The sequence below is a fragment of the Streptacidiphilus jeojiense genome, assembly GCF_000719095.1.
Taxonomy (GTDB): Bacteria; Actinomycetota; Actinomycetes; order Streptomycetales; family Streptomycetaceae; genus Streptacidiphilus; species Streptacidiphilus jeojiensis.
This window is the reverse complement of record NZ_JOEH01000015.1, coordinates 57393-115063: the sequence shown is the minus strand read 5'-3', so window position 1 is coordinate 115063 and position 57671 is coordinate 57393. Positions and strand designations below refer to the sequence as shown.

The following is a 57671-nucleotide window of genomic DNA, read 5'->3' as shown; positions in this document are numbered from 1 at the left end:
CGTACTTGAGCAGGCCGGTGGCGGACCGTACGGCGGCCGCGCGGGCGGTGTCGCCGCCGTCGGCCTCCGCGTGGTCGGCCAGGGACCAGGCCAGTCCGGCCAGCCCGCCGTAGAGGCCCGCCTCCCTGGTCCAGGTCGCCACGGAGGCGCCGGCCGTCACCAACGGCAGTGCCGCCGCGATGCGTTCGTCCTGGCCGGTGGCCGCGTACCGGGTCAGCGCGGTCCCCACGCCCGCCGCGCCGATGGCCAGATAGGGCATGGCGCGCCTGATCACGGCGTTGTCCGCGAAGGACAGGGTGCCGTCGTCCATGGCGATCGCCCGGTCCAACTCCTGGTGCAGCAACCGCAGTCCGGCCGCGCGGTAGCGGTCGTCGCCGGTCTCGCCGCCCAGGTGGTGCAGGAACAGGGCCAGTCCGGAGCGGCCGTGGAACAGCCCGCGGGCGTCGTCGGCGCCGAGGGTGGGCACCAGGTCGGCGGTGGCCAGGATGGCGTCGCCTGCGGCGGCGGCCCGCTCCAGATGGCGGCTGTCCCGGGTGTGCCGGTGCAGGGCGAGCCAGGTCAGGCCGACCCCGGCCCGTCCACCGGCCAGGGTGGTGCAGGACGCGGTGAGGGGGTGGCCGTCGGCGTGCCCGGCGAGGTCGACCGCCTCGTCCAGGCGGCCGAGCGCTGCCAGGACGCGGGCGATCCCGGCGGTACCGGTGTCCAGGCCGGGGGGCAGTTCGTCACGCCGGGTCAGGGCGTCGTGGCGGAGCCGCTTCTCGATCTCGTCCGGGATCGGCACCCCGGCCCGGTGCAGGGCGTGCACCACACCGGCGGTGCCGTAGGCCACGCACACGGTGTTGGCGCCGAACGCCTCGGGCGGCGGTGGGAAGACCCGGTCCTTGCGGCCGGTGTCGGCCGTCGCCAGCAGGCCCTCCGCCACCTGGTCGGCGAGCCGGCCCAGGCAGCCCAGCGGATCGGCGTCGACCTCGGCGGGGGAGGGCGGCGCGGAGGACGCGGTTCCGTCGGCCCTGGCGGCGCCCCGGTGGAAGGCGGTGGCCCGGGTCCACAGGTCCTCCGGTGGCGGCGCCGCGGCCGTTCCGAGCTCGTGACGCAGCAACGTCAGTGCGGCGGGGGCCTGTTCGGCGACGTCGTGGAAGGGCGCGAAGCAGGCGAGGGCCAGCGCGGCCATGCCGTAACGGTCCGTCAGAAACGGGTCGTCGCTGTCGCGCAGCAGCGCGGTGGGCGGTGAGAAGCCCCTGGTACCCATGGCCACCGGGGGCCCGTCCAGCGCGGTGGCGGCCTCGAAGTCGACGAGCCTGGCGTCGCCCGACGGGGTGATGAGGACGTTCCCGAGACTGATGTCGCCGAACCGGTACCCCAGCGCGTGCAGTTGGTCCAGGGTTCGGTCCAGGCCGTCCAGCACGCCCCGGCAGAGGCCGAAGAACGCCGGGTAGTCCGCGGCCGACCGCCCGCTCCGCATCAGCGGAGAGATGCGGCTCAGCCAGGTCCGCAGCGGATCCCCCTCGACGAACTCGGTGACCAGGAAGTCGTGCTCCCACTCGGTGAAGTGGTCCAGCGGCTCCGGACACACACCGGGAGCCGCCGCATGGAGGGCGGTCAGTACCTCGTATTCGTGCCGCAGCCGCTGCTGCGCGCTTTTGCCGTCCCAGGTAAGGCCGTTGTGGGCGCGCGCCTCCTTGATGAAGACGCGGCGGCCGGTGCGGGTGTCCCGGGCCTGGTACGTCCCACCGGCGTTGCTCGGCTGCAGCGCCGCGAGCACCTCGTAGTCGCGGATCAGGATCGCGCCCGAGTGCGCTGCGAGTTGCTCCGCGACGAAGGGATCGGTGATCCCGTCGGGCAGCACGAAGTACGGCCGGCGCTCGTCCGCGACATCGCGCCCCGCGCCGTCGCGGACCAGTCCCTGCCTGGTGCCGTCGGGCAGCAGCCTGCTCCGGGCGCCGAACGCCCCGTAGCGGTAGTGGACGGTGCGGGAGTCGCCGAAGCGGCGGTCCGAGAGGATGTAGGGACCGTCCTCGTCGCGCAGCGCCTCGGACAGCAGGCCGAGCAGCCGCCGCGCGGTCTCCGTGTCCGGCGGGTAGATCGCGCAGAACTTGCCCGCCTGGGCCCGGTGGGCGTGCTTGTGATGCAGGATCAGGAAGAAGGTCCGGGCGGCGATGTGCTTGAACGGCACCCGCTGCGCGAAGCAGACCTCCGCCACCCGGTCGAGCACCTGCTGGGCACGGTCGAGCCGCGCCGACACATGGATCTTCCAGCCCTGCTCGGGGCGCCGGGAGTCCGGCTCGCTCCACACCGTCCAGATGTCCTGCTCCACCCGGAGCCAGCGGGGTTCCGGCCGGCTGGGCGCGAAGCGCGGGCCCGGATCGGCCATCGTCGCGAGCGGAGCGTAGTACTCCTGGTCCGCGAGCGACTCAGCGAGGGCGTCGAGCACGTGATCTCTCCTCAGGGCCTGCGATGCGATCCACTGTCAGCTGCGGCTCGACCGGCGCAGGAGGTCACTGGGTGTGAACGGTGATGCTGCTGCCGACGATGCTGAAGCAGGGGGCGAACAGGCTCTCCTCCTGCTCCACGTCGAGTTCCTGAAGGGCGAGGATCTGGGCCATCCGGATCACCTGTTCCTGTGCCGAGGGGGACCCGGCCGGTCCCCATGTGTCACGGTCGACGTTAGGAACCCCCGGTTCGCTTTTCGGCTGCGCCCGGTATGCGACGGGTATGCCCGCAGCCCGGCCGGGCGGACGATGCGTCAGCTGTCAGCCGACGGCGGCGGCGGACACCTCCCACAGCCGCCGTGCGGCCCCCGGGTCGAGCGCGTACCCGGCGACGCCCACCGGTTCGAGGTCCGAGCCGATCGCCTCGGGTGCGATCACCGGGGCCTCCGCGCTGTTCTGGAAGTACCGTCCGGTGACCCCCTCGACCAGCGGCGATCCGGCCAGCAGCGCCGAGGTGGCGGCCCCCTGGGCGGCGGAGCGCCACGGGTAGCTGTCGTAGACGGCGCGCGCCTGGTCCGACATGTCGTCGCCGTAGGCGTAGCGCTGCAGCGGCGTACGGATGCCGCCTGGCATCAGCGAGTTGGCGGTGATGCCGTCGGCGGCCCAGCGCCGGCCCGCCTCCGCGGCGAACAGCACGATCGCGGTCTTGGACTGGCCGTAGGCCTCGATCGGGAGGTAGGGCCGTTGCGCGTAGTGGATGTCCTCGAAGACGACCGGCGAGTACAGGTGCGCGGTCGAGCTGACCGCGACGATCCGTCCGCCCTCTGCGGCCAGCGCCCGGTGCAGCCCGGTCGCCAGGGCGAAGTGGCCCAGGTGGTTGGTGGCGAACTGGGTCTCCCACCCCTGCGGGGTGAGCTGCAGCTCGGGCAGCGCCATGATCCCGGCGTTGTTCACCAGGATGTGCAGCGGGCCCTGCCAGTCGGCAGCGAAGGCGCGCACCGAGTCCAGGTCGGTGAGCTCCAGCGGAGCCACCGCGACCTGAGTGTTGCCGGTGTCCGCGGTGATCTCGGCGGCGACCCCGGCGCCCTTGGCGGTGTCGCGCACCGCCAGGGTCACCTCGGCGCCGGCCCGGGCCAGCGCCCGCGCGGTCTCCAGACCGACTCCGGAGGAGCCGCCGGTGACCACGGCACGCCGGCCGGAGAGGTCCACGCCGTGCAGTACCTCGTCGGCGGTGGTGTCGCGGTTGAAAGGAGTGGTCAGCAGTGTCATGGTTGTCCATTTCGATACGAGTCGTCCCGTATTGAAACGGTAACTCCGACATGGCACGGAAGCAACACAGGCCCGGCGCGTCGGCGGCCGACCTATGATTGGCCGGTGAGTGAGCCCAGCAAGACCCCTCCCACCAGCAAGGATGTGCGCCCCGGCCCGGGTCGCAAGCGCAGTGAGGCGTCGCGGCTCGCCATCCTCTCGGCGACCCGCGAGCTCATCGGCGAGCTGGGCTACGAGCGGCTTTCGATCGGCGGGATCGCGTCGCGGGCCGGGGTGGGCAAGGACACCATCTACCGCTGGTGGCCCTCGAAGGGGATGGTCGTGGCGGACGCGGTACTGGAGGAGGCGCAGCCCTTCTACCTCGCGCCGCCGGCCCGCAGCGGATCGGTGGACCAGGACGTCCGGGCATGGGTGCACGCCCTGGCCCGGGACTTCGTCGACCCGGTCCGGGCCGGCCGCATCCGGGCCGTCACCGCGGCGGCGAGCGAGGACCCGGCCACCGCCGAGCGGCTCTACGAACGCTTCACGCAGGTCCAGCGGACCGGACTGATCGACCGCCTGCGCCTGGCCGCCGAGGCCGGCGAGGTGCGTCCGGACGCGGACTTCGGCGCCGTCGTCGACGCCATCCTCGGCTCGCTGATGTACTGGGTGACCGCCCGCCGCGCAGACCTGAGCATCGCGTCGGTGGACTCACTCCTGGACGTGCTGCTGCGCGGCCTGCGGGTGGCGCCGGAGTCGGAGCCGGAGCCGGCGGACGGTCGGAAGGCGTAGTCAGACCGTGCACCCTCAGCTGCGCCGTGCCGCCCAGGCCATGCGCTCGGTGCGCACCGCGAGGTCGTCGCGGCGCAGGATGCTGTCCGGTCCTTCGGTGTCCAGCAGTCGGTCGAGGGCGGCGAGGTCCTCGGCCGCCAGGACCTGGGCGACGCTGCCGCGCATGCGGCGCAGGCTGCCGAGGGCGTAGCGGCCGACCGCGTCGGTGTGCGGCGGTCCGATGTCCACGCTGACGGTGCGTTCGGCCTCGACGGTGAAGCCGGCGGCGGTGAGCTCGGAACCCCAGTCGGCACCGCGGTGCGGCACGTGCTCGGCGTGGTGCCGGTCGGTGGCGGCATGGCAGCGCTCCTCCAGACCGGGACGGTCCTCGGGGGCGCCCTCGGGCAGGAACCTGGGGAAGCCGGCCAGCTCCACCACGGCGAACAGTCCGCCCGGAGCGAGCGTGTCGCGCACCCGGCGCAACGTACGCCCGGGGTCGGCCATGTGGTGCATCGAGGCCGATGCCCAGATCAGCTCCGGCCTGCCCAGATCGGGCCAGCCGGCGTCGAGGTCGGCCTGGACGGCGTGCACCCGGTCGGCCAGGCCCGCTGCCTCGGCCTTCCGGAGTAGCCGGGCCAGATGGCCGGCGGAGGTGTCGACGGCGGTCACTTGGGCCCGGGGGAAGCGCTCCAGCAGCGCGAAGGTTCCGGCTCCGGTCCCGCAACCCAGATCCACGATCTGCTGTGGGTCGGCGCCGACGGGCAGCCAGCCGGTGATGTCGGCGAGGTGCTCGGCGAGCACCTCGGCATCCAGGTCGAGGAGTTCCGCATGGTCGTCGGAGTCGTGCTCCGTTGCGTGCGGGGATGGTGTGTGCGGGGATGCGTGCGTCATACCGCTCACGCTAGGAGAAGCATGCGCGAACGGCACGAGTGCTCCCGGAAACAGCAAGACAATGACCCCCCAGCCTGCCAGCCGCGCAAGAACCGCCCGACCTGCGGCCCAATGGGAGCTCGCACCGATGTCGGACCTCGGCAGGCAGGGGTGGCGTTGTCAGCGCGGGAGGAGCGTGAGGGTGAGCTCGGCATCCATGGCGTTGGCCAGCCGGGCGAGCATGTCGACGGTGGGGTTGAGACGCCCGGATTCGATACGGGAGATGACGGGCTGACGGGTCTGCGCGGCTTGGGCGAGCCGGGCCTGGGACCAGCCGATCGCTTCGCGGCGCTCCCGTACGAGCCGGCCCGGGGTCATGCCGGCCTCTGGTCGTCGCTGTACCGGGGCAGGTCGGCGGTGTCGATGGTCCAGTCGCCGATGCGAATCTTGTCGCCGAAGCTGTAGGAGACCTGGTTGAGGTAGGCCGGGTGCCCGTTCTGCGTTGCGATCTGCCAGTGATGGCGCGCGGTACCGTCGCGCGGGTCGATGATCAGGTAGTGGGGGATTCCCATGGCCGGATAGTCGGCCACTTTGTCGACATAGTCCGTATTCGGGTTGGATCGCGAGACGATCTCCACGGCAAGGCTGATCTCGTGCGGGTCCAGCGGGTCGACGCTCTTCATCGCATCCTCGGGCACGACCAGAACATCGGGGATGCGCAGCTTTCCCAGGGCGGCGTCATCAGTGTCGGCATTCTCGAAAGCGCCCAGGGGCGGAGGCAGTTGGGCGTCCAGCTGTCGGGCGATGCTTCTGGCGATGTACGCATGCATCGGCACAGGACTCATCATCATGACGATCTCGCCATCGCTGATCTCGCCGTAACGGCCGGATACCACGCCGAGTTCATTGCGCAGGTCGCGCAGATGCCGGTAGATCTCCTCCTGAGTCTGCATGCAGCCATCCTTGCATAACCTATAGGGCATAGCCCGGTGGCCGCAGGGCACCGTGCCCGAGGGGCGCCGCACCGCATGCCGGATGATGGAGTCGGCAGGCTGACGGCGGATGTGAGGGGTAGCGGAGTGACGACAGGCAATGAGTCCCGGTTGTCGGACCCGGCCGTGGCGGTGGCCGGCGTCGGTGGCCCGGAACCCAGGGGAGATGACGGGGCGTCACCCGAAGCCGAAACCGGTGGCGGCGGCGGTCGGGGTCTGCGCCGGCTGCTGGGCGGGTCCGTGGTCGTTGCCGTGCTCGTCCTGCTGTTCCTGCTGCCCTGGTGGACGCTGTTCGCCGCCGGCGCCGACTGGCCGTTCCCGGTGGTCCTGGTCGGCTCCGTCGTTTTCGCGGCTGCCCTGTTCGCCTTCCCGGTGCTGATGGTCCGGGGGCACGGGCGCAGGCGGTCCGACCCGGCGGCACGCGCGGCGGACACCACGCTCGGGATCGTCTGGGTGCTGTTCGCCTGGTCGGCTCTGAGCGGCCTGCTGCGGCTGCTCCTGTTCGCGTTCGGCGTCGGCGACCCGACCCGGTCCAGGATCGTGGCTGTCGCCGTCGCGGTGGTCGCCGCAGTCCTGCTGGTCTGGGGCCACCACGAGGCCATGCGCCTGCCCCGGGTCAAGCGCCTGGACGTCACCGTCCCGCGGCTCGGCCGCGGCCTGGACGGGACACGGGTCGTGGTGCTGGCCGACACCCACTACGGCCCGATCGACCGGGCCGACTGGTCCGCGCGGGTGGCCGAGGCGGTCAACGAGCTGGACGCCGACATCGTCTGCCACGCGGGCGACATCGCCGACGGCACCCTGGACCAGCGCCGCGGGCAGGCCGCACCGCTCGGCACGATGCGCTCACGGCTGGCGAAGGTGTACGTCACCGGCAACCACGAGTACTTCGGCGAGGCGCAGGGTTGGCTCGACCACATGGCCGAACTGGGCTGGGAGCCGCTGCACAACCGCCACCTGGTGGTCCAGCGCGGCGGCGACAGCCTGGTGCTCGCGGGCGTGGACGACGTGACCGCGGCCTCCTCCGGGCTGGCCGGACACCGGGCGAACCTGGACGGCGCGCTGGCGGGAGCCGACCCGGAGCTGCCGGTGCTGCTCGTCGCCCACCAGCCCAAGTACGTCGGACAGGCCGCGAGCGCCGGGATCGACCTGCAGGTCTCCGGACACACCCACGGCGGGCAGATCTGGCCCTTCAACTTCCTGGTCCGTATCGACCAGCCGGTGGTCCACGGCCTGAGCCGGCACGGAGCACGTACCCAGCTCTACACCAGCCGCGGCACCGGCTTCTGGGGCCCGCCGTTCCGCGTCTTCGCACCGAGCGAGATCACCCTGCTCACCCTGCGGTCGAATGGCTGACGGCACCCAGGAACAGACGGAACGTCAGAGAGCGACCACAGACACGGCACCGGCGGAGTCCCGACTGCGCCGGCGCCTGGTGCTGGCCGCCGCCGTCTCGCAGACGGGGAACTGGCTGACGTTCCTGGCCGTGGTGGTCGCGGTCCAGGAGAAGTACGGTTCGGCGGCCAGCGCCGGGGTGTTCTTCGCACAGACCGTTCCGGCCCTGCTGGGGGCGCGTGCGGTCTCCGACCGGATCGGCGGCCGACACACCTACCGCGCCTGGGCGGCGACGCAGGTCGTGCTGGCTCTTCTCTCCCTCACGATGTGTGTCGGCTACCGCTCGCTGCCCTACGTCTACGCGTTCGTGGCGCTCGCCATGTTCCTGCGCGCCGTCGCCAACCCGCTGCTGTTCACCCTGGTCACCACGTCCGTGAGCAGTGCGGTGCGTGAGTCGACCTATACGGCGGTGGGCGCCGCGGGTTCGTTGACCCTGGTGCTGGCGCCCGCCGTCGGCGGTGCGCTCAGCCAGGCGCTCGGCGTCGGGCTTCTGTTCGCCCTCGACGCGTCGAGCTTCCTGATCGGCGTCGCGATTCTGCTGCCCCGCCACTTCCGGCACGTTCCCGACCAGGAACCTGCCCGGAGCGCCCCGGCCGGACCGCGGAGACTCTTCTCCTGGGCCGGACGCCCGCAGCACACCGGTCCGTTGCTGACCCGCGGCATGGTCGTCTGGTTCAGCTTCATGCTCACCGGAGCGCTGTTGAACGCGGTCGAGATGCCGAGGTTCCAACAGGGACTCGGCTTCTCGGCGGGGCAGGTCGGACTGGCCCTGGGCTGCTACGGCCTCGGTGGCCTCGCCGCCCTCGGGGTGTCAACACGCCGGCCCACCTGGACGGTTCCGATGAACCTGATGGCGGCGTTGTACGCGGTGGGCCTGGTGGCCTGGTCGTTCGGCTCCGGACCGCTGCCCTACCTGGCCTTCCTCGCGCTCGGCTGCTGCGCCGCCCTGGTCAGCGGCGCCATGCGCTCCGCACTGTCCCGACTGGCGGCCCGGGAGAACGTGTCCCAGCAGGGGCTGTGGGGCTGGGTGAACCAGATCATCCTCTTCGCCAATCTCATCATGTACAGCCTGGCAGGCATCCTCTTCCTGCTGCGGACACCCCTGTGGGCCCTCCTCACTGCCCTGATCGCGACCGCCACCCTGTGGGCCGCAGCCAGCCATCTGCTCATGCGCCCGAGCAGCGCGACCGGTCGGATCCTGGCCCGGGGCAGTGAGGCGTGATCCGGAGCGACCACGCAGGGGTTGAGATCGGAGCCGCTGCCGTTCAAGCGGTAACAACGTTGGAATACCGGACGGTGGCAGGGCGACCGCCCCGACGGCGCTGACGAGCGGAACCCCGCAGCTGGCGCCGGACTCATGGACACCGTCCGGAGGGTGTGATGTCATGCCACGTACAGAGATTCCAACGATGGAATGGGGTGCGGCCCTCCCATGACAAGAAGCCCAGCGCAGCGCGTGATGCGCTTACTCCGACGGCGGGCCACCATCGTCGCACTGGCCGTCAGCATGGCGGCCATGGCGACGGTCGGTGCCGGACCGGCGTCAGCGGGGGAGTCGGCAGGGGCCGCCGCAGTCCACCGGCTCGCCACGGTGACCTCCGGCGGGGCGCGCTTCGAGGTGCTGTCACCGACGCTGATCCGCACGGAGTACGCGCAGGACGGCAGGTTCACCGACAGCGCGACCTTCAACGCCATCGGCCGCACCGCGTTCACGCCGACCAGCTACACCACCAGCACCTCCAACGGCTGGCTGACCGTCAGCACCAGCGCGCTCACCCTGCGGTACCAGGTGGGGTCGGGCGCGTTCAACGCCCAGAACCTCTCCGTGCAGCTGTCGGCCGGCGGGGCGCCGGTCACCGCCACCCCGTGGCAGCAGCTGACCTGCAGCCTGGGCGCCCTGTGCGAGGCCGAGCGCCTGTCGTACAGCGGGCTCAGTACCGCCACGGACCACACCGGCTACACCGGCTCCGGCTTCCTGGCCGGCTTCCAGGGGACTGGCAACTCGCTGTCGGCCGACGTCGACGTGGCCGCGTCCGGCACTTACCAGTTCGACACCCGCTACGCCAACTCCGTCGGCGGGGACGGCCAGTCCACCACGCGAACACTGACCCTGTCGGTGGACGGCGGCGCGAGCCGCACGCTGAGCCTGCCGACCACCGCCAACTGGGACTCCTGGAGCCTGGCGACCACTTCGGTGCAGCTGGGTGCCGGACACCACACGGTCACGCTGGCCAGGACCGCCACCGACTCCGGCAATGTGAACATCGACAGCGTGGCCCTGGTGAACCCGGGCGCCGCCTACCCGCCGGTGTCCACGACCGCGATCACGGACTGCCGGCTCGCGGTGGGCTGCGAGGCGGAGGCCGCCCGCCTCGGCGGCTCGGCCGTCGTGGCCACCGACCACACCGGCTACTCCGGCAGCGGGTTCGTCGCGGAGCTGAACCAGGGGTCGAGCGTGTCGGCCCATCTGGTCGGCGTACCGGCCGACGGCAGCTACGCACTGCAGGTGCGCTACGCCAACGGCACCGGCGGCGACGGTCTCTACCAGACCCGCAGCGCCACCGTGTCCTCCGGCGGTACGTCACAGACCCTGTCGCTGCCGGTCACCGGAGGCTGGGACAGCTGGCAGACCGCCTCGGTACCGGTCACGCTCAAGGCCGGCGCCGACGACCTCACCATCGGCTGCCCAGCGGCCACGAGCTGCCATGTCAACCTCGACACGGTGGCCGTCACCGCGGCCGGTGCCCCCGCCCCGCAGCCGCACCTGGCGCTCGGCGGCTACCGCCGCAGCCTCGACGGCGTCAACGGCGACAACGGCGCACCGGCGACCACGCCCGGCCTGCTGTACCAGGACGGCTGGTACCTGCTCGACGACACCACCTCCGCCCTGTACGACACCGGCACCCGACAGGTCACCCAGCGTCCCTCGCACGGCGGCACCCCGTACCAGGACGGCTATGTCTTCGGCTACGGGCACGACTACCAGCAGGGCCTGTCCGACCTGGCGACACTGACCGGTCCGGCCGAGCTGCTCCCGGAGTGGGCCTACGGGGTGTGGTACTCGGAGTACATCGACCGCACTGCCGCCGACTACGAGAACACGATCCTGCCCGCCTTCCGCTCCGAAGGCGTGCCACTGGACGTCCTGGTGACCGACACCGACTTCAAGTCCCCCAACACCTGGAGCGGTTGGGAGATCGACACCGCCAAGTTCCCTGACCCCAAGGCGTTCTTCGACTGGTCCGCCTCCCAGGGCCTGCACAACACGCTCAACATCCACCCGAGCATCCTCAGTTCCGACCCGCAGTTCGCCCAGGCCCAGGCGACCGCCAAGGGCAAGCTGCAGAAGGGCGGTTGCGCACCTGCCGCCAGCAGCGGCGCCGGAGACTGCTACACCTTCGACTTCGGCGACCCCGACCAGCTGAAGGCGTACCTGAACCTGCATCAGACCATGGACCAGCAGGGCAACGACTTCTGGTGGCTCGACTGGTGCTGCGACTCCTCGCAGTCCTCGGTGCCCGGCGTCACCCCCGACGCCTGGATCAACCAGCAGTACGCAACCGACGCCGACAAGTCCATCGGCCGCGGCTTCGTGCTCTCCCGTGCCTACGGCTCCCTGCAGTCCGGCGGCAACGCAGCCCTGCCGACCGGGCCCTGGGCCGACAAGCGCACCACCGTCCACTTCACCGGCGACACCTCCTCCACCTGGGGCACCCTCAAGGCGGAGGTCGGCTACACCCCCGGTGAGGCGGCCGCCACCGGCATGTCGGCGATCAGCCACGACATCGGCGGCCACAACGACACCACCGGGCTGACCGGTTCGGAGACCTACACCTCCGGCGGACAGACCCTCACCACCCACAAACTCCCCGACGACCTGTACGCGCGCTGGGTCCAGCTGGGCACCTTCCAGCCGATCGACCGCCTGCACAGCAACCACAGCGACCGTCTGCCCTGGCAGTACGGGACCGCCGCCCGCGCCTCGGCCGACAAGTTCCTCAACCTGCGCGAGAACCTGGTGCCGTACACCTACTCGCTCGCCGAGCAGGCCAATGCCACCGGCGTCCCGGTGACCCGCCCGACCTACCTGGAGTACCCGGACGAGCCCCAGGCGTACGCCACCGCCGGCAGCGAGTACTTCTACGGCCCGGACATGCTGGTCGCCCCGGTCACCACGCCCGGCACCACCGCCACCACCTCGGTGTGGTTCCCACCCGGCCAGTGGACCGACTACTTCACCGGACAGACCTACACCGGCGGCACCACCCAGTCCGTCACCACCGGCCTGGACACCATGCCGGTGTTCGTCAAGGCCGGTGCGATCATCCCCACCCGCACCGACGACGTCACCAGCAACGACCAGTCCCCGCTGACGAAGGTCACCCTCACCGTCGCCGCGGGCGCCTCCGGCTCCTACACCCTCTACGAGGACAACGGGACCACCACCAGGCCCGGCCACGGCGCCACGACCGCGATCCGGTACCAGGAGAGCGGCACCAGGCGCACGGTGACGATCAGTCCGACCTCCGGATCGTTCCCCGGCCAGGTGCAGTCCCGGCAGTGGACCGTCCTGCTCGCCGGTGTCACGGCGCCGGCCGGCAGCGTCAGCGCCGACGGTTCCCGACTGTCCCCCGACGACTACCACTTCGACAGCGCGACCCGCACCCTGTCCGTCACCCTGCCCCGGCAGAGCGTGCACCGGCCGGTCACCGTCAGCTTCGGCTGACGGCCTCCGCGGTCACGTCGACTCCCTGACCACCAGTTCGGTGGGCAGGATCAGCGGAGTCGGCTCCTCACCGTCGATCAGGCGGACCAGCATGCGGGTCATCTCGCGGCCGAGCGCGATGATGGGCTGCCGAACGGTGGTGAGGGCCGGCCGGGTGTGCTGGGCCGCCCGGACGTCGTTGAAGCCGACGACCGCGACGTCGCCTGGTACCGTACGGCCGCGCTCGCGCAGCACCCCGAGGGCGCCGGCCGCCATCGCGTCGGAGGCCACGAACACCGCGTCCAGGTCCGGGTGTTCGTCGAGGAGCCGGCTGGTGGCCGCGGCACCGCCGGCCTCGGTGAAGTCGGCGTGGGCCACCCGGTGGTCGCTCAGCCCGGCCAGCGCCATCGCCTCGCGGTAGCCCAGGTAGCGGGAGACGCCGGCGTTCAGGTCCTGCGGACCGGTGACGGTGGCGATGCGGCTGCGTCCGGTGGCGACCAGGTGTTCCACGGCCTGCCGGGCTCCACCGCGGTTGTCGGCATCCACGTACCAGCGCGGTGTCCCGTCCAGCGGACGGCCGCCGTGGACCACCGGGACGCCTCCGGCCTCGGCCACCTTCGCTAGCGGGTCGTTCTCGCGCAGCGCCAGCAGCATGACCCCGTCCGCGCCCCGTGACTGCAGGATCCGGGCGAGTCTGCTCCGGCCGCGCTCCGAGGCGGCCAGGACCAGCAGGAGTTGGAGGTCGGTCTCCTCGATGACCGCGTTGACGCCGGCGATCACCTCGGCGAAGAAGAGGTTGGCGAACAGTGCGGGGTCGTCGCTGGAGATCGCCAGGACGACCGCACCGCGGCGCTGGGAGGCGAGCGACCGGGCCGCCATGCTGGGCACGTAGCCGAGCTCCGCGATGGCGCTCTGCACGGCCAGTCGGGCCTTGGCGCTGACGTGGTGGCGATCGTTGATGACCCGCGAGACGGTGCCCCGGGAGACACCGGCGCGCTCCGCCACCTCGTCGAGCGTGGGCTGCCGATTGCTCATGTACGAGCTGCTCCTGTTCCTGCATCGCGGACGGGGACCACCAGAACTGTATGCCTCGCCGGCCGCCGCGCCCCAGGGCCCGGCGGTTCTCGGCGACGCAGGTACCTCCGATCCAGTGCCAACCGGCTTTTCTGTGAGCGGTTACAGTCTGAACAACACCATTGAACTGGGTTGACGCCGCAGTTTCGGACCGGTGTTGACGTCTGCTCCCATAAAAACTGGGAGCGGTAACAGTCGCAGGCTAGAAGGACGCCCCGCCGTCTGGGAAGTGTTTCGACGGGGAAAATTATCCGAGTCGCAGCCGTTGACACGGCCGGTGGCCGACGCGACCATCGAGCACTGACGCCGCTCCGGGCCGGGACCCTGCCATCGAAGAGGTCCCGTCATGCCGATCCACCCGCACCTGCGCAACTTGCGCAACAGACCGCTCGCCCTGCTGACCGTCGTCCTCATGACCGGCCTCGGCCTGGCCGTGACGGGCTCGGCCACGGCCGCCGCGACCTCACCCGCGGACGCCACCGCCGCCTCCACCCCAACCTCCACCCCAACCTCCAGTTCCTCGACCCGCACCCTCGCCCCCGGCACCCGCTTCTACGTCAACCCGGACGGCCTTGCGGCGAAGCAGGCGAGGACGGACCTGTTCCGGCACGACCTCGCCGACGCCACCGCCATGGCGAAGCTGGCCAGTTGGCCCGGCGCGACCTGGTTCGGCGACGACACGCCCGCCCAGGTGAACCACAAGGTGAAGGACCTGGTCCGGAAGGCCGCGGCGCAGCGGTCGGTTCCGGTGCTGGTCGCCTACGACATCCCGTTGCGCGACTGCTCGCAGTACTCGGCGGGCGGAGCCCAGTCGGACGCCGACTACCAGGCGTGGATCGCGGCGTTCGCCAAGGGCCTGGGCCGGAGCAAGGCCGTCGTCATCCTGGAGCCGGACGCCCTGGCAAACCTGCCCTCGGACTGCGGCGCGGCCACCGACCCGACCGGCGCGCTCAGCGCGGCCCGACTCGCCGACCTCAGGTACGCGGTCGGCGTGCTGGAGGCACAGCCCGGTGCCTCGGTCTACCTCGATGCCGGGAACAGCCACTGGCTCGCCGTCGGCGACGCCGCCTCCCGGCTGATCCGGGCCGGAGTGGCCCAGGTCCAGGGCTTCTCGCTGAACGTCTCCAGCACCCAGCCGACCGCCCAGTCCGATCAGTACGGCACCTGGGTCGCCAAGTGCATCTGGTTCGCCACCGAGGGGCCGGCCTGGGCCGCGGGCCACACCAACTACTGCGCGAGCCAGTACTACTCGGCCTCCGCCCCCAACGACTCGCTGCCCGGCGACAAGGTGTCCGCCAACGACTACAGCACCTGGCACTGGACCGACGCCTGGTTCGACAAGAACGTCGGCACGCCGCCCGCGGACCAGCTCACCCATTTCGTCGTGGACACCAGCCGCAACGGCCAGGGCGTTTGGACGCCGCCCCCGGGCAAGTACGCCGGTGACCCGCAGACCTGGTGCAACGCACCGGGCCGCGGCATGGGTGCCCGTCCGACCGCCGACACCCAGGTCCCACTGGCGGACGCCTACCTGTACGTGAAGACGATCGGCACCTCCGACGGCCAGTGCAACCGCAGCATCCCTGGCGGGACCGTCGATCCGGAGTACGGGGCCGTGGACCCGGTCGCCGGGGCCTGGCGGCCCGAGATGGCGCTGACGCTGGTCGGCAACGCCGACCCGGTCCTGACCTTCAACCGGAACCGGTGAGGGGGCCCGCCATGCGCCGCAGCGCCCTGCTCGGCACCGTCCTGCTGGCCTTCGCGTGCTGCCTGTTCGCAGCGCCGAGCGCCTCCGCCGACCCGCTCTCGGGAACGAGCGGCTTCTACGTCAACCCCGCCTCGGCCCCGGCGGCGTGGGTGGCGGCCAACCCGTCCGACCCGAGGGCGGCGAGTATCCGGTCCGCCATCGCTGCCGAGCCGATCGCCCGCTGGTTCGGGGACGACGGCGGCGACATCGGTACGGAGGTGAGCAGCTATGTCGGTACGGCCTACAGCCACGGCAAGGTGCCGGTGCTGGTCGCCTACGACATCCCCGACCGGGACGCGTGCAGCGGCTACTCGGGCGGCGGCGCGAGCAGCGTCAGTGCGTACGAGTCCTGGATCTCCACCTTCGCCGCGGCCGTCGCCGCCCGGCCCGCCGTGGTGGTGATCGAGCCCGACGCCCTGTCGGACTACAGCTGCCTGACGGCGGCTCAGCAGTCCTCGCGGACCGCGATGCTGCTGTTCGCGACCCGGATGTTCCAGACGAAGGCGATCGACACCTGGGCCTACCTGGACGCCGGACACACCAACTGGGTGGCTCCGGCGACCATGGCGGCCGAGCTGAAGGCCGCCGGTGTGGCCAACATCCGCGGTTTCTCGGTGAACGTCTCGAACTTCTACACCACCGGCTCGTCGGAGACCTACGCGGGCTCCATCAACGCCTCGCTCGGCGGGAGTTCGCACTTCGTGGTGGACACCAGCCGCAACGGCAACGGCTCGGACGGCGAGTGGTGCAACCCGTCCGGGGCGAAGCTGGGGACCACCCCGCAGTCGGGCGGCGGAGCCGACCTGCTGCTGTGGGTGAAGACACCGGGGGTCTCCGACGGGGAGTGCGGTACCGATCCGACCACCCCCGCCGGAACCTTCGATCCGGCGCTGGCCGTCGCGCTGATCAACGGAACATGACGGACGCCGCCTGAACACCGTTGCAGGGCAGGGAACCTGACGGACCCTGCCCCGTACCGCGGCTCAGGCCGACCGGGAGAGCTCGTCCCAGCGCACCAGCCCCTGCAGGGCCTGACCTGCCGTCAGCCGTTCCGCCTCGGCGGCGGTGAACTCCCCGAGCAGTCGCCGCTCGCGCCCCGACGCCCCGGCCACGTGCGGGGTGATCAGCACCTCGGGCAGCGACAGCAGCGGGTGGTCCGGCGGCAGCGGCTCCGGGTCGGTGACGTCCAACACCGCGGCGAGACGGCCGGCGCCGCACTCCTCCGCGAGCGCCTCGTGGTCGAGCAGCGAGCCTCGGGAGGTGTTGACGAGCACGGTTCCGTCGGGCAGCAGCCCCAACCGCCGGCGGTCGAACATGTGCCTGGTGGACGGCAGTTCCGGGGCATGGACGGTGACCAGGTCGCAGCTGCGGCAGAGGGCGTCGAGCCCGGTGAGCTCGGCGCCCATCGCCGAGGCGGCCTCCGCACCGAGGTAGGGGTCGGCCAGCAGCACCCGCGCGCCCGCCACCACCAGGCCCGCCACCACCAGCCGTCCGACCCGGGACGCCCCGACCACGCCCACGGCCCGGCCGCGCAGCCCGATGCCGGTGGGCGTGGTCACCTGCCGCTCGTCCACCGGGACGCGGCGGCCCGCCGGCAGTACCCGCTTGGCCGCCAGGACCAGTGCGGCGAGGGTGTACTCGGCGACGGGCACGGCGTTGACCCCGGCCGCCGAGGACACCTGTATCCCGCGCTCGAACACCTCCGGACCGACGAACGCCTTGACCGAACCGGCCGAGTGCAGCACGGCGCGCAGCCGCGGGGCCCGGTCCAGCACAGCGGCGTCGATCGGCGGGCCGCCCCAGCCGGTGACCACGACCTCGGTGTCGGCGAGGTCGACGCCGCCCAGGCTCGGGTAGGGGGCCGCGCAGGTCCAGGCTGCGGCCGAGGCGGGCCAGCACGTCCGGCGGGAAGACGGCGGCGGTGTGGACGGGGTCGAACGCCAGGACTGCGGGCAGGCCGGCCACGCGGACTCCTTCTCTGTTGGTTTCCCTGTGGGGGTACGTGGTCTTCACGGGTACGTGCTGCGCCCCCGGCAGACGCGCTGCCGGGGGCGACAGGTCGGTCGTCCGCAGGGCCTACTCCTTGACCGCTCCGGCGAGACCGTTGACGAAGTACCGCTGCAGCCCGAGGAAGACGGCGACGATGGGCAGCAGGGTGATCACCGACCCGGCGCAGACCAGCGTCCAGGCGGTGGAGTTCTCGCCGAGGAAGGTGAACATGCCGACCGTGAGCGTGTGCAGGTCCGGCCGCGACAGCGTGAACACCAGCGGGACGAAGAAGCTGTTCCAGGCGTTGATGCAGCTGAACAGCGCGACGGTGGCCAGCATCGGCCCGGACAGCGGCAGCATGATCCGCCAGAACACCTGGTGGAAGTCGGCTCCGTCCACCCGGGCGGCCTCCTCCAACCCCCGGTCGATGGTGGAGAAGTAGCCCATGAACAGGAAGGTGCCGAAGACCATGCCGCTGGCCGACTGCACGATGATCAGCGCCCACAGGGTGTTGAGCAGGTGCAGTCGCTGGATGAGGTCGAACACCGGGATGATGGTGTAGCCGTGCGGCAGGAACAGCGTCGCGCCGATCAGGGCGAGCACGGCCTTCCTGCCGGGGAACTCGGTGCGGGCCAGGACGTAGCCGGCCATGGCGGTGGCCAGCACGGTGAGCACGACGGTCCCGCCGGCGAAGAGCACGGTGTTGAGGAAGTAGCGGCCGAAGTCCCCCTCCTCCCAGGCCTGGCTGTAGTTGGACCACTGCGGGTGGGTGGTGAACGGGTCAAGACCGGTGGCGAAGAAGTCGTCGTCGCTCTTGAGCGAGCCGCCGACGGCCCACAGGAACGGGTAGAGCCAGAGCAGTCCGCCTGCGGTGAGGGCCAGGTAGAGCAGGCCGCGCCTGCCGGTGCGGGCGATCGGGCCGGTACGCATGGGGGCACCTTTCACAGCGCTGAGCCCGCGCGTCGCCGACCCAGCCGGCGCAGGGCCAGCACCTGCGCGGCGGAGAAGAGGATGAGCAGCAGGCCGTAGAGGAAGGAGGCGGCGGAGGCCAGGCCGACGTCGGGCTGGACCGCCCCGGAGCCGGAGCCGCCGCCGAAGGCCAGGTGGTAGATGTAGGTGTTGACGACCTCGGTGGCGAAGTAGGGGCCGCCGCCGGTGAGCACCTGCACCAGGTCGAACACCTGGAAGCTGCCGATGAACGCCAGCACCACGATGACCACCCCGACCTGGCGCAGCATCGGCAGGGTGATGGAGAAGAAGCAGCGGACCGGCCCGGCGCCGTCGATCCGGGCCGCCTCGTAGAGTTCGGCCGGGATGGTCTGCAGCCCGGCCATGAAGTAGACCAGGTTGTAGCCGAGGGTGTGCCAGATGCCGATCGCGATGACCACCGCCAGCGCGGTGTGCGGGTCGCCCAGCCAGTCGATGTGACTGCCGGTCAGCCCGGTCCCGGCGAACAGGCTGCCGGCCGCGTCGCCGAAGTTGGACAGCATCAGCTGCATCACCACGCCGACCACGGCGGCGGAGGTGACCACCGGGACGAAGTAGACGGTGCGGAAGAACATCCGGAACCGCAGCCTGGGGTTGTTCAGTACCAGCGCCAGCATCAGCGCGATCAGCAGCTGCACCGGGACCAGCACGAACGCGTAGACGAAGGTGTGCTCGACCGCGCCCCAGAAGATGGAGTCGTGCAGCACCTGGCGGAAGTTGGCCAGCCCCACGAAGTTCGACGGGCTGCCGATGCCGTTCCACTGGTAGAAGGTGTAGCCGAGCGAGGCGAAGATCGGGTAGACGACGAAGGCCAGTACCAGCACCGCCATCGGCGCGAGGTAGGCGTAGGACCAGCCGGCCGCGCGTACCCGCCGGCGCAGGCCGGTGCGGCGGACGGGAGCGGGCTCGGGCGTACCGGCGGGGTCCGGCCTGCGCCGGAGCCCGGGAGCGGAGAGGGTCATCGGGCCGCCGCTCAGGCCTTCGCTGCGGTGTACGGCCGGGTCGGGTCCCAGTCGGCGAACACGTAGTCGGTCATGGCGGCCTTCTTGCCGCCCTTGGCCACTGCGGCCACAGCGGTGGAGAGGAGCTGCTCCTTCTCGCCGGCCAGGCTGCTCAGCGCCGACTGCAGGTCCTTGATCTGCCCGGTGTAGACGCCGGTGACCAGGTCGCCGATGTCGGACTTGGGGGCCTGCGGGGCGACCCCGGCCAGGTCGGGGTTGCGGATCACCGGCACCGGGCCGGTCAGTTCCTGCGCCGTCATGGCGACGAAGGCGGCGAAGGGCTTGGAGTCGATGCCGGCCGGTGCGTTGTCGGCCGGGTAGACCGAGACGCCGTTGAGGTCCTGCACCCAGCGGCGTCCGGCGGCGGGCGAGGTCAGCGCGTCCACCCACTGGAAGGCCTGTTGCGGGTGCTTGGTCCTGGCGGAGACCGCGGCGAAGGCGCCGGTGCCGACCGGGTCGGCGTAGTAGAAGGCCTTCGGTGTCGCCCCGGGGGAGGGGAGGGTGACCAGGCTGTAGTCGGTGAACCTGTGCTGGGTCCACTCGGGCTGGTTCCACACCCCGCCGACGGTCATGCCGAACCTGCCGCGCTCGAAGAAGGCGCGGGCCGCCTCGTCGGACAGGCTGAGCGAGTCGGGGTAGAAGTAGCCGCGCTGCTTCCACTGCACCATCAGGTCGAGGAAGTCGGCGTAGGAACGGTCGCTGGCGTAGGTCCACCTGCCGACGCGCAGGTCCAGGCCGGTGCCCGATCCGCTGGGAGCGCCGCCGGGGGCACCGGCCCCGCGCACGAACAGGTCCAGCCACCAGGCCATCAGTCCCATGTTGTCGCCGTTGCCGAAACCGAAGCCGTACGTCTTACCGCCGGACTTCCTGGTGATGGCGTCGGCGGCGGCGCTGACCTCGTCCCAGGTGGTGGGCGTCTTCACGCTGCCGTCCGGGTTGGTCAGCCCGGCGGTCCTGAACACGCCGTTGTGGATGTAGAGCTGGTACTGCGGGGCGGAGCCCTTGAGCGGGGCGGAGTAGACCTTGCCGCCGAAGACGTTGGCGCCTTCGATGAAGGTGCCGGCCGGGAAGCGGGACTGCCAGGAGGCGGTGGCCCACTGGTCGAGCGGGAGCAGCCAGCCGCGGTCCACCTGCTCGGCCAGTCCGGGGCTCTGCGGGACCATGAACACGTCCGGGGTGGAGCCGCTGCGGTAGGCGAGGGCGACCAGGTCGGCGTACTTGGCGGAGACCTGGGTGGTCTTCTTGACGGTCACGCCCGCATGGGCCTTCTGGAAGCGGGAGATCTCCCCGTCGACCCAGGGCGCCTGGGTGACGTACCAGTCCCAGTAGGCCAGCCCGGAGCCGCTGCCGGAGCCGGATCCGCTCGATCCGCAGGCGCTGAGCGCACCGCCGGCGGCGACCGCGCCGGCGGCGAGTGCCGAGCCGCGCAGGAAGGTTCTTCTGGACAGGGGCGAGGCGGTCATCTGCATGGACCTTCCGTGAGGGGAAGACGATGTAACGTTCATGGAAACGTTTACAGTGACGGGACGCTAGGTCCTGCCTGGAGAGCCGTCAATACTCCGCGCAGAATTCGCGAGTAGGTGTAGTCGGAGAGGGTCATCCTGTGTAACGTTTGCATCCGCGTTACACGATCCACTCGTACCGGAGGGCAGAACCATGGCACGTGGCCGCAGCTCGAGCGGGCGGCCGACCATCCGCGACGTGGCGGAGCGCGCGCAGGTCTCGGTCGCCACGGTCTCCCGCATCCTCAGCGGCTCCTACACCGCGCCGCCGGAGACCCAGGAACGGGTGATGAAGGCCGTCGAGGCCCTCGACTACGTCGTCAACGCCAATGCGCGCTCGCTGAACGCCAGGTCCGGACTGGTCGCGGTGGTGGTCAACGACATCACCTCGCCGTTCTTCATGAACGTCGCCTCCGGAGTCGAGGAGCAGGCCATGGCCGACGGCCGGGTCTGCATCGTCTGCTCCACCCAGGGCGTCCCCGAGCGCGAGCTCTCCGTCATCGAACTGCTGCGCGCCCGGGGGGTGGAGGCGGTGATCCTGGTCGGCGGCATGGCCGAGGGCGAGCAGCACCTCGGCCAACTCGCCGCAGCCGCCGAGGCGCTGGACCGCGCCGGGGCGCGCATGGTGCTCTGCGGACGCTCCTGGGCCGGGCCCGACGCTCCGATCGACGTGGTCGAGAGCGACGTGGAGGGGGGAGCGTTCGCCGCCACCAACCACCTGCTCTCCGCCGGCCACACCCGGGTCGCGCACCTGGCCGGACCGCACGAGTTCAGCGTCGCTCGGCAGCGCCTGCACGGCTACGAGCGCGCGCTGCGGGCCTACGGCATCGAACCCGACCCCGCCCTGATCGCGAGCAGCGACATGACCCGGGAGACGGGTTACGCCGCCGCCCGCACCCTGCTCACCGGCACCGATGCCACCGCGGTCTTCTGCGCCAACGACATGAGCGCGGCCGGCGCCGTCGCCGCCGCCCGCGACCTGGGGCGCTCCGTGCCCGACGACGTGTCGGTCGTCGGTTTCGACGACATTCCGCTGGCCGAGGACGTCTACCCCGGCCTCACCACCGTGCACGTGCCGCAGCAGGAACTGGGCCGGTCCGCCACCCGGCTGGCGCTGCACCGGCGGGCCGGGGACCCGCCGCGCCGGCACGTGATGCTCGGCTCGCACATCGTCGTCCGGCAGTCGGTGGCACCGCCGGCCCGCCTCTCCGGAAAGGGGACCCCGTGATACCCGGCGACGACCGTCGGACCTCCCCGTACACCGGTTGGACCCGGGCCCACTGGGAGGAACTGGCGGACCGTCAACTCCTGGCGGTGCGGCCGTTCGCCACGCGGCGTCACGGACTGGTCGAACCGGTGGGCCCGGCCAGCCGCAACGGACGCCGCAGCGACGGGCTCGAAGGCTTCGCCCGCACCTTCCTGCTGGCCGGGTTCCGACTGGCCCAGGGTGGCGACGACGACCCCGCAGGCCTCGCCGAGTGGTACGCCGAGGGGCTGGCTGCCGGCTCCGACCCGGCCGCGGAGGACGCCTGGCCGCTGCTGGACGCGTGCGGCCAGGCCAAGGTGGAGTGCGCCTCGGTGGCCATCGCCCTGCACGAGTCCCGGCCCTGGATCTGGGACCGGCTCGACGACCGGGTGCGGCAGCGGATCGTCGAGTGGATGACCGCGATGCACGGCACCGAGGTCCCCGACAACAACTGGGTCTGGTTCCGCGCCGTCACCTCGGCCTTCCTGCGCTCGGTCGGCGCGCCGTTCCACGAGCCGGACATCGAGCACGCCGTGGCCCGCACCGAGCACTGGTACGCCGGCCACGGCTGGTACTCCGACGGCGGCCACCGGGAGTCGGACGGCCCGCAGTCGGACGGCCCGCAGTCGGGGCGCGGCCTGCGGAACTTCGACCACTACTCCGGCTGGGCCATGCAGTACTACCCGCTCTGGTACTGCCGCGTCTCCGGCACCGACGCGGACCCCGCGCTGCTGCCCCGCTACAGCGAGCGGCTGCGCCGCTACCTCGACGACGCACCGTTCCTGGTCGGCGCGGAGGGCAGGCCGCTGCTCCAGGGACGGTCGCTGACGTACCGTTATGCGACCCTGTGCCCGCTGTGGGTCGGCGCGGTCTTCGACGCCACCCCGCTGAAGCCGGGGCTGACCCGGCGTCTGGCCAGCGGCACGCTGCGGCACTTCGCGGAACGGGGCGCCTTCGACCCGCGTGGTCTGCAACCCCTGGGCTGGCACCGCGAGTTCACCGCGCTGCGGCAGCCGTACTCCGGGCCGGGCTCGCCGTACTGGTCCAGCAAGGGCTTCGCCGGGCTGGTACTGCCCCGGGACCACCCGGTGTGGACCGAGGCGGAACTGCCGCTGCCGATCGAGGAGGGCGACTTCCGCCGCAGACTGGCCGCCCCGGGCTGGCTGGTCAACGGGACCGCCGCCGACGGGGTGGTCCGGGTGGTCAACCACGGCAGCGACCACGCCGGGTCGGGGCCACCGGCGGCCGAGGCCGACGACCCGGCGTACGCGCGGCTGTGCTACTCCACCCACGCCTTTCCCGACAGCGGCGACGAGGCCCTGAACGATCCCCTGGACTCCCACGTAGCCCTGCTCGACTGGACCGGACGCCCGTCCCACCGCCGCCCGCTGACCCGGCTCCAACTGGACGAGCAGGTAGCGTCCTCCCGGCACCGGGCCCACTGGCCGCTCGGACCGGTGCCGGCGCCCTACGCGGACGGGCCCGCCGCACCCGCGTTCCGGGACGGACCGTGGATCACCACTGCCTCGGTGCTGCACGGGCCGCTCGAAGTCCGGCTGGTCCGGGTGGACGGTGCCACGGACCAGCCACTGCGGCTGCGCGTGGGCGGGTACTGCCTCGCGGACGACGCGCCGCTGTCGGTGCAGACCTCCGCCGATCCCGGCCCCGACCCCGCTGCCTGGCTGCGCCGGCCCGACGGCCTGGCCTCCACCGTGGTCGGCCTGCGCGGCTTCGACCGGGCGGGTGTGGCCGGGGCCCGCGACGCCAACGCCCTCGGGCGGCACTCCGCGACGCCGTGGCTGGCCACCTCGGGCGCGGTCGTCCCCGGCGAGCTGTATGCCGCGCTGGTCTGCCTCTCCGGCACGGCGGCAGGGCCGGACACCGCCGAGGGGCTGCTGGTCGACGTCACGTCAGCCGAGGACGGTGCGCTGCTCGCCACCGTCGGTTGGGGCGACGGCAGGAGGGACAGCGTGCGCCTGTCCCCGCCGCAGTGAGCACGGCGGGGACAGGCGGGCCCTGCGCGGGTGGTGCCGGTACCCGGCCGGCTGCCTAGCCGAGGGTGAAGTCGTCCGCGTAGACGTTGGCCTGGCCGTACCAGCCGTGGACGAAGACGGTGACGGTGCCGCTGCTGCCGGTGGTGAAGGAGGTCGACAGCTGGTTCCAACTGGTGCTGTTGGACCAGGTGCTGGCGCTGGCGCCGCCGCTGACGCCGATGTAGGCGTACGGGCCCTGGACCCAGCCGGTCAGGGTGTAGGTGTGGTTGGGGGACAGCGTGACCGTCTGGTCGCACTCGCCGGTGCTGCTGGCGCTGGGCACGACCTGCAGGGCGTGGCTGCCGGAGTGGACCGGGCTGGAGACCACCGCGCTGCCGGCGGCGCAGGTCCACGGGCTGAGGCTGCCGGTCTCGAAGCCGGCGTTGGTCAGCGAGCCGCCGCCACCGCCGCCGGAGGTGGTGCTGGTGACGGTCAGGGTGTAGGTCGCGCTGTGGCTGCCGGTGGAGGCGGTGCCAGTGACCGTGATCGGGTAGCTGCCCGCGGCCACGGAGGAGCCCACCGTCGCCGTCAGCGTCGAACTGCCGCCGGAGGAGACGGAGGTCGGGCTGAGCGAGACGGTGACGCCGGAAGGCGCGCCGGACGCGGAGAGGCTGACCGACTCGGCGCTGCCGGAGGTGACCGCCGTGGAGACGGTCGCGGTGGCGGAGCCGCCCTGGGCGACCGACGCCGAGCCCGGTGAGACGGCGAGCGAGAAGTCACTGGTGGTGGTGCCGCCACCGCCGCCCGAGCTGCCCTCGTACGGTACGAACGCGTCCGTGAAGGCCAGGCTGTTCTGGCTGATCTCGCTGCAGGTGGACAGCGAGTTGGCGGTGCCGCTGCAGGGCTGGTCGCGGTCGACCGACCAGAACGCCAGCCGTCCGACGCTGTGCTGCACGGCGAAGCTCTCCACCGTCTGGGCGTCGGCGAGGGTGAAGGTCGAACCGTCGTCGTTCTTGCCGATCATCGGGGTGATCCCGAGGTTGGCGTAGGTGTAGCTGGAGTCGACGGCCTGCATCTGCGCCAGAGTGGCCTGAGCGGCGGCGACCGAGCCCTGGCCCATCTCGGTGCCGGTGCCGGAGTAGTAGTCCATGGTCATGATGTTGACCACGTCGATCTTGATGCCCGCGGTCTTGGCGGCCTTGAGGATGTTGATGCCGTCGTTGGTCAGCCCGCTGGCCAGCACCGGCAGGGTCATCGAGAACTGCAGGCCGGGGTTGGACGCCTTGAGGTCCTTCATCGCCTGCATCTGCCGGGCTGCGGCGGCGGTGTCCGCGACTGCGGCGCCCTCGACGTCGAAGTCCAGCTGGGTGACCCCGTAGTCGTTGATGATGGCCTGGTACCCGGCGTCGATGCTGCTCTGCGTGGAGCAGGTCCAGGCGAGCGGCTCACCGGCGGAGCCGCCGGAGGAGACGATCACGGAGGCGCCCTCGGACTTCGCCTTGGCGATCAGCGGGTCGGTGTAGGAGTCGGCGCCGATGGGGAGGGTGTCGCCCCAGATCTGGGTACAGCCCTCGCCGAGCACGAAGGCCGCGGTGTAGGCCTTGAGGCCGTGTCCGGTGATGGCGGTGTCGAGCATGCCCTCCTGGCCGTTGGACATGTCGACGTAGGGGGCCACGGAGTAGACGCTGCCCGTGGCGGCGCTGCTGGTGGGGGCCAGAGCGACGACCGCGCCGGCGGTCGTGAGCGCGAGAGCGCAGGCGGAAGCTGCAAGCTTTGCCAGGTGCATGACAGTTATCCCTTTCGGGGGATGCCCCGTCGGGCGTGGGGGTGTGGGGGTCGTGCGGCGCAGGCCTGGCGTTGGTACATACCAAACAACCTGTACGGGTCCACGTCAAGAGGACTAGACCAAATTCCTGGACTGCCAGGCAACTCCCAGTGCAGTACCAGCAGATGACGATGCGTCGGCTGTCAGAAGAGCGTCGGCGGGCCGGTGGGGACCGGCTCGGGGAGCGGTTCGAGCCCGGGGACCAGACTGCTGACGCCGTCGTGGAAGCGGCGGGCGAGGGAGAGCGCCTGCTCGTTGTCCGGGGTGTGCAGGAACACCGTGGGGGAGCGGCCCTCGCGCAGCCAGTCGGCCACCGTGCCGGTCCAGTGGCGCCAGCCCGCCGCGGTGGGCTGCGCACCGTCCCGTCCGAGCTGCTCCTGTCCGAGCTCGTCCCTGCCGATGTAGCGGACCACCGGGTGCTCGGTCAACGCCCGTGACCTGCGCGGGAGTCGGGGCTTCTTCTGCCAGGCCTCCCGCTCCGCCGCGCTGCTGGGCGGGGCCGCGAACAGGTCGGTGGTGTCGAACGAGGTCCACTCGGCACCGACGTCGTTCAGGACCCCCTCCAACCGCCGTTCCCAGCGCGGGTCCTCGAAGAACGCCGGGTGCCGCACCTCGACCGTGCAGCGGAGCCCGCGCGGTACCCGGTGCAGGAACGCGGCGAGCGTGCCGAGGTCCGACGGGCCGAAGGACGCCGGCAGTTGCACCCACAGCGCGTGCACCCGCGGACCGAGCGGTTCGACCACGTCCAGGAAGGAGCGCAGCAGGCCGTCGGTGTCGGCCAGCCGCCGCTCATGGGTGATCTGCTTGGGCAGCTTGAGCAGGAACCGGAAGTCCGGTGCGGTCTGCTCGGCCCAGGAGGCTGCCGTGGCCGCGGACGGCGTGGCGTAGAAGGTGGTGTTGCCCTCCACCGCGTTGCACCAACTCGCGTACGCGCGCAGCCGTTCCCGGGGCGGGAGCGGGTGCGGCAGCAGGCTGCCCTGCCAAGCGGCGTGCGTCCACATCGCACATCCGACGTGGAGTTTCATGCCCGTCAGCCTAATGCAGGCCCAGTGCCCGAACGTGCCCTGCACGCGGTGCGGCGCCCGGGCCCGGCGGGTCGCCCGGCTCAGTCCTGGATACGGGCGGCCAGGACGGCGATGTCGTCGTCGGGGACGGCGGGGGTGACGTCGGCCAGGACCTGGTCCAGCAGTTGCTCCAGGGGTGTGCCGCTGCGCGGGCGTTGCAGCCGGGTGAGCCTGGCCAGCGAGGCGTCGATGTCCTCGGTGCGGCGCTCGACCAGACCGTCGGTGTAGAGCAGCAGCACCTGCCCGGGGTCCAGCGGGTGGACCACCGCCTCGTAGTCGCCCAGGCCGGTCCCCAACGGGGGGCCGGTGGGCACCGAGAGCAGCTGCGCCGTCCCGGCGGGCCGCAGCAGGGTGGGCGGCAGATGCCCGGCGCTGGCGAAGGTGGCCCGGTGGCGCGCGGGCTCGACCAGGGCGAGCAGGCAGGTGGCGGGGCGGGTGGCGTCGCTCTGCGAGGTGAGGTGGTCCAGCTGCCGCAGGATGCGGTGCGGCGGCAGGTCGGTGGCCGCGACGTAGCGCAGCAGCGTGCGGTAGGCGCTCATGTCCACGGCCGCCTCGACCCCGTGGCCCATGACGTCGCCGATGACCAGCAGGGTGCGTCCGAAGGACAGCCTGATGGTCTCGAACCAGTCGCCGCCGACCATCGCGGAGGTGCCGCAGGGCAGGTAGCGCGAGGCCAGCTCCAGGTTGGCGTGCGGGCTGCCCGGCTCCGCCAGCAGGGCGCGCTGGAGCTCCATGGTCAGGTCCTGGGCCAGCGCATGGCGGCGGGCGTTGTCGATGCTCCGCGCGGCCCGGTCGGCGACGGCCTGGATCATCGCGTGGTCCTCCCCGAAGGGCACGAAGGACACCCCGTGCGCGGACCTGAGCAGCGAGAGGACCCCGATGAGCTGCCCCCGGGCCCGCAGCGGGACCAGCAGCACCGACCTGCCACCGGCAGCGCCCGCGTCGATCTCGCAGGAGAAGACCTCGGCGGGCGTCCCGTCGCCGGGGGCGCTGCCGCTGTGCCGGTTGTCCAGCAGGACCAGGCCGCTCTCCAGGCACTGTGATGTCGGACACTCCGGCTGGTGCCGCACCCAGGTACCGACCGGTGCCGGGGTCTCCGGGCCGAGGCGCAGCGCCGGGACCGCCTCCAGGGCGGTCCGCTGCGCACGCAGCGGACCCGAGCTCAGGGTCAGTCCGGCCGGGAGCGCCTCGGGGGGCAGGATCTCCACGCTCGCCAGATCCGCGAACCGGGGCACCGCGAACCTGGCCAGTTCGGCGCAGGTGGCCTCCAGGTCCAGCGAGGTGCCGATGCGTTCGGATGCCTCGTTCAGCAGCACCAGCCGCTCACGCTCGGCCAGCAGATCGCGCAGGTCGCCGGTGCCGGGGGCCGCCGAGGCCCGCACCGCTTCACCGTTGCCCGGGCCGGCGCCCGATCCCTCGGAACGCACCCCGCCTCCCTGGTCCGATCCCCGTCCCGAAAGAACAATCATCGGACCCTGAGACCCCTCACGCATCCCGGAAACGTGGCAGCCGACGTCGATACACGGAGATCCTATGTCGCCGCAGAGGCAACTCGGCGGCCAACAAACCCACAATTTCACACACCCGCCGCCTCCGCCGCGGCAGCGCGGAAGTGACGCAGGATGCAGGTGCGACTACGGTGACCGCGCAGTCTCACACCGTGTCCGTCGGCCGGAGCCCCGGCTCCAGCACCATGGCACTGATCTCGACGGCGGCGCGCTCGCCGACGGCGGGCCGCCGGAGCAGGCGGTCCAGCCGGGGGACGGCGACGCGACCGACCCGGACGTCGTCGATCCCGGTGCGGCAGGAGATGGTGAGTTCGTTCTTCCCGGTGAAGACGACGCCTGTGACATCGGCCCAGGGAACCCGGTGTCCACGCCACATCCTGCGAATGCGCAGTCCGAAGGCGTCCGCGGTGATCCGCCAGCTGATCACCTGGAGGCAGGCCACCGCCCCGGAGCACAGCAACGGCACCCAGAGGATCAGGGTCCACCACCTGGAGGCCACCATCAGGGCGACGACCGCGCCGGATATCAGCAGGGTGAGTGCCGCGACTGCGCGGGTCGCCGCATCCGCCTGCCGGCGCACCGGTCCGCTCGCCGGTGCCATGGCGGCGAGGGCCTGCTGGACCTGGGCCTCGGTGACGATGCTGGGCGCGGCCTCGCGTTCGGCGGTGCGAGCGTAGGAGTCGGCGGCGGCACCTCGTCGTATCGCGGAGATGTTCACCTCGACGAGCCACTGTCCGGCCTCCGTCGCGCTCGCCAGCACCAACTCGGCGCCCCCGCACGGCGCCCCGTAGAGCAGCCCCTGCCGGAGTGAGGTCCACTGCCCGTCGTGCGGCTGGTAGTTCAGCACGGGGTGCAGGGCGTCGGTGTCGTCCGCCGCGAATATCTCGGTGCGGCCGTGGTTGCGGCGGGTCAGCACGCGCAGCACCGGCACCGGGCCACGGCGCAGCGCGGCATCGCGTCGGTGGGCGAGCAGGCCCCAGCCGAGCAGGGTCAGGCCGAGGGCGGCGCAGAGGAGGGCCACCGCCTGCCGGTCGGTGGGGTCGCCGTAGGGCTCGGAGGCCAGCCGCATCCAGTCGCCGTGCACCAGCACCCGCACGGTGCTGCCGTTCCGGTAGCTGCCCTGCACGTCGAACCGGTGCCGGGTGCCGTCGGGCAGGCGGACGGTGAGGGTGTAGTCGTCGTTGTCGACGGCCACCACGCGGGCGTCCTGCGCGGTGGCCGTAGCGGCTGTGCGGTCGTCGGCGCGGTCGTCCAGGACGATGCCCGCGATCAGGACGGCGGCCACCGTGCAGGCCAGTGCACCGGCGACCCAGCGGATCAGGCCCCGGCGCAGCCACGGCCCGCCCGGCGCCGGGGCGGAGGCGGTGATGCCGCCGGCCGCGTCGCGCACCGCCGAGCGTGCCTTCCGCCTGGTCCGCAGCCGGGTTGCCATGGCTGCCCAGCCCCAGCAGAGTGCCACCACCACGACGGTGTCCGCGATCTTCTCGCCCGCGCCGCCCTGCCAGGTGGACGGTTCTGTCATCCACAGCAGCAACAGCGGCGCGGAGACGACGGCCAGTTCGGGAAGCAGGAACAGCCACAGCAGATGCGGCAGAAAGGCCATAGTCCCGACCGCGTCGAGCCAGTCCGTCGTGCAGGGCGCCGTCGCCGAGCACGCCGGGCAGGCCGGCGAGAGCACGATCGCCGCGACCACGGATCCGAACAACAACAGAGCCGGACCCAGCGGTCGGGCCCAGAGAGGAACACGGATGGCCGCCCAGCGTCCGGCGTCGGCGGCAAGCCAGGGTCTCGCGGGCACATCCGCCGGGGAGACCGGGATGATCGTCATCCCGGCATTATGGGGCTACTGGCTGTCTGCGGGCTGAGCGCGGAATGGCCGCCGCTCGCGCCCGATCGGCCAGAGTGGGTCCGCTCTGAGGGCCATCAGTCCGGTGCGGACGGCATCAAGCGCGCATATGCCGATTTGTCCCTGAACAGACCCCGATTCGGGATGGATCCTGGCTCGTTCCGGGTACGGATGAGCGACAGAGGACCGTCGGACGGAGGGGGACTCCAGTGGACGACCAGCTGTCAGGGAAGGGCTCGATCGGGGAGCACCTGTTGCAGTGGGAGTTCGGCACCGCCGAGCGGGCCGGGGCCTTCTACCGCGACCAGGTGCTGGACCACCTCAACCCGCGGATGCGGGAGTTCGTCTCCTGGCAGGAGATGGTGTTCGTGGCGACCGCCGACGGCGAGGGGGAGTGCGACTGCTCGTTCCGGGCCGGGCCGCCGGGGTTCGTCCAGGTGCTCGGGGACACCTCGCTGACCTACCCCGACTACCGGGGGAACGGGGTGATGGCGAGCCTGGGGAACTGCAGCGAGAACGCCCACATCGGGCTGCTGTTCCTGGACTTCGACGTGCACCGGATCGGACTGCACGTCAACGGCACGGTCCGGCTGGTGCAGGACGAGCAGATGCGTGCGGAGCATCCGGATCTGCCGGTCGACCCGGTGCCCGGCCGCCGCCCCAGGATCTGGGTCGAGGTGTCGGTCCAGGAGGCGTACATCCACTGCTCCAAGCACATCCCGCGGTTGGCGAAACTACCGAGCGGCGGCCGGGCCTGGGGCACGGACGACGTGCGGCGCAAGGGCGGCGACTGGTTCGGTGCGGCGGCCGAGCAGCGGATCGCGGCCGCGGACGGCCAGCCGCAGCAGCCCGAACCCGTGGAGCGGGGTTCGGGCCACCGCGCGCCCGCTCCGGTCAGGCGTTCATGAACTGACCGGGCGTCAGCGCCCGTCCGGTGATCCGGACGTCACCGATGGTGCCGTGGAAGACCTGGTTGATGGCGCCGGCCCACTGGTAACCGCCGAGCAGGAACGGCATGCCCAGGGCGGTCAGTCCGACGGCGGTGCTGGTGGGGTTGCGGCCCTCCTCGCAGCCGTTGACGTAGAGCTTGCTGATCCGGCCGTCGTTGACCACGGCGACGTGCCACCACTGCTCCTGCTGGAGCAGGTGGCTCCAGGCGGTGGTGGCCCCGTTCTGGTTCAACGGGTAGACGTTCCACTGCAGTTCGATGGAGCTGGACAGGCTGAGGGTGAGGATGGGCTCCTCCGCGGTGGCGGTGGGGCCGTTCTTGCCCGCCTGCCCGGCGCTGCCGGCCCGGCTGAGCATCGCCGACCAGCCGTTACGGCCGCCGTCCCAGTCGGAGGGCACCTTGAAGAACGCCTCGAAGGTGTAGCCGTGGGCGAAGGTCTCGCCGTTGATCGGCGCCTGGTCGACCGTCTGCAGGTACGAACCGCTGACCGGGTTGCCCTGGCCGGCGAAGACCAGGCCGGCGTGGGCGGGCTGGTCGGGGTGGTGGTCCGCGGTCCAGCTGAGCGAGTGCGCCGGGGTGCCCGGGGCGCTGCGCAGCACCAGGTCGTTGCCCTTCCCGGTCTGGTCCTTGATGACCGTGTCCGCGGCCACGTCGCTGCCGGCCGCCCCGCCGTCGTCGAAGCGCCAGTAGGCGAGGGTGCCGGGCAGCAGCATCCGCCGGGCCGGTCGGGCCTTGCGGGCCGGGACCGGTGCGAAGCCGGCGAAGCGCTGGTCGAAGTCGATCTCCATGGAGAAGTAGTCGACCTTGGAGGTGAGTTCGAGCTCCTGCGCGGCGAGGGCGTTGGCCTCGTCCTTCTCCACCAGCTCGCGGATCCACGGGGAGAAGGTGGCGATGTCGACCATGCCGCGGTTGAGGTCGAAGCGGTACGAGCGGATCATGCCGGCGCCGCCGTAGTACCGGTCCTGGTAGTTGGTGATGTGCAGCTGCACGTCGTTGCCGGCGCTGTTCTTCAGCACGGTGCTGCCGGGCGGCCAGTAGTGGCCGTTGAGGGTGAGGAAGATCTGGTCGTTGTCCTTGATCAGTCCGTCCCACAGCTGCTGCCCGTAGGCGGACAGGCTTGCCGCGCCGTCCTCGTCGGCGCCGACGATCTCATGGGTCGTCACGATCACCGGCAGCGTCGGGTTGTCGGCGATGACGGCGTTGGCCCAGGCGAAGCCCTGCTCCGACAGCCGCCAGTCCAGCGACAGCAGCATCCACTTGCGGCCGCCACCGGTGAAGACGTGGGCGGTGTTGTAGCCGTCCGGGCTGGAGGAGTGGTAGCCCGGCGTCCTCCTGGCCCGGGCCGGGCCGAAGGTGTCCAGGTACGGGGTGCTGCCGCGCTGGTCGGTGCCGGAGACGTCGTGGTTGCCGGCCAGCACGCCGTACGCGGCCCCGGCCCGGTCGAGCAGGTCGAAGACCTTGGTGGCCGCGGCGTACTCCTCGGCGAGGCCGTTGTTGGTCACGTCGCCGAGGTGCGCCAGGAAGACGATGTTCTCGTCGGGGCCGCCGGCCCGGCCGGCCGGGTCCAGGACGTAGCGGAACGAGGCCTCCATGGGCACCGGGTGGATCCGGTCCTCGTCGAACATGTACTGGGTGTCCGGCATCACGACGACGGTGAAGCGGGGGTTCTCCGGGTCCGGGCTCCAGGTTCCGCGCGGGGCGGGCACCATCGTGGTCAGACCGTACGGGTCGTCGTCCGCGCCACCGCCGTTGCCCTTCCCGGCTCCGCCGGTCGAAGCGTACGCGGGGGTCTCGGTGAGCAGCCCCACGGCCGCGGCCCCGGCGCCGAGCGCACCGGCCCGGTGCAGGAAGGTGCGGCGGCTGGACGCGGCGATGCCGTCGCCGTCGAGGTCAGCGGTGCGGGGGCAGCCGCAGTCGGCCGCGTGCTGGTCGTCCCCAGGAGTGCTGTGCATGTCCGCTCCAATGTGCCGAGTATTCGAACGGAGTCACGCTAGGGACGCCCCGGGTACGCCGGACCCGCGCGCCGGGTACCGGCGGTCGAACACTCCCCCAACAGCACCCCCACCCGCACCGCGCTGCAGGGGCGGCGCTGATCTGGTCCGGTCAGCTGCACACGTCCCCGCACCCCTCGGTCCCGGCCGGACGTACCTGGACCGTCAACCAAGGTGGCGCAGGCTCTCCGGGGTGAGGTCGGCGAGAGTGGGGTAGCCGTCCACGGCCATGATCAGGTCGGCCTCGGCGAGCAGCGAGCGCAGCACGTGGACGATGCCGTCGGTGCCGCCGAGGGCGAGGCCGTAGGCGTAGGGGCGGCCGATCCCGACGGCGGAGGCGCCCAGGGCGACGGCCTTGACGATGTCGGCTCCGCTGCGGACCCCGGAGTCGAACAGCACCGGCAGACCGTCGGCGGCCTCCACCACGCCGGGCAGCGCGTCCAGGGCCGGGAGGCCGCCGTTGGCCTGCCGGCCGCCGTGGTTGGAGCAGTAGATGCCGTCCACGCCGCCGTCCTTGGCCCGGCGCACGTCCTCGGGGTGGCAGATGCCCTTGACGATCAGCGGCAGGTCGGTCAGCGAGCGCAGCCAGGGCAGGTCGTCCCAGGTGAGCGGGTTGCCGAAGATCTGGGTCCAGAGCAGCACCGCCGACTGCGGGTCCTCCTCGGGCGAGCGCGCCAGCCGGGCGCGGAAGACCGGGTCGCTGGTGTAGTCGGCCAGGCAGTGGCCGCGCAGCTGGGGGAAGTTGGCGGTGGCCAGGTCGCGCGGGCGCCAACCGGTGATCCAGGTGTCCAGGGTGACCACGATGCCCCGGTAGCCCGCCTTCTCGGCGCGGTGGACCAGACTGGCGGCCAGTTCCCGGTCGGTGGGGGTGTACAGCTGGAAGAGGCCGGGGGTGTCCCCGAACTCTGCGGCGACCTGCTCCATCGGGTCGACGGTCAGGGTGGAGGCGACCATCGGCACCCCGGTGCGCGCGGCGGCCCGGGCGGTGGCCAGGTCGCCGTGCCTGTCCTGGGCGCACAGTCCGATGACACCGATCGGGGCCATGAACACCGGCGCGGGCAGCCGCATCCCGAACAGCTCCACGGACAGGTCGCGCTCCGCGGCGCCGACGAACATCCGCGGCACCAGGCCCCAGCGCTCGAAGGCGGTCGCATTGGCCCGCTGGGTGCGCTCGTCGCCGGCACCGCCCGCGACATAGGACCACACCGAGGGCGGCAGTGCCGCCTGCGCCCGCTCCTCCAGTTCCGCGAAGCCCATCGGGAACCGCGGCAGCACGCCGCCCAGCCCGTTGAGGTAGATCTCGTTCTGGTAGGAGCCGAACGGCTGTCCCATGTCTGGTCCCCTTCGCTTTCACCGGTGGAGTCGCTGGGCGACATCCTCGACCAGCAGCGGTGTTCCGTCGACGGCGGGGTGATCAGATCAGATCAGCCTGAGCTGCGTCGGCTCCGGGGGCCCCGACGGCTGCGCGGGCTCCGCAGGCACCTCGACCCGCGCCCGGGCCGGTCGCTCACCGGGCCCGATGCCGAACTCGGCGGCCAGTTCGTGCACCTGGCGGGTGATCCGGCGCTGGTACCAGGTGGGCGCGTAGGCGCCCTGGTGGTACAGCGCCTGGTAGCGGCGGACCAGGTCGGGGTGGTTCTCGGCGAGCCACTGGAAGTACCACTCGCGGGCGCCCGGGCGCAGGTGCAGGACCAGCGGGGTGACCGAGGTCGCGCCGGTGGCGGCGATGGCGGCGACGGTGGCACGCAACTGCTCGGGGGAGTCGGAGAGGTAGGGCAGCACCGGCGCCATCAGCACGCCGCAGGGTATGCCGTGCTCGATCAGCGTGCGGCAGACCTCCAGCCGCTTGGCCGGCGACGGGGTGCCGGGCTCCACGCTGCGCCACAGCTCGTGGTCGGTGAAACCGATCGAGACGGCGGTGGCGACCTCGGTGACCTCGGCGGCCTGTTCCAGGATCGGCAGGTCGCGCAGGATCAGCGAGCCCTTGGTCAGGATGGAGAAGGGGTTCGCCCGGTCGCGCAGCGCGGTCAGGATGCCGGGCATCAACCGGTACCGGCCCTCGGCCCGCTGGTAGCAGTCGACATTGGTGCCCATGGCGATGTGCGCACCGTCCCACTTCGGCGCAGCCAGTTCACGCCGCAGCAGCTCGGCGGCGTTGACCTTGACGACGATCTGACTGTCGAAGTCGTGCCCGGTGTCCAGGTCGAGATAGCTGTGGGTGCTCCGCGCGAAGCAGTAGACACAGGCGTGACTGCAGCCCCGGTACGGGTTGACGGTCCAGCCGAACGACATCCGCGACGCCCCGGGCACCCGATTGATGATCGACCGCGCCCGCACCTCGTGAAACGTGATGCCCCGGAACTCCGGCGTGTCGAACGTCCGCGTCACCACGTCAAGGCCGAAGAGCCCCGGCGCGGCCGTGCCGTCGGCACTCAGATTCTGCCAGCGCATGGCGCCTCCTCGGGTTGGTGCGGTTGACCTCCGAACCTCAGAATAGAACAGATGAGCGAATATATGTCGAGGGGGTGCTCAGGGCTGGATGCCGCGTAGCAGGTTGGTGATCAGGGCGTCGGCGAAGGTGGGGTCGAGGGGTTCGTCGGGGAGCAGGAGGCGGTGGTAGCAGGCGCCCCAGAGTTGGTCGACCACGACCTGGGGGTCGACGTCCGGTCGGATCTGGCCCTGGTTCTGGGCGGTGCGGAGGCGGTCGACGGCGAGTTGTCGGCGTGGATGGGTGTAGCTGCGGCTGAGGGCCGCGGCCAGGTCGGGGTCGGTCTGTGCCGCGCCGACCAGTTGGGCGATCGCCGGGCCGGCCTGTTGTTTCGTCAGCAGTCGTACGAAGGCGTGCAGTTGGGCGGTCAGGTCGCGTTCGATGTCGCCGGTGTCGGCGAAGGCGAGGGTCTCCTCGACCGCGCTGAAGTACGCCTCGAAGGCCAGTGCCCCGGGGGAGGGCCACCACTTGTAGAGCGTCATCTTGCTCGCTCCGGCGCGGGCGGCGACCTTCTCGAAGGTGATCGAGGCCAGCCCGCCCTCGAACAGCATCGCCGCGGCGGCCTCCAGTACCTCGCCCCGGACCTGGGCCGCCGGTCGCCGTCCGCGGCCGCGCCGTGGCTGGGCCGCGGTCCCGGTCTCGGTCTCGGTCTCGTCCATGTGTCCCCTCGCCCTCCTGCTTGCGCTATATGGACGATCAGTCTACATTTCATTTATGGACAAGTAGTCCACATGTGAAGAGGAGGCTGATTCCGATGACCACGACAACTCCCCGGGTAGCGATCGTCACCGGTGCCACCGGCGGCATCGGCCGCGCCGTCGCGGAGCGGCTCGCCGCCGACGGCATGGCCGTGGTGGTGCACTACGCCGGCAACGAGGCCCGCGCCAAGGAGGTCGTCGACACCCTCACCGCGGCCGGCGGGACCGGCACCGCGATCCGCGGCGACGTCGCCGACGAGGCGGAGATGTCCGCGCTCTTCGAGCAGACCGGGCAGCTGTACGGCGGCGTCGACGTGGTGGTGAACACCGCCGGCATCATGCTGCTGGGGCCCGTCGCCGAGTACGACCTCGGTGACTTCGACCGGATGCACCGCACCAATGTGCGCGGCACCTTCGTCGTCTCCCAGCTGGCGGCGCGCACGCTGCGCCCCGGCGGCGCCCTGGTCAACTTCTCCACCTCGGTGACCCGGCTGCAGCAGCCCGGCTACGCCGCCTACGCCGCCACCAAGGGCGCGGTGGAGGCGATGACGCTGATCCTGGCCCGTGAGCTGCGCGGCCGCGACGTCACCGTCAACGCGGTGGCCCCAGGGCCGACCGCCACCCCGCTGTTCCTGGAGGGGAAGCCGCAGCAGGTCATCGACCAGATCGCCGGCCTGGCGCCGATGGAGCGCCTCGGCACCCCGGCCGACATCGCCGAGGCGGTCGCCTTCCTGGCCGGCCCCGGCCGCTGGATCAACGGCCAGGTGCTGTTCGCCAACGGCGGCATCGCCTGACCTGGCCCGATCCCATTCAAAGACCCGTCGGAAGCTGCCAGACTCGGGGAATGGCTGACGAAGATCCGTATCTGTGGCTCGAGGACGTGACCGGCGAGCGGGCCCTGGACTGGGTGCGCGCCCGCAACGAGGAGTCGACCGGGCGGTACGCCACCGGTCCGGCCTTCGACGCCCTGCGCGAGGACCTGCGGGCGGTGCTGGACGCGGAGGGCAGGATCCCCTACGTGACCCGGCGCGGTGAGCACCTCTACAACTTCTGGCAGGACGCCGAGCATCCGCGCGGCCTGTGGCGCCGCACCACCCTGGAGCAGTACCGCACCGACGCCCCCGCCTGGGAGGTGGTCCTGGACGTCGACGCGCTCGCCCGCGACGAGGACGAGAACTGGGTGTGGCACGGTGCCGACGTGCTGCGGCCGGGACACCGGCTCGCCCTGGTCGAGCTCTCCCGCGGTGGCGCGGACGCCGCCGTGGTCCGGGAGTTCGACATCGAGGAGCGCCGGTTCGTCAAGGACGGCTTCGAACTCCCCGAGGCCAAAAGCCGGGTCGGCTGGATCGACGCCGACCGGGTCTACCTGGGGACCGACTTCGGCGAGGGCTCGCTCACCGAGTCGGGCTATCCCCGGCTGGTGAAGGAGTGGCGCCGCGGCACGGCGCCGGACCAGGCGGTGACGGTCTTCGAGGGCCGGACCGAGGACGTCTCGGTGAGTGCCCACCACGATCCGACACCGGGCTTCGAGCGCGACTTCGTGCACCGGGGGATCGACTTCTTCCGCGACGAGCTGTTCCTGCGCCCGTCCGACGGCGGCGAGTTGGTGCGGGTGGAGGTCCCCGAGGACGCTGAGGCGTCGGTGCACCGCGAGTGGCTGCTGGTGCGGACCCGTTCGCCCTGGCGGACCGGCGGCCGCGACCATCCGGCCGGCGCGCTGCTGGCCATCGGCTTCGAGGAGTTCATGGCCGGCGGCCGGGGCTTCACCACGGTCTTCGAGCCGGACGGCCGCACCTCCCTGGAGGACTACCGCTGGACCCGGAACCACCTGCTGCTCACCGTCCTGCGCGATGTGGCCACCGAGCTGCGGGTGCTCACCCCGGCCGCGGAAGGCCCCTGGGCGTCCGAACCGCTGCCGGGGACGCCGCCGCTGGGGTCGGCCGGGATCCTGGACACCAACCCGGAGGACGACGACGAGTTCCTCACCCTCACCACCGGGTTCACCACCCCGCCCACCCTCAGCAGGGGCGTGGTCGGCGGCCCCGTCGAGGTGCTCAAGCGGGCCCCGGCCCTCTTCGACGCCGAGGGGACCGCTGTCGAGCAGCACTTCGCGGTGTCCGAGGACGGCACCCGGATCCCGTACTTCGTGGTCCGCCCACGACCCGGCGGCGGCGCGGACGGCGCAGACGGCGCCGACAGTGAACAAGGCGGGCGCACGCTGCTGACCGGCTACGGCGGTTTCGAGGTCTCGCTGACGCCGGACTACCTCACCGTGGTCGGCCGCGGCTGGCTGGAGCGCGGCGGGACCTACGTCCTGGCCAACATCCGCGGCGGTGGCGAGTACGGGCCCGATTGGCACACCCAGGCGGTCAAGGCCGGGCGGCACAAGGTCTACGAGGACTTCGCCGCCGTCGCCCGGGACCTGGTCCGACGGGGCGTCACCACCCCTGCGGAGCTGGTGATCCAGGGCGGCAGCAACGGCGGGCTGCTGATGGGCGTGATGCTCACCCGCTACCCGGAGCTGTTCGCGGCGATCGCCTGCCAGGTCCCGCTGCTGGACATGAAGCGCTACCACAAGCTGCTCGCCGGAGCCTCCTGGACGGCCGAGTACGGCGACCCGGACGATCCTGAGCAGTGGGCCTACATCGGCGCCTACTCGCCGTACCAGAACATCCGCGAGCAGCCCGGATATCCGCCGGTGCTGTTCGCCACCTCCACCCGGGACGATCGGGTCCATCCGGGCCATGCCCGCAAGATGGCCGCCAGGATGCTGGAGCTGGGCCACACCGTCGACTACTACGAGAACACCGAGGGCGGCCACGGCGGCGCCTCCAACAACGAGCAGACCGCCTTCAAGTGGGCGCTGGTCCTCGACTACCTCTGGACCCACGCCGGAATCTGAGAACGCCGTCGGCCCCCTGATCGAACGTCAGGGGGCCGACGGCACAGCCTCAGAGGGTTCCGACGCCGTTGGAGTAGCTGGTCATGTTGAAGGTGCCGAAGCCGTTCTCGACCGGGTCACCGGTGTTGTTGATGCAGTGCAGGATGCCTCCGCCGCCGGGGCCGTTGAGGCAGACCGTCATCAGGTCGGTGAAGACCACGCCGGGGGTGTCCGGGACCTCGTAGGCCCGGTCGGTGTAGATGTTCGCCGACAGGTCGAAGAAGCAGTAGCTGCCCAACCCCCAGGCGTGGTGGTCGGTGACGTGGTCGGCGACCTTGTAGGAGGCGTAGCCGTTGGTGCTGCCGTGCACCCAGGCGGACTGGGTCGGGACGTCGTAGGGGTGCTCGTTCTGGAAGAAGTAGGTGCGGCCGTGGTTGCCGTTCCAGAGCACCTCGTACTTCTGGTAGTGCTCGACGGCGAGCCCGTAGGCGGTGACGCGGTCGCCGTTGACCAGGAAGCCGGTGTCGGCCGGGTTGACCGACCAGCCCACGCTGCCGTCGTTGCCGTGGTCGGCGCGCCAGAGCCAGAGGTTGTCGCAGACCACGTCGTTGCTGTCGAGCTGGATGCTGACGGTGGCGCCGCCGGGCAGCGCGCCGCCGATGCGGGCGTAGACGTCGAAGAGGACGGTGGGGTTGTCACTGTGCCGGGTCCAGCTGCGGCCGTGGCCCACCCGGAGCAGCACGGGGGAGTTGGCCGAGGCGGCCTCCAGCAGCACCCCGGCGACGGTGACGCCGCCGACGTCGGCCACCTCGATGAGCGAATTGCCGTGCGTGGCCTGGAGGGTGGCCAGACCGATGCCGAGCAGGACGGTGTTCGGGCGGTTGACCCGCAGCGCCGAGGACAGGGCGTAGACGCCGGGGGTGAACAGCACGTGCTGTCCCCGCTCCAGCGCCAGGTTGATGGTGGCGGCCGAGTCGCCGGGGTGGGCCACGTGGAAGCGGGACAGCGGGATGCTCTCGCCCGCGGCCCGGCCGTTCGCCCAGGTGGTCCCGGCGGAGTTGCGGCGCAGCGCGGGGACGAAGACGCGGTACGAGCCGTCGCGGGACAGCGTGAGGAACGGCTTCTCCCGGACGGTCGGGGTCTTGTCGACCACGGTCCAGGCCGGGTTGGGGAAGTGCTGGGCCGGAGCGCCCGGGGTGCCGACGAAGACCATGTTCCAGTTGGAGCCGACCCAGCTGCCGAAGGTGTCGTTGCGGGACAGCCACTGCTGCTGCGAACCGGAGTCGACCTGGCCGTCCACCACGCTGTCGGCCAGGAACCCGCCGCTGGACCAGCGGTTGCCGGGCGGGCTCGGCCACAGCGTCATGTCGCCCTTGACGTGGGTGCGGCGCATCGGGCCGGCCTGGGCGACCGCCCAGCGCTCCAGCCCGTCCGGCGGGACGATGCACAGGTTCTCGGCGGCGCGCCAGAAGTTCTGGGTGCCGTTCCCCTGCAACCACTGGGCGTCGACCGTGACATGACCGTTGATCACGACATCGTCGGGACTGTCGCCGAGACCGAGCACATGGGTGTAGAAGCCGACGTTGACGTCGACGTTGTAGGTGCCCGGCTTGAAGGCCAGGGCGTACCGCTCGGTGCCGAACTGGTTCGACTGCTGAGTGTTGAACACAGCGTCGACCTGGGCCTGGATCGCGGCGTCGCCCATGGACGGGTCGAAGACCAGGACGTTGGCGCCCAGGCCGCCGGCGCCGCCGTTGCCGCCGCCGTTGTTGCCGTGAGCGGGCGCGGAGGCGTAGGCGGATCCGGTGGCGAGGTTGCCGACCAGTGGCAATGCGGCTGCGGCGACGGCCGCGCTGCGGAGCACGGTGCGACGGTTGGGGCTGACGGACATGACTCTCCCTGACGTGGTGGATGGGGAGGATGGTGCAGTTGCTCCTCGAGGGCGAGAGAGCGCTCTCAGGTGGAAGTGAAGCAGCTGGCTCATACACCGTCAATGGTCTGTAGCCAGGCGGCCCCAGGTCGTGCGGATGGCTTCAGATGATGAAGGAATGTCGATGTTCGCGGACTTGGAGGGGACTTGGAAGGGACTTGGAAGGGGCCTGGAAGGGACCCGGAGGGGGAGCGGGCCGGGGCCGGATCGGGTCCTCCGGCCGGGCCCGGTGATCGTCGCGCGAAATGTGTCGGGCCGATGGCGGCCCGGGTTGGCCGGAAATGCCTGCGGAGGCAGGTGGGACGCCCTAGCGTGCTGTGGCATGGACACAACTTCTCCGCAACCGAAGTCGCCTGTCCCTAATCTGGCGTGGTCGAACGAGCTTCTGGACGACGCCAGGGCCGCGCTGCTCGGGGCGCTGGGGATCGCCGACACGGTGCTGCACCGGGCCGGCGGTGACCGCTCGGCCTTCCAGGTGGACCTCGACGACATCCGGCGGATGCCCGCCGACGTCGTCGAGGCGCGGACCCTCGTCTACCGCACCGGGACCGTGCGGACCCACTTCGCCTGGGAGGACGCCCGGGGCCACGTCGAGGCCCTGGCCGCGCTGCTCACCCGGCAGCCGCCGGCCTTTCCCCCGGTGACCCTCGCCCGGGCCGTGCTGGAGGCAGCGGCGCTGGCGTTCCACTTACAGGACAGCTCGGAATCGCTGACGGTGAGGCTGGCCCGCGCCGCCGGGCTCTGGGCCACCGAGACCGCCTACGAGGTCGACCTGACCACCGCCGTCTCGCCGCAGGACGCGACGGGCGCGCTGGCGCGCAGGCAGGAGATGGTCGAGACGTTCCAGCAGGCCGGCATCAGCCTGCTGGAGGACCGCCGCGGCCATCCGCTGGCGCTCCAGGTCGAACGCACCACGCTGGAGGAGACCGGGGTGAACCTCACCAGGACCATCGGCAAGCTGCTGCCCGCCAACGCCAGCCTGGGCGTCTACACGGTCCTCTCCGGAGCCGCCCACAGCCGTACCTGGGCCGCCGCCAGCGGGGACACCGTGGGCGACGGCTGGGGGCGGCTGGAGTCCCAGCCCTCCACCACCGTCCAGGCCGTGATCACCACCCTGGTCACCCTGGAGTACTGGGTCCGGACCTGGGGCGCCTTCGCCGGACTGGCCACGGCGGCGGAGGCCGACCGGATCGCCGGCTGCACCGGTCGGTTCGCGCTCCAACTGCGCGACCGGCACCTGAGCGGATGATTTTTCTGTTGGCAACACGTTCGTCACGGACCGGCAAGCTCGGTGGGTCCTCCTGATGGCGGCGGGCCCGGGGTTCACGGGACGGTTGCGTACGGACGGCTGGTGATGAGGTGCTGGAGAAGGACGGACTGCGGGTGCTCTCGGTCTACGAGGGGTTCTTCTCCGGCGGGGCCCGAATGCTGCACAGCGACGCGGTGATCGGGCTGCACCGGAGCGGCCAGCGCCACAGCGTGCTGAGCATCCACGGCGAGGTGCACCGCGAGGCGACCCGCCAGCGGATGGAGGACGACGCCTGCTACGCCAGGCTCACCGCCGCCGGCGTGCCGGTCACCTCGCTGGACCGCAGCCCAAACCTGACCCCAAGTCAGGACCTTTCCAGGGGACCGGACTTCACCGCCGCGGAGTTGGACGCCACCGCACGCCTCGCGGCCGGGGCCGACATCCTGCTGTCCCTGAAGGAGCAGCCCCTCGGCCTGCTCGGCCAGGCCGTCCCCGCGCACCGGCCGGTGGTGGTCTGCCTGCACCGCTCCGACCCGGAGAACCAGGGGCCGGCCCTGGACGACCTGCTGGCCGCCGTCGCCGACGGCCGCGTCGCCGCCTGCGTCTGCTGCGCGGAGTCCACCCGCGACGCCTACCGGGACGCCGGGGTCCCGGCCGGCCTGATGCGGGTCATCCCCAACGGGGTCGACCTGCTGAGGTTCCGTCCGGACCCGGTCCGGCGTGCGCAGCTGCGGGCCTCGCTGCGGATCCCGGCCGGCGCCCCGGTGATCGTCTTCGCGGCTCGCTACGCCGCGATGAAGAACGTGCCGCTGTTCCTCCGCGCCGCCCGCGCCTACCTGCGCCGCGAGCCCCGGGCCCGGCTGCTGCTCTGCGGCGCGGGGATGACCGCCGACAACCCGGGCCTGCTCGCCGACATCGCGGCGGCCTTCGCCGACCGGCCCCGGCTGGCCGGCCGGCTGGCGCTGCTCGGGGTGCGCCTGGACATGGAGAACGTCTACGCGGCCGCCGACGTGGTCTCGCTGACCTCCGCCAACGGGGAGGCCGCCCCGCTGTGCCTGATCGAGGGCATGATGTGCGGCGCGGTCCCGGTCGCGACCGACGTGGGCGACTGCGTCCCCATCGTGGCCGGCCACGGCTTCATCACACCCCCCGACCCCGAGTCGATCGCCGCCGCCTGGTCCGAGGCGGTGGCCCGCCGCACCGAGCTCGCCCCGTCGCTGACCCGCAGCCGCGAGCGTTTCAGTCGCACCCGCATGGTCGCCTCCTACGCCACCCTCCTGGACGCCGTCCACCGCGATGCGGCAGCCCGTGTGGCGCTGCACTGACAGCGGACCACTCGGCCGTTCGGCCACTCGGCCACACGGCCGTTCGGACTACCCCTTGGCGGCCTTGCTCGCCTTCGCCGCCCTGGCTGCGGCCTTGGCCTCCTGCTTGAAGGCCCGGACCTGGTCCAGGGACTCCGGGCCGGTGATGTCCGCCACGGATCGGAAGCTGTTCTTCTCGCCGTAGGGGCCGGCCGCCTCGCGCCAGCCCTTGGGCTGTACCCCGAGCTGCTTGCCCAGCAGGGCCAGGAAGATCTGCGCCTTCTGCTTGCCGAAGCCCGGCAGCTCGATCAGCCGGTTCAGCAGTTCGGTCCCGGTCCCCGCGTCCCGCCACACCGCGGTGGTGTCGCCGTCGTAGTGCTCGTCCAGGTACGCGCAGAGCTGCTGGATCCGCTTGGCCATCGCGCCGGGGTAGCGGTGCACCGCGGGCTTCTGCGAGCAGAGCGCGGCGAAGGCGTCCGGGTCGTAGCCGGCGATCGCATGTGCGTCGAGATCGTCGCCGCCGAGCCGTTCCAGCAGTGTGTACGGGCCGCTGAACGCCCACTCCATCGGCACCTGCTGGTCCAGCAGCATGCCGATCAGAGCGGCCAGCGGGCTGCGGCTGAGCAGCGCGTCGGCCTCCTCGTTCTGGGCGAGGCGGAGGGCGGTCGCCATCGCGTGCTCCTTCGTTCGGTTCGTTCGGTTCGTTCGGCGGACGGTCGATGGTCCGGTGACCTTCCGGTCCATTGTCCGCGCGCACCGACCGTCGGGCACGTTCGCCACCCCTGAACTGGTGATACGTCAGATGGCCGGGGCGGCGGCCATGTAAGTTTCACAACCCTTTGACGACACTTACCGGCAGCTGTCACGATGCGGAGCCCGTGGCATCCGCGGTGCGCCCGGCGCACCGACTCCAAAGGGGGAGACCGGACCGCATGAGAGTTGGAAACCGATCGGCCCGCTCGCGGCTGGGACGCGCCGCAGCGGCCTGCGCGGTGGCCCTGGCCGCGGCGTTCGCCGCGACCGCGCCCAGCGCCCACGCCGAGGCCTCCGGGCCCGCCGTCGACGTCACCGTCAACACCCAGGAGGGGCTGGGCACCATCCCGGCCACCGCCTACGGCCTCAACAGCGCGGTGTGGGACGCCCAGATGAACACCCCGGCGGTGGCCGGCCTGCTGGGCCAGGCCGGGGTGGGCGTGCTGCGCTACCCCGGCGGCTCCTACGGCGACATCTACCACTGGCAGACCAACACCGCCCCCGGCGGCTACGTTGCGCCGGGCACGGACTTCGACGCGTTCATGGGCACGGTGAAGACCATCGGCGCCCAGCCGATGCTGATCGCCGACTACGGCTCCGGGACACCCCAGGAGGCGGCCGACTGGGTCCGCTACGCGAACATCACCAAGGGGTACGGCGCCAAGTACTGGGAGATCGGCAACGAGATCTACGGCAACGGCTACTACGGCAGCGGCTGGGAGACCGACACCCACACCGACAAGAGCCCGACCGCCTACGCGGACAACGTGGTCCAGTACGCCTCGGCGATGAAGGCCGTCGACCCCAGCATCAAGATCGGAGCCGTGCTCACGCTGCCCGGCAACTGGCCGGACGGGGTGCTGGCCGCGGGCGACGCCGCCGACTGGAACCGCACCGTGCTCTCCATCGCCGGCAGCGCGGTCGACTTCGTCATCGTGCACTGGTACCCCGGCGGGCAGGGCGCCGCCACCATGCTCGCCGAACCGGCCCAGCTGACAGGGGAGTTGGCCCAGCTGCGGCAGGAGATCGACCAGTACGCCGGCGCCAACGCGGCCAACCTCCAGGTGGCGCTCACCGAGATCAACTCCAACCAGTACGAGGACACCCAGCCGGACGCGCTGTTCGGGGCGGACGCCTACTTCACCGCGCTGGAGGACGGCGTCTTCACCGCGGACTGGTGGGACACCCACAACGGCGCCACCAGCGTCGGCACCGCACCGGACGGGGCGACGGACTACGGCGACTACGGGATCCTGTCCAGCGGCGGCTGCGTGGGCACGACCTGCGAACCGGCGATGAACACGCCGTTCCCGACCTACTTCGCGCTCAGCATGCTGAGCAAGGTGGGCCGCCCGGGCGACACCCTGGTCCGGGCCGGCACCGACCAGCAACTGGTGGCCGCGCACGCGGTCCGGCAGGCCAACGGCGACCTCGCCGTGGAACTGGTCAACAAGGACCCGGACAACACCTATACGGTGAAACTGAACTACACCGGCTACAGCCCGAGCACGGCCACGCCCACCGTCTACAGCTACGCCGATGAGGGAACCGCGATCACCAGCGCGGCGCAGGGCAGCAGTTCGACGCAGACGCTGCCGCCGTACTCGATCGAGACGGTCGTGCTGACGCCGTCCGGCCAGAACGCCACCGCGCTCACCGCGCCGGGGGCTCCCACGGTCAGCGCCGTCACCGACACCTCGGCGACCGTCAACTGGCCCGCCTCCAGCGGTGGCGCGGTGACCCGCTACGGGGTGTACCGGCAGGTCGGCACCGTCAGCGAGCTGCTGGCCGAGTCCACCTCGACCGGAGCGACCCTGCACAACCTGGTGCCGGGGACCTCCTACACGGTGAACGTGCTGGCCACGGACCAGGCGGGGCATCTCTCCCAGCCCTCGGCGCCGCTGACCTTCACCACCGGCACGCCCAGCAGCAGCACCTGCGCCGCGTCGTACCAGTTCTCCGACGGCTGGGGCAGCGGCTGGGTCGCCAACATCACCGTCACCGACACCGGCCCGGCCGCGATCGACGGTTGGACGCTGAACTTCAGCTTCCCGGACGCAGGGGAGAGCGTCAGCTCGGGCTGGAACGGCAACTGGACGACGACCGGAACGAGCGTCCGGGTCACCAGCCTGGACAGCAACGCCCAACTGGCCCCGTACTCCGGCAACTCCACCACCGTCGGCTTCGTCGGCAGCAACACCGGCGCCTACGGCCCGCCCACGGCGATCAGCCTCAACGGGACGGTCTGCACCACCACGTACACCTCCTGAGGGGCCCGGCATGCAGCCGGCGAGGGCCCCTGCGAGACAGCGGGGCCCTCGCCGGCTGTGCCCGTGCCTCAGCGGAGCAGCTTCCAGCGGCCGGGTTGGTCGGGCTCCGGGGGAGTCGGGGGAACCGGTGTGGACGTGTCCAGGTGCTCGACCAGCTCGGCGAGCTCCTCCACCGGCCGCTGGGCCACGGCGTTCAGCGTGCTGGCCGCCTGGGGTCCCATCAGCAGCGGGACCATGGCGGCGACATCCACCACCGGCCGCAACGTCGCCGCGGTGGTGAGGATCTCCTGGGCGTGGACGCGCTGGTTCGCCGCGCTGAGCAGCGTCACCAGCTGCAGCAGCTCCGGGACCGGTCGCTGCAGCGCGACGGTGCGCAGCAGCCGTCCGGCATCGCTGCGGGGAGCCTGGGCCGCGTCGGGACCGCCTTGGGCATGGAGTTCGGAGTCTTCTTCGTCGGCGTTCGCCTGCGTGCCGGCGTTTGCCTGAGCGTTGGCGCTGGCGATGGCGTTGGCGGAAATGGCGCGTGCCACAGGTGCCTCCTGATGTGGATGGTGCTGCTGGTCGGGATGGGCCGCACGGGGCGGCTGAAACGGTTGACGGGAAGTCAGGGCTGGTCACCTGATCGTTCGCCTGGCGGAGTCCTCTGCCTCGCTTGGCAGTTGGGGCTAACCAACCGCCTGGCCCGGAGCCCGCGGTTGCGCGGCCTCCCATGACCAGCCTGCGATCGTCACCCGATAGCGCCACCGGCGTGAACCATTCGGGCGACGGCGGCGCATCACCTGTCACACCAGCCCCATCTGTCCCAACTCGGGCTGGGGCGGTCTGCCGCACCCGAGGTGTCGCACCGTCAGGTCGAGACAACCCTTATATCGGACATATCAGGACATAATGGTCAGTGTATGTCGGGCGAGCGGCCCCAACGTAGGGTCAGTGACCCCAAAACCCGGGCTGTGCAGCCGGGAGGGACGCTTCTTCGGCCCCCGACCGGTCACCCCTCGCGTCGGCGGCTGCCCGGGCCGGGCTGCACCCGTACCCGGGGGCGCTCGCCGAGGTCGTGTCCTGCTTCGCAGGTCACCGCCACCCGTACCGGGGCGCCGCAGTCGGCGTGGACCGGGAGGGCCGGGGGGCCCTGCGGGCCGGCGAGGTGACGGTCGCCCCAGCCCATGAAGGCGAGCAGGATCGGCATCAACTCGCGCCCCGCGCGGCTGAGTCGGTACTCGTACCGCTCGCGGGAGCCCTCGGTCCGGTAGCCGGTGCGGACCGCCAACTCCGCGTCGACCAGCGCCGCGAGCCGCTTGGAGAGCACATTGCGGGCGATGCCGAGGTGGGTGGTCAGGTCGTCGAAGCGAGTAACGCCGTTCGCCAGGTCGCGCAGCACCAGCAGCGTCCAGCGGTCGCCGACCAGCGCCAGGGTGCGCGCGATCGAGCAGGTCTCGCTGTCGAAGGCGCTGTACTCCGGGACGGCCCACCCTGTGCTGTTGCTCATAGCGGCATTCTACCGAGCTGAGTTGCTAAAGAGAACTCAGCTGGCCTAGCGTGGGCGTGCAGCCCGAACGGGGCGTAGCCCGAACGCCGAGCGGACGAACGAGGGGCCACGACGATGACCGACACCGGTACCGAGCAGGCACAGACGTCGCAGACGGTCCGCGAGCGCGCGTACAGCTGGTCCGATCCGATGGAGACGGCCGGGATCGCGGCCGGTCTCAGCGGGATGGAGTTCTTCGAGGCGATGGCGAAGGGCCTGGTCCCGCCCCCGCCGATCCTGAACACCCTGGACTTCGACGGCGTCTCCTTCGAGGAGGGGCGTGTCGAGTTCCGGCTCACGCCCAAGGAGTTCCACTACAACCCGATCGGCTCGGTGCACGGCGGAGTGTTCGCCACCCTGCTGGACTCGGCCTGCGGCTGTGCCGTGCACACCCGGCTTCCGGTCGGCGTCTTCTACACCAGTCTCGACCTCTCGGTGAAGTTCCTACGCCCGGTCTCCGTCGCCACCGGCACGATCACCGCGGTGGGCTCGGTGGTCCACCTCGGCCGCCGTACCGCGCTGGCCGAGGCGCGGCTGCTGGACGCGGCGGGCAAGGTCTGCGCGACGGCGACCAGCAGCTGCCTGATCATGCGCCCCGGCGACTGAGAGGGATGCCTGCTGTCCGCATCGCGGACGAGTGTCCGCCCGATGTCGGCGTCCGACGTCTGGCGCCCGGCACCCGACGTCCGGCTCAGCGGGTGCCGGCGGTGGCGCTGGTGTGCGGTACGTCCTGGAGTCGGGCGAAGTCGGCGCTGATATCGCCCGCGGCCTGCAGCAGCAGCGGCAGATGGTGCTCCAGCAGGCGCTCCACTGTCGTCTCCGCCGAGTGGCAGTTGACGTTGATCCCGGCGATGACCCGCCCCGATCCGTCCCGCAGCGGAGCCGCCACCGACCGGATGCCGAGGGTGAGTTGCTCGTCCGTCAGCGCCCAGCCGCGGGCCCGCACGTCCCTCAGTTCGGCGTCGCGTTCGGTCCGGTCGGGCTGCCAGCGGGGAACCAGGCCGGAGCGGGTCGGCTCCGCCAGTACCGCGTCCAGTTCGTCCAGTGGCAGTGCTGCGAGCTGCACCTTTCCCAGTGAGGTGGCGAGCGCCGGGAAGCGGGTGCCGATCTGCACCGCCAGTGACACGATCTTCGGGACCGACACCCGAGCCACATAGACGATGTCCGAGCCGTCGAGCTGGGCGATCGAGCAGGACTCGTCGGTACGGGCCACGAGCCGCTCCAGGTGCGGCCGGGCCACCTCCCACAGTCCCATGGAGTGCACGTACGCCATGCCGAGTTCGAGGACCCGGGGGGTCAGCGAGTAGCCGCGCTCGGCCGCCCGCACGTACCCGAGCTCCTCCAGGGTGAGCAGGATCCGCCGGGCGGTGGGACGGGCCAGCCCGGTGGCGGTGGACACCTCGGCGAGCGTCATCGCGGGACGGTGCGGCCGGAACGCCGCGATCACCTCCAGGCCGCGTGCCAGTGCCTCGATGAAGTCGGGACCTGTTCCCTCACGTGGCATCACGGACCTCCTCACGATCGTTCTCCGCTGCCCTCCTGTGCAGGATAGCCGCCGTTGTCCGCGAGGCGGACATCCATCCATCAGGACCCGTCGGGCCGGGGAGGGCAGCGGATTTACCACGGTCGCCAGGGGTGGGGAGCGCCTTGACAGTCGCTGGGGACAGCGCGCAGGATCGAGCGGACGAGTGTCCGTTCTGCGGACATTGCTCGGCAAGGAGAGGAAGCGACCATGTCCACCCACCCGCAGCAGGCGAGCGGCCGGCAGCAGAGGGCCCAGCCACCGACCGGAGCGGCGCGACCGCTGGAGGGGCTGCTGATAGCGGACTTCTCCCGAGTCCTGGCAGGCCCGTACAGCACGATGCTGCTGGCGGACCTCGGGGCCACTGTGATCAAGGTGGAGGGCCCCGGCGGGGACGACACCCGCAGCTGGAAGCCGCCGGTGCGGGAGGACGTGTCGACGTACTACCTGGCCGTCAACCGCAACAAGCGCTCGGTCGTGCTGGACTTCAAGGACTCCGACGACCTGGCCGCCGCGCAGGAGCTCGCGGCCCGTGCGGACGTGGTCATAGAGAACTTCAAGCCCGGTGGCCTGCTGCGCTTCGGTCTCGACTACGACACCGTCCGGAGCCGCAACGAGTCCGTCGTCTACTGCTCCATCAGCGGGTTCGGTACCAGCGGGGGAGCCGGCCTGCCCGGCTACGACCTCATCGTCCAGGCGGTCTCCGGCCTGATGAGCCTGACCGGGGACCCCGAGGGTCCCGGCTACCGGGCCGGGATCTCGGTCTTCGACGTGATGACCGGGTTGCACGCCACGATCGGCATCCTCGCCGCCGTGCACCACCGCACCGCCACCGGTCAGGGGCAGCAGATCGAGGTGAACCTGCTCTCCTCGGCCCTGTCCGCGCTGGTCAACCACACCTCCGCCTATGTCGCGGGCGGCGTGGTGCCGAGTCGGATGGGCAACGCCCACCCGAGCCTGTTCCCGTACGAGCCGCTGCCCACTGCGGACAAGGACCTCATCGTCACCGCCGGGAACGACGGCCAGTTCCGCAAGCTCTGCGGCGCGCTCGGCGTCCCGGAGCTGGCCGACGACGACCGCTTCCGTCGCACCGAGGACCGCACCGCCAACCGGGAGCTGCTGCGCCCGCTGCTGGTCGACCGCCTGGCGCTGAAGCCCGCGGACGAGTGGTTCCGGCTGCTCTCGCAGGCCGGGGTGGCCTGCGGTCCCATCAACACGGTCGCGGGAGGCGTCGACCTCGCCCGCGACCTCGGCCTGCACCCGGTGGTGACGGTCGGGGAGGGCGACGGAGCCGTTCCGGTGATCCGCAACCCGATCACCTTCTCGGAGACCCCGCCGCAGCACCTGCTGCCGCCGCCGGCCCTCGGCGAGCACACCGACGAGATCAAGGCGTGGCTGGCCGTGCCGCAGCCGGACGCCCAAAGTCACCCCCGGAACGACCCCGCCACCGCCCCAGCCCCCACGCCCGACCCGCAGCAGGCACAAGGAGCCGACCGATGACCGCCTCCCTCCCCGTCCCCGGAAGCTCCGCGCTGGACTTCCCGACCTCGCTCGGAACCTCCGATCCGACCACGATCCGGCTGCTCGGCCAGGACCTCGCCCAGGACCTGCTGGGCAGGGTCGGCTTCGGCGAGCTCGCCTTCTGGCTGGCGACCCTGCGGCGCCCGACGCCCGGGGAGACCCGGGTCTTCGAGTCCGTGCTGGTCGCCCTCGCCGACCACGGGTTCACCCCGACCGCCATCGCCGCCCGGCTCACCTTTCTCAGTGCTCCCGACGCGATCCAGGGAGCGCTCGCGGCCGGCCTGCTGGGGGGAGGCTCCCGCTTTCTCGGCGTCACCGAGGACACCGGACGCTTCCTCGCCGAGGTACTGGCCGCCGCCGAGCAGGCTCCCCGGACCGAGGAGGAGTTCGACGAGCTGGCCCGCCGGGCCGTCGGCCGTTACCGCGCGGAACGCCGGATCGTCCCGGGCCTGGGCCATCCCGTCCACAAGGAGCAGGACCCGCGTACGCCGGTCATCATCGCCATCGCCGAGGAGGAGCGGCTGCGCGGCCCGCACCTGCGCCTGTTCGAGGCGGTCGGCCGGGTCCACCCGGAGGTCCTGGGCCGTCGGCTGCCGCTGAACGGGGCGGGCGTCTGCGGAGCGGCGCTCGCCGACCTCGGCCTGCCGGTGGAGCTGCTGCGCGGCTTCGCCCTGCTGGCCCGCGCCGCCGGCCTGCTCGGGCACCTCGCCGAGGAGCTGCGCCGGCCCATCGCCAACGACGTCTACATGGCCGTGGACCGCAATGCCCGTTACGTTTCCCCTGAGGGCTCAGAGGGCTCAGAGAGCACGGAGACCGCGTGAGCACCGCGGCTGTCCCGTTCCCGGGCTGAGCGTCAGGGGATCGAGGTGGGAGCAGTGAACGGATCCGACGACGGGCTCGATGCGGCCCGCGGCTGGCCCCGCAGCCTTCGCCCTACCCGGGCCGGAGCGGGGCTCGGCCCGGCCAGCGGGGCCGCCGTCCTCGCCGAGGCGACCTCTGCGGTCGGCCCCGGCGCAGTCGCCTGGGCGGTCGAGGTCGGTCATGACATGGCGACGGCGGTGATCGCCGCCGTCCCCGAACTGGGCGGTGGAGAAGGACCGTTCGAGACACTGCGGATGGGCACCGAGTCGGTGGCGCTGCGCGCGCTGGTGACCCTGGTCGCCGACGGCGCCACCAGCCCGCTCACCGACGAGGCCCTGCTGGGCGATCGCGATTTCGTCCGGCGCGGAGTGCCGTTGGACAAGGTGCTGCGAGGGATCCACCTCGGCCATGCCGCCATGGCCCGGGCCTTCATGGCAGCCTGCGAGGCGACCGTGGCCGAGGCCGACCGGTCGGCGCAGATGAAGCGCGTCTCGGAGACCCTGTTCGAGTTCATCGACGGCTTCTCCTCCGGCATGGCCGAGGAGTACCTGGCCGAGCGCGACCGCTGGGTCACCAGCAGTGCGGCGGCGCGGGAGGAGACGGTCCGCTCGATCCTGGAGCAGTCCCCGGTCGACATCGGGACCGCGAGCCGGACCCTCGACTACGACCTGCGGCGCGAGCACCTCGCCCTGACCGCCTGGTGCCATCCCGCCACGGGTGCCGAGGCCTCCGAACTCCAGCGGGCTGCTGTGGAGTTCCTGAGAGCCCGGCGCTGCATCACGACCCTGGTGGTGCCGATCGGGCGCACCGGGCTGTGGGCGTGGGGAGCCCGTACCGCTCAGGGGAACGCCGCTGCGAACCCCGCAGCGAGCCCCGCGGAGGATCCCGTGGCGGACGTCGCAGCGGATCCCGAAGGGCACCCCTCCGTGCAGATGGCCTGCGGATCGCCGGCGAGCGGACTCGACGGCTTCCGCCGGAGCCATGAGGAGGCCGTCCTCGCCGAACGGACCGCCCGGCTGAGCAGCCGGCCCCGGTCCGGCGTCACGCACTACCGCGACGTCGAGCTGGCGTCCCTGCTCACCGGCGACCTCGACCGGGCCCGGCGCTTCGTTCAGCGCGAGTTGGGGCCGCTGGCGGACGACACCCCGCACGCCGAGGAACTGCGCGAGACGCTGCGCCACTATCTGCAGGCGGAACGCAGCCTGCTGAAGGCCGCCGCGCGGATGCACGTCGCCCGCAACACCGTGACCTACCGGGTCAAGCGGGCGGAGCAGTTGCTCGGGCACGGCGTTGCTGATCGTCATCTGGAAGTGCAGGCCGCCCTGACGGTGGCTCATGTCGTAGGCTCGGCCGTGTTGCGCGAGGAGCCCGCCAACCCGCGCCGGCGGTGATCAGCCGCAGACTGGTCCACCGGGCCAAACCCGGGCGTCCGGCTTGGCCGCGCAGCCCGAGAGGTGTCCCCGTGCCCTGGTGTTCACTTCTCGGAAACGTACTGACACCACCGAGGAGCGAATCATGACCGAGACCCTCGACAGCAGCCAGCAGGCCTCGCCCGAGCAGGCCGCCCTCCCCTCGCGCCTGCACCACACCGCCTATGTCACCAAGGACCAGGAGGCGACCCGCGCGTTCTACGAGGAGGTCATCGGCCTGCCGCTGACAGCGACGTGGAAGGAGAGCGACGAGCTCTTCGGCGCGGTGCGCACCTACTGCCACACCTTCTACGGGCTCGGTGACGGCGGTGCGCTCGCCTTCTTCCAGTTCGTCGACCCGGCGGACCAGGAGCAGTTCGGCCCGGAGATGCCGCACTCCCCGTTCCAGCACATAGCGTTGAAGGTCAGCGAGGAGACCCAGGACGCGATAGCCGCCCGGCTGAAGGCCGCCGACTGGAAGCCGGAGCAGACCTATGTGCTCGAGCACGGCTACTGCCGCTCGCTCTACACGGAGGACCCCAACGGTCTGCTGCTGGAGTTCACCCTGGACGCGCCCGGTGTGGAGGACTCGGCCGAGGCCCGACGGGCGTCGGCCAGGGCCGAGCTGAAGTCCTGGATCGAGGGCGACCACCACAGCAACAACAACTGGCGCTGAACCCGCGGGCGGGGCGGGGAGCGGGAGAGAGACAGGGACAGGGACAGGGACAGGGAGGACATCGTGCACAGGTCGCCGACGCCGACCGTGGTACTGGTGCACGGCGCCAACCACGACGGATGGTGCTGGACCCCGGTGCTGGAGCGGCTGGACCGGGCCGGGGTGCGCGCTCGCACCGTCGACCTGCCGCTCGACTCCTACGACGCCGACACCCGGGCGGTACGGGACGCGGTCGCTGACGCGCGGGTGCACGGCCCGGTCGTGCTGGTCGCGCACAGCTACGGCGGCCTGCCGGTGTCCGCCGGCGGCCATGCCGCCGACCGGCTGGTCTTCGTGGCAGCCAGGATGCCGCTGCCCGGCCGGTCGCCGGCCGCCCTCACCCCCGAGTGGAACCACCCGGGCTTCCGCGAGAGCTGGTCCGTGCGCGCGGACGGGGCCGTCACCCTGACCGCGGCCGCCCGGGAGGTGCTGTACTCAGGGTCGCCGCCCGCCCTGGCGGAGTCGGCGGCCCGGCGCTGGCGGCCGATGTGGAGCCGGGTGCCCGAGCAGCCGCTCGCCGACCCGGCCTGGTGCACCGTCCCCAGCCTGTACGTGGTGTGCCTGGGGGACCGCACCGTCCGCGTGGAGGCGCAGCGCGCCTGCGCCGAGCGGGCCGAGGAGCGGGTCGCGCTGGACTGCGACCACTCGCCCTTCTTCTCGGCTCCGGACGAGCTCACCGAGGTCCTGGTCCGGCAGGCTGCGAGCGTCGGTTCCGACCATGACCGTACCGACCGCGCCGATGCCGGGACCACGCGGAGTACGGTGCCCGGCTGGTGATCAGCCGGTGCGGTCCAGCACGGCCGCACGGGCCGACTGCGCGTCCCCGGCGGCGAGGGCGAGGGCCGCCAGGGCCCGGCAGTCCTCCAGGGTGTGCTCCGACAGGGTGGCGCGCACCTCGCCCAGGCAGGACGGGGCCGCCGACAGGCTGGTCACCCCCAGCCCCACCAGCACCAGGGCCAGCAGCGGGTCCGCGGCCGCCTCGCCGCAGACGCCCACCGGGCGGCCACGGCGTCCGCCCTCCTGCGCCGTCATCCGCACCAGGTCCAGCAGCGCGGGCTGCCAGGGGTCGAGCAGCGCGGCGAGGGAACCGAGGGTGCGGTCGGCCGCGAAGGTGTACTGGGCAAGATCGTTGGTGCCGATGCTGAGGAAGTCGCAGGCGTCGGCCATGGCGCCGGCGCGCAGTGCGGCGGCGGGGACCTCCACCATGGCTCCGGCGACCGGGAGGCCATGGGCGCGGACCCGCGCCGCGAAGTCCGCCGCCTCGCCAGGCACCGACACCATCGGCGCCATCACCCAGACCTCGGCACTGGAGGCGGCCGCTGCCGCTGCCACAGCTGCGAGTTGAGTGTCGACCAGTTCCGGGTCGCGGGCCGCCGTGCGGAGCCCCCGGATACCGAGGGCCGGGTTCTGCTCGTCGCCCGCGTTCACGAAGGGCAGCGGCTTGTCGGCCCCCGCGTCCAGGGTGCGGACCACCACGCGCCGACCGGCGAAGGCGTCGAAGACCTGACGGTAGGCGGCCGTCTGCTCGTCCAGGCCCGGCGCCTCGGCCCGGTCCAGATAGAGGAATTCGGTGCGGAACAGGCCCACGCCCTCGCAGTCGGCCGCTGCGGCGCCGGAAAGCTCCTGCAGCGCACCGAGGTTGGCGAGGAGCTTCACCGGGTGGCCGTCGGCGGTGCGCCCGGCGCCGTGGACGCGTCCGGCGCGCTCCCGGCGTCGCTGCTCGCGGGAGGCGGCGGAGGCCACCACCTCGGGGGCCGGGTCGAGTTGGACCGTGCCGGCGGCGGCGTCGACCAGGACCGGAAGTCCTTCGGTGAGGGTGTCCGCGGCGCCGCAGCCGACGACGGCAGGCAGTCCCAGGGCCTTGGCCAGGATGGCGGTGTGGCTGGTCGGCCCGCCGCGCTCGGTGACCAGCGCCAGGACCTGTGTCGGGTCGAGCAGCGCGGTGTCGGCGGGTGCGAGGTCTTCGGCGACCAGCACGAACGGATGGCCGGGGGCAGGCAGTCCCGGCATCGGCAGGCCCAGCAGCTGGGCGACGGCTCGGTTGCGCAGGTCGTCCAGGTCGGCGGCGCGTTCGGCGAAGTACCCGCCCGCGGCTTCCAGCGCGGTGCGGAACTCGCCGAAGGCGGCGTCCAGGGCGTGCGCGCCGTCCCGGCCGTCGCGGATCAACTCGGCCACCCGCTCGGCGAGTACCGGGTCGGCCGCCATCATGCCCTGCGCCGCGAGGACTTCGGCCGCGGCGGCTCCGGCCGTCGCCGCGCGGGACTCCAGGTCGGTGACGACGTCGTGCAGCGCAGCGAGGGTGGCCCCGGTCTCGGCGGCGGTGTCGGCCACGGTGCGGGGTTGGGGCAGCGGCGGCACCGGGGTCATCCGCGCCACCGGTCCGGTGACACTGCCGGTGCCGACGGCTATGCCGGTCAGCACCGTGGTCACGACTGCTCCGGTGCGTCGAAGTCACGGGCGACCAGGGTGGCGAGTTCCTCCAGCGCCTGCTCGGCCTGCGGGCCCTCGTCCTCGGCGGAGAGCACCACGGTGTCGCCGTGGCGCGCACCGAGGGCGAGCACCGAGAGCAGGCTGCGCGCGTCGACCGCGGTGCCGCCCTCCCGGGCGACGCTGATCCGCACCGGCTGCCGGGCGGCGGCCTGGACGAACAGGGAGGCGGGGCGGGCGTGCAGGCCGCTGCTGGAACCTACGGCGACCGAGCGCTGGGGCATGGGAATCCCTCCAGGGACAGATCCGGGGACGGGTGGGGCTGCGGGCGGTACCGCAGGTGGGGAACGGATGCGGAGCAGGGGCGGGTGGGGAGTTGATGGTCGGTCAGGGCGGATGCCCAGCCCCGCGGGACGGGGGATCACGCGGGGCAGGGAACGGATGCGGAGCGGGAGCGGGCAGTGAGCTGATGGTCGGTCAGGGCGTGTGCCCGGCCCCGCGGGCCGGGGGAGCGCGCGGGGCCGGGCGGATCGGAGGCGGATCGGGGCAGGGCAGGGCAGGGCAAGAGCCGATCAGCAGCCGATCAGGGCCGATCAGGGCGGAGCAGGGCGGGTGCCCGGATCAGCCGACCAGTGCCTCGTGGTTGACGGCCGGCTTGTCGGCGGCGGCCCCGGTCCCGGCTCCAGCTCCGTCCGCGGCCGCAGCGCCAGCCGCACCCTCGGCCTCGCCGGCGACCTCGGCCCGGCCGATCTGCTTGGCCCCGATGACGCAGGCCGCACCGACCAGCACACCCGCTGCGATGGCCAGCAGGTAGAGCCCGGGCCGGCCGATCAGGCCGATCACCCAGAGCCCGCCGTGCGGGGCCCGCGAGGTGGCGCCGAAGGCCATGGACAGGGCGCCGGTGGTGGCGCTCCCCGCCATCAGCGAGGGGAGCACCCGCAGCGGGTCGGCCGCGGCGAAGGGGATCGCGCCCTCGGTGATGAACGAGGCGCCGAGCAGCCAGGCC

The 57671-nt window shown here is 71.8% G+C and carries 45 protein-coding genes and 1 pseudogene (2 of these 46 cut by a window edge); 20 read left to right on the top strand and 26 right to left on the bottom strand.

Annotated features, from left to right (window positions below; genetic code table 11):
* Positions 1-2431 carry the 5' portion of a class III lanthionine synthetase LanKC gene (gene lanKC, locus IF29_RS0120690; RefSeq protein WP_037595956.1) on the bottom strand. Its footprint begins 176 nt before the window's first position, so 2431 of the gene's 2607 nt are visible here — the first part of the coding sequence; its start codon is at positions 2429-2431; the stop codon falls past the left edge of the window.
* 319 nt (positions 2432-2750) lie between these two features.
* Positions 2751-3698 carry an SDR family NAD(P)-dependent oxidoreductase gene (locus IF29_RS0120680; RefSeq protein ID WP_030257040.1) on the bottom strand — a complete coding sequence of 316 codons (948 nt, stop codon included), beginning with the start codon at positions 3696-3698 and terminating at the stop codon, positions 2751-2753.
* Positions 3699-3803: 105 nt separating this feature from the next.
* On the opposite strand from IF29_RS0120680, the gene IF29_RS0120675 reads away from it, so the two are divergent.
* The gene (locus tag IF29_RS0120675; RefSeq protein ID WP_198037518.1) at positions 3804-4469 is read left to right on the top strand and encodes a TetR/AcrR family transcriptional regulator; all 666 of its coding nucleotides are present in this window, start codon (positions 3804-3806) and stop codon (positions 4467-4469) included.
* Positions 4470-4484: 15 nt separating this feature from the next.
* On the opposite strand, the gene IF29_RS0120670 is transcribed toward IF29_RS0120675, so the two are convergent.
* The 3 genes from IF29_RS0120670 to IF29_RS0120660 form a co-directional block, all read right to left on the bottom strand.
* Positions 4485-5339 (bottom strand): class I SAM-dependent methyltransferase, encoded by an 855-nt coding sequence (locus IF29_RS0120670; RefSeq protein ID WP_030257037.1) that lies wholly within the window; start codon positions 5337-5339, stop codon positions 4485-4487.
* Between the two features lie 159 nt (positions 5340-5498).
* Positions 5499-5696 carry a helix-turn-helix domain-containing protein gene (locus IF29_RS0120665; RefSeq protein ID WP_030257034.1) on the bottom strand — a complete coding sequence of 66 codons (198 nt, stop codon included), beginning with the start codon at positions 5694-5696 and terminating at the stop codon, positions 5499-5501.
* Positions 5693-6271 (bottom strand): Uma2 family endonuclease, encoded by a 579-nt coding sequence (locus IF29_RS0120660; RefSeq protein WP_030257032.1) that lies wholly within the window; start codon positions 6269-6271, stop codon positions 5693-5695. Before IF29_RS0120660 ends, IF29_RS0120665 begins: the two co-directional genes overlap by 4 nt.
* Before the next feature lie 255 nt (positions 6272-6526).
* On the opposite strand from IF29_RS0120660, the gene IF29_RS0120655 reads away from it, so the two are divergent.
* The 3 genes from IF29_RS0120655 (at position 6527) to IF29_RS0120645 (ending at position 12431) form a co-directional block, all read left to right on the top strand.
* Positions 6527-7666 carry a metallophosphoesterase gene (locus IF29_RS0120655; RefSeq protein WP_037595998.1) on the top strand — a complete coding sequence of 380 codons (1140 nt, stop codon included), beginning with the start codon at positions 6527-6529 and terminating at the stop codon, positions 7664-7666.
* Positions 7659-8927, top strand: a complete 1269-nt coding sequence (locus IF29_RS0120650) for an MFS transporter (protein ID WP_084714666.1) — start codon at positions 7659-7661, stop codon at positions 8925-8927. The genes IF29_RS0120655 and IF29_RS0120650 overlap by 8 nt, the downstream gene beginning before the upstream one ends.
* Positions 8928-9164: 237 nt before the next feature.
* Positions 9165-12431: a TIM-barrel domain-containing protein gene (locus tag IF29_RS0120645; RefSeq protein WP_380521657.1), complete on the top strand. Its 3267-nt coding sequence runs from the start codon at positions 9165-9167 to the stop codon at positions 12429-12431.
* Between the two features lie 12 nt (positions 12432-12443).
* On the opposite strand, the gene IF29_RS0120640 is transcribed toward IF29_RS0120645, so the two are convergent.
* Entirely contained in the window at positions 12444-13445 is a 1002-nt protein-coding gene (locus IF29_RS0120640; RefSeq protein WP_030257023.1) for a LacI family DNA-binding transcriptional regulator, read from the bottom strand.
* Positions 13446-13830: 385 nt separating this feature from the next.
* Here IF29_RS0120640 and IF29_RS0120635 point away from each other — a divergent pair, with 385 nt between their 5' ends.
* Together IF29_RS0120635 and IF29_RS0120630 are read left to right on the top strand one after the other, a co-directional pair.
* A complete protein-coding gene (locus IF29_RS0120635) occupies positions 13831-15192 on the top strand; it encodes a glycoside hydrolase family 6 protein (RefSeq protein WP_232242257.1) in 1362 nt (453 codons plus the stop codon).
* A gap of 11 nt (positions 15193-15203) precedes the next feature.
* Positions 15204-16151, top strand: coding sequence for a glycoside hydrolase family 6 protein (locus tag IF29_RS0120630; protein WP_030257017.1), 948 nt, complete (start codon positions 15204-15206; stop codon positions 16149-16151).
* Between the two features lie 63 nt (positions 16152-16214).
* On the opposite strand, the gene IF29_RS42215 is transcribed toward IF29_RS0120630, so the two are convergent.
* The 4 genes from IF29_RS42215 to IF29_RS0120610 all read right to left on the bottom strand — a co-directional run bounded on the left by IF29_RS42215 (position 16215) and on the right by IF29_RS0120610 (position 20671).
* Positions 16215-17045: a hydroxyacid dehydrogenase gene (locus IF29_RS42215; RefSeq protein WP_232242255.1), complete on the bottom strand. Its 831-nt coding sequence runs from the start codon at positions 17043-17045 to the stop codon at positions 16215-16217.
* A gap of 262 nt (positions 17046-17307) precedes the next feature.
* The gene (locus tag IF29_RS0120620) at positions 17308-18150 is read right to left on the bottom strand and encodes a carbohydrate ABC transporter permease (protein WP_030257014.1); all 843 of its coding nucleotides are present in this window, start codon (positions 18148-18150) and stop codon (positions 17308-17310) included.
* A gap of 11 nt (positions 18151-18161) precedes the next feature.
* Complete coding sequence (locus IF29_RS0120615) at positions 18162-19169, bottom strand: carbohydrate ABC transporter permease (RefSeq protein ID WP_030257011.1); 1008 nt, start codon at positions 19167-19169, stop codon at positions 18162-18164.
* An 11-nt stretch (positions 19170-19180) separates the two neighbouring features.
* Positions 19181-20671 carry an ABC transporter substrate-binding protein gene (locus IF29_RS0120610; RefSeq protein ID WP_030257009.1) on the bottom strand — a complete coding sequence of 497 codons (1491 nt, stop codon included), beginning with the start codon at positions 20669-20671 and terminating at the stop codon, positions 19181-19183.
* Between the two features lie 238 nt (positions 20672-20909).
* On the opposite strand from IF29_RS0120610, the gene IF29_RS0120605 reads away from it, so the two are divergent.
* Positions 20910-21938, top strand: coding sequence for a LacI family DNA-binding transcriptional regulator (locus IF29_RS0120605; RefSeq protein WP_084714694.1), 1029 nt, complete (start codon positions 20910-20912; stop codon positions 21936-21938).
* A complete protein-coding gene (locus IF29_RS0120600; RefSeq protein ID WP_030257005.1) occupies positions 21935-23950 on the top strand; it encodes a DUF2264 domain-containing protein in 2016 nt (671 codons plus the stop codon). Before IF29_RS0120605 ends, IF29_RS0120600 begins: the two co-directional genes overlap by 4 nt.
* Before the next feature lie 55 nt (positions 23951-24005).
* Here the strand turns inward: IF29_RS0120600 and IF29_RS0120595 are convergent, their stop codons facing one another.
* The 4 genes from IF29_RS0120595 to IF29_RS0120580 form a co-directional block, all read right to left on the bottom strand.
* Entirely contained in the window at positions 24006-25715 is a 1710-nt protein-coding gene (locus tag IF29_RS0120595; protein ID WP_030257003.1) for a carbohydrate binding domain-containing protein, read from the bottom strand.
* A gap of 182 nt (positions 25716-25897) precedes the next feature.
* The gene (locus IF29_RS0120590; RefSeq protein ID WP_030257001.1) at positions 25898-26779 is read right to left on the bottom strand and encodes a DUF72 domain-containing protein; all 882 of its coding nucleotides are present in this window, start codon (positions 26777-26779) and stop codon (positions 25898-25900) included.
* A gap of 80 nt (positions 26780-26859) precedes the next feature.
* On the bottom strand, positions 26860-28245 hold the full coding sequence (locus tag IF29_RS47770) for a PP2C family protein-serine/threonine phosphatase (RefSeq protein WP_051725571.1): 1386 nt from the start codon (positions 28243-28245) through the stop codon (positions 26860-26862).
* 226 nt (positions 28246-28471) lie between these two features.
* Entirely contained in the window at positions 28472-30154 is a 1683-nt protein-coding gene (locus tag IF29_RS0120580; protein ID WP_157623842.1) for a hypothetical protein, read from the bottom strand.
* A gap of 227 nt (positions 30155-30381) precedes the next feature.
* On the opposite strand from IF29_RS0120580, the gene IF29_RS0120570 reads away from it, so the two are divergent.
* Positions 30382-31080, top strand: coding sequence for a pyridoxamine 5'-phosphate oxidase family protein (locus IF29_RS0120570; RefSeq protein WP_063757550.1), 699 nt, complete (start codon positions 30382-30384; stop codon positions 31078-31080).
* Here IF29_RS0120570 and IF29_RS0120565 read toward each other — a convergent pair.
* The 4 genes from IF29_RS0120565 to IF29_RS0120550 all read right to left on the bottom strand — a co-directional run bounded on the left by IF29_RS0120565 (position 31067) and on the right by IF29_RS0120550 (position 36259).
* The gene (locus IF29_RS0120565) at positions 31067-33073 is read right to left on the bottom strand and encodes a laminin G domain-containing metallophosphoesterase family protein (protein ID WP_030256989.1); all 2007 of its coding nucleotides are present in this window, start codon (positions 33071-33073) and stop codon (positions 31067-31069) included. The two genes, IF29_RS0120570 and IF29_RS0120565, sit on opposite strands and share 14 nt — an antisense overlap.
* 204 nt (positions 33074-33277) lie before the next feature.
* On the bottom strand, positions 33278-34444 hold the full coding sequence (locus IF29_RS0120560; RefSeq protein WP_030256988.1) for a lactate 2-monooxygenase: 1167 nt from the start codon (positions 34442-34444) through the stop codon (positions 33278-33280).
* An 87-nt stretch (positions 34445-34531) separates the two neighbouring features.
* Entirely contained in the window at positions 34532-35563 is a 1032-nt protein-coding gene (locus IF29_RS0120555) for an Rv2578c family radical SAM protein (protein ID WP_030256985.1), read from the bottom strand.
* A 78-nt stretch (positions 35564-35641) separates the two neighbouring features.
* A complete protein-coding gene (locus IF29_RS0120550; protein WP_030256984.1) occupies positions 35642-36259 on the bottom strand; it encodes a TetR/AcrR family transcriptional regulator in 618 nt (205 codons plus the stop codon).
* A 95-nt stretch (positions 36260-36354) separates the two neighbouring features.
* Between IF29_RS0120550 and IF29_RS0120545 the strand changes: the two genes are divergently transcribed.
* Positions 36355-37092, top strand: coding sequence for an SDR family oxidoreductase (locus IF29_RS0120545; protein WP_030256980.1), 738 nt, complete (start codon positions 36355-36357; stop codon positions 37090-37092).
* A 50-nt stretch (positions 37093-37142) separates the two neighbouring features.
* Positions 37143-39200, top strand: coding sequence for a prolyl oligopeptidase family serine peptidase (locus IF29_RS0120540; protein ID WP_030256978.1), 2058 nt, complete (start codon positions 37143-37145; stop codon positions 39198-39200).
* 49 nt (positions 39201-39249) lie between these two features.
* On the opposite strand, the gene IF29_RS0120535 is transcribed toward IF29_RS0120540, so the two are convergent.
* Positions 39250-41070 carry an adenylyl cyclase gene (locus IF29_RS0120535; RefSeq protein ID WP_084714664.1) on the bottom strand — a complete coding sequence of 607 codons (1821 nt, stop codon included), beginning with the start codon at positions 41068-41070 and terminating at the stop codon, positions 39250-39252.
* Between the two features lie 361 nt (positions 41071-41431).
* On the opposite strand from IF29_RS0120535, the gene IF29_RS0120530 reads away from it, so the two are divergent.
* Both IF29_RS0120530 and IF29_RS0120525 read left to right on the top strand, forming a co-directional pair.
* Positions 41432-42358: a hypothetical protein gene (locus IF29_RS0120530; protein WP_157623841.1), complete on the top strand. Its 927-nt coding sequence runs from the start codon at positions 41432-41434 to the stop codon at positions 42356-42358.
* Between the two features lie 110 nt (positions 42359-42468).
* Positions 42469-43683, top strand: a complete 1215-nt coding sequence (locus tag IF29_RS0120525; RefSeq protein ID WP_332262553.1) for a glycosyltransferase — start codon at positions 42469-42471, stop codon at positions 43681-43683.
* 48 nt (positions 43684-43731) lie between these two features.
* Here IF29_RS0120525 and IF29_RS0120520 read toward each other — a convergent pair whose 3' ends face one another.
* Positions 43732-44334, bottom strand: coding sequence for an HhH-GPD-type base excision DNA repair protein (locus IF29_RS0120520; protein WP_030256965.1), 603 nt, complete (start codon positions 44332-44334; stop codon positions 43732-43734).
* Between the two features lie 260 nt (positions 44335-44594).
* Here IF29_RS0120520 and IF29_RS0120515 point away from each other — a divergent pair, with 260 nt between their 5' ends.
* The gene (locus IF29_RS0120515) at positions 44595-46685 is read left to right on the top strand and encodes a cellulose binding domain-containing protein (protein WP_030256963.1); all 2091 of its coding nucleotides are present in this window, start codon (positions 44595-44597) and stop codon (positions 46683-46685) included.
* Between the two features lie 68 nt (positions 46686-46753).
* On the opposite strand, the gene IF29_RS0120510 is transcribed toward IF29_RS0120515, so the two are convergent.
* Together IF29_RS0120510 and IF29_RS0120505 are read right to left on the bottom strand one after the other, a co-directional pair.
* Positions 46754-47215, bottom strand: a complete 462-nt coding sequence (locus tag IF29_RS0120510; RefSeq protein WP_030256960.1) for a hypothetical protein — start codon at positions 47213-47215, stop codon at positions 46754-46756.
* Positions 47216-47673: 458 nt separating this feature from the next.
* Positions 47674-48171 carry a winged helix-turn-helix transcriptional regulator gene (locus IF29_RS0120505; protein ID WP_030256958.1) on the bottom strand — a complete coding sequence of 166 codons (498 nt, stop codon included), beginning with the start codon at positions 48169-48171 and terminating at the stop codon, positions 47674-47676.
* Positions 48172-48285: 114 nt separating this feature from the next.
* On the opposite strand from IF29_RS0120505, the gene IF29_RS0120500 reads away from it, so the two are divergent.
* On the top strand, positions 48286-48816 hold the full coding sequence (locus IF29_RS0120500; protein WP_030256955.1) for a PaaI family thioesterase: 531 nt from the start codon (positions 48286-48288) through the stop codon (positions 48814-48816).
* Between the two features lie 85 nt (positions 48817-48901).
* Here IF29_RS0120500 and IF29_RS0120495 read toward each other — a convergent pair whose 3' ends face one another.
* On the bottom strand, positions 48902-49714 hold the full coding sequence (locus IF29_RS0120495) for an IclR family transcriptional regulator domain-containing protein (RefSeq protein WP_030256953.1): 813 nt from the start codon (positions 49712-49714) through the stop codon (positions 48902-48904).
* 228 nt (positions 49715-49942) lie between these two features.
* Between IF29_RS0120495 and IF29_RS0120490 the strand changes: the two genes are divergently transcribed.
* The 5 genes from IF29_RS0120490 (at position 49943) to IF29_RS0120470 (ending at position 55015) form a co-directional block, all read left to right on the top strand.
* Positions 49943-51232, top strand: coding sequence for a CaiB/BaiF CoA transferase family protein (locus IF29_RS0120490; RefSeq protein ID WP_084714662.1), 1290 nt, complete (start codon positions 49943-49945; stop codon positions 51230-51232).
* Positions 51229-52074: a citryl-CoA lyase gene (locus IF29_RS0120485; protein ID WP_051725570.1), complete on the top strand. Its 846-nt coding sequence runs from the start codon at positions 51229-51231 to the stop codon at positions 52072-52074. Before IF29_RS0120490 ends, IF29_RS0120485 begins: the two co-directional genes overlap by 4 nt.
* A gap of 54 nt (positions 52075-52128) precedes the next feature.
* Positions 52129-53505 (top strand): PucR family transcriptional regulator, encoded by a 1377-nt coding sequence (locus IF29_RS0120480; RefSeq protein ID WP_051725569.1) that lies wholly within the window; start codon positions 52129-52131, stop codon positions 53503-53505.
* 124 nt (positions 53506-53629) lie between these two features.
* Positions 53630-54199, top strand: coding sequence for a VOC family protein (locus IF29_RS0120475; protein WP_051725568.1), 570 nt, complete (start codon positions 53630-53632; stop codon positions 54197-54199).
* Between the two features lie 63 nt (positions 54200-54262).
* A complete protein-coding gene (locus IF29_RS0120470; RefSeq protein ID WP_063757549.1) occupies positions 54263-55015 on the top strand; it encodes an alpha/beta fold hydrolase in 753 nt (250 codons plus the stop codon).
* On the opposite strand, the gene ptsP is transcribed toward IF29_RS0120470, so the two are convergent.
* The 3 genes and pseudogenes from ptsP to IF29_RS0120455 all read right to left on the bottom strand — a co-directional run.
* Positions 55016-56668, bottom strand: coding sequence for a phosphoenolpyruvate--protein phosphotransferase (gene ptsP, locus IF29_RS0120465; RefSeq protein ID WP_030256939.1), 1653 nt, complete (start codon positions 56666-56668; stop codon positions 55016-55018).
* Positions 56665-56949, bottom strand: coding sequence for an HPr family phosphocarrier protein (locus IF29_RS0120460; RefSeq protein ID WP_030256936.1), 285 nt, complete (start codon positions 56947-56949; stop codon positions 56665-56667). The genes ptsP and IF29_RS0120460 overlap by 4 nt, the downstream gene beginning before the upstream one ends.
* Positions 56950-57286: 337 nt before the next feature.
* A pseudogene (locus IF29_RS0120455) lies at positions 57287-57671 on the bottom strand (PTS fructose transporter subunit IIABC) (it continues 1657 nt past the right edge of the window).

Excerpts from the sequence above, each read along its gene's own strand:
- IF29_RS0120680 (WP_030257040.1), bottom strand. The coding sequence starts at position 3,698 with ATGACACTGCTGACCACTCCTTTCAACCGCGACACCACCGCCGACGAG.
- IF29_RS0120670 (WP_030257037.1), bottom strand. The coding sequence starts at position 5,339 with ATGACGCACGCATCCCCGCACACACCATCCCCGCACGCAACGGAGCAC.
- IF29_RS0120665 (WP_030257034.1), bottom strand. The coding sequence starts at position 5,696 with ATGACCCCGGGCCGGCTCGTACGGGAGCGCCGCGAAGCGATCGGCTGG.
- IF29_RS0120660 (WP_030257032.1), bottom strand. The coding sequence starts at position 6,271 with ATGCAGACTCAGGAGGAGATCTACCGGCATCTGCGCGACCTGCGCAAT.
- IF29_RS0120650 (WP_084714666.1), top strand. The coding sequence starts at position 7,659 with ATGGCTGACGGCACCCAGGAACAGACGGAACGTCAGAGAGCGACCACA.
- IF29_RS0120645 (WP_380521657.1), top strand. The coding sequence starts at position 9,165 with ATGCGCTTACTCCGACGGCGGGCCACCATCGTCGCACTGGCCGTCAGC.
- IF29_RS0120640 (WP_030257023.1), bottom strand. The coding sequence starts at position 13,445 with ATGAGCAATCGGCAGCCCACGCTCGACGAGGTGGCGGAGCGCGCCGGT.
- IF29_RS0120635 (WP_232242257.1), top strand. The coding sequence starts at position 13,831 with ATGCCGATCCACCCGCACCTGCGCAACTTGCGCAACAGACCGCTCGCC.
- IF29_RS0120630 (WP_030257017.1), top strand. The coding sequence starts at position 15,204 with ATGCGCCGCAGCGCCCTGCTCGGCACCGTCCTGCTGGCCTTCGCGTGC.
- IF29_RS0120620 (WP_030257014.1), bottom strand. The coding sequence starts at position 18,150 with ATGCGTACCGGCCCGATCGCCCGCACCGGCAGGCGCGGCCTGCTCTAC.
- IF29_RS0120615 (WP_030257011.1), bottom strand. The coding sequence starts at position 19,169 with ATGACCCTCTCCGCTCCCGGGCTCCGGCGCAGGCCGGACCCCGCCGGT.
- IF29_RS0120610 (WP_030257009.1), bottom strand. The coding sequence starts at position 20,671 with ATGACCGCCTCGCCCCTGTCCAGAAGAACCTTCCTGCGCGGCTCGGCA.
- IF29_RS0120595 (WP_030257003.1), bottom strand. The coding sequence starts at position 25,715 with ATGCACCTGGCAAAGCTTGCAGCTTCCGCCTGCGCTCTCGCGCTCACG.
- IF29_RS0120590 (WP_030257001.1), bottom strand. The coding sequence starts at position 26,779 with ATGAAACTCCACGTCGGATGTGCGATGTGGACGCACGCCGCTTGGCAG.
- IF29_RS0120580 (WP_157623842.1), bottom strand. The coding sequence starts at position 30,154 with ATGACGATCATCCCGGTCTCCCCGGCGGATGTGCCCGCGAGACCCTGG.
- IF29_RS0120565 (WP_030256989.1), bottom strand. The coding sequence starts at position 33,073 with ATGCACAGCACTCCTGGGGACGACCAGCACGCGGCCGACTGCGGCTGC.
- IF29_RS0120560 (WP_030256988.1), bottom strand. The coding sequence starts at position 34,444 with ATGGGACAGCCGTTCGGCTCCTACCAGAACGAGATCTACCTCAACGGG.
- IF29_RS0120555 (WP_030256985.1), bottom strand. The coding sequence starts at position 35,563 with ATGCGCTGGCAGAATCTGAGTGCCGACGGCACGGCCGCGCCGGGGCTC.
- IF29_RS0120550 (WP_030256984.1), bottom strand. The coding sequence starts at position 36,259 with ATGGACGAGACCGAGACCGAGACCGGGACCGCGGCCCAGCCACGGCGC.
- IF29_RS0120545 (WP_030256980.1), top strand. The coding sequence starts at position 36,355 with ATGACCACGACAACTCCCCGGGTAGCGATCGTCACCGGTGCCACCGGC.
- IF29_RS0120540 (WP_030256978.1), top strand. The coding sequence starts at position 37,143 with ATGGCTGACGAAGATCCGTATCTGTGGCTCGAGGACGTGACCGGCGAG.
- IF29_RS0120535 (WP_084714664.1), bottom strand. The coding sequence starts at position 41,070 with ATGTCCGTCAGCCCCAACCGTCGCACCGTGCTCCGCAGCGCGGCCGTC.
- IF29_RS0120530 (WP_157623841.1), top strand. The coding sequence starts at position 41,432 with ATGGACACAACTTCTCCGCAACCGAAGTCGCCTGTCCCTAATCTGGCG.
- IF29_RS0120520 (WP_030256965.1), bottom strand. The coding sequence starts at position 44,334 with ATGGCGACCGCCCTCCGCCTCGCCCAGAACGAGGAGGCCGACGCGCTG.
- IF29_RS0120515 (WP_030256963.1), top strand. The coding sequence starts at position 44,595 with ATGAGAGTTGGAAACCGATCGGCCCGCTCGCGGCTGGGACGCGCCGCA.
- IF29_RS0120505 (WP_030256958.1), bottom strand. The coding sequence starts at position 48,171 with ATGAGCAACAGCACAGGGTGGGCCGTCCCGGAGTACAGCGCCTTCGAC.
- IF29_RS0120500 (WP_030256955.1), top strand. The coding sequence starts at position 48,286 with ATGACCGACACCGGTACCGAGCAGGCACAGACGTCGCAGACGGTCCGC.
- IF29_RS0120495 (WP_030256953.1), bottom strand. The coding sequence starts at position 49,714 with ATGCCACGTGAGGGAACAGGTCCCGACTTCATCGAGGCACTGGCACGC.
- IF29_RS0120490 (WP_084714662.1), top strand. The coding sequence starts at position 49,943 with ATGTCCACCCACCCGCAGCAGGCGAGCGGCCGGCAGCAGAGGGCCCAG.
- IF29_RS0120485 (WP_051725570.1), top strand. The coding sequence starts at position 51,229 with ATGACCGCCTCCCTCCCCGTCCCCGGAAGCTCCGCGCTGGACTTCCCG.
- IF29_RS0120475 (WP_051725568.1), top strand. The coding sequence starts at position 53,630 with ATGACCGAGACCCTCGACAGCAGCCAGCAGGCCTCGCCCGAGCAGGCC.
- IF29_RS0120460 (WP_030256936.1), bottom strand. The coding sequence starts at position 56,949 with ATGCCCCAGCGCTCGGTCGCCGTAGGTTCCAGCAGCGGCCTGCACGCC.